Below are 55,551 nucleotides of genomic sequence, written 5' to 3'. Positions count from 1 at the left end.
CTTCATCACCATGGAGCGCGCAAACAATATCGCGTGCCGCTAGACGGCTGCGCCACCGCCCCCGCCTGCCCTATATTCCTTGCCTCTCACGACAAGATGGCCCACTGGCGAGCGCCATCACCCCATCTGCGATACAGTGCGAAGTCAGGCGAACCATGTCCATTCATCAGGTCCATATCATCGGCGGCGGCCTCGCCGGATCGGAAGCCGCCTGGCAACTGGCGCAGGCCGGCATCCGCGTCCGCCTTTCCGAAATGCGGGGCGCGGGCGACATGACCCCGGCGCACCAGACAGACGGCCTTGCCGAACTGGTCTGCTCCAACAGCTTCCGCTCGGACGATGCCGACAAGAATGCGGTGGGCCTGCTGCACCAGGAAATGCGGCGACTGGACTCGCTCATCATGGCGCAGGCGGAACCGGCCAAGGTACCCGCCGGATCGGCGCTGGCGGTCGATCGCCACGTCTTTTCCGGCGGCGTCACGCGCGCGCTGGCCGACCATCCCAATGTCGAGATCGTGCGCGAGCGGATCGACGCGCTGCCCGGCGAAGGCATGACGATTGTCGCGACCGGCCCGCTGACCGCCGCCGCGCTCGCCCAGAGCATCGGCCAGGCGGCGGGGATGGAGCATCTCGCCTTCTTCGACGCGATCGCCCCGGTCGTCCATTATGACAGCATCGACATGGACCAGTGCTGGATGGCCAATCGCTGGGACAAGATCGGCCCCGGCGGCGGCGAGGGGAAGGATTATATCAACTGCCCGATGGACAAGGACCAGTATCAGGCCTTCGTCCAGGGGCTGATCGACGGCGAAAAGACCGAGTTCAAGGAATGGGAGGCGAGCACTCCCTATTTCGAGGGCTGTATGCCGATCGAGGTGATGGCATCGCGCGGGCCGGAAACATTGCGCCACGGGCCGATGAAGCCCATGGGCCTCGACAATCCGAAAACCGGCCGCTGGCCCTATGCCGTGGTCCAGTTGCGGCAGGACAATGCCAGCGGCACGCTGTGGAACATGGTTGGTTTCCAGACCAAGCTGAAACATGGCGCGCAGGTCGAACTGTTCCGCACCATCCCCGGCCTGGAAAAGGCCGAGTTCGCGCGGCTGGGCGGGCTGCACCGCAATACCTTCATCCAGTCGCCCAAGCTGCTCGATCCCACGCTGCGTCTGAAGAGCGCGCCCCATATCCGCTTCGCCGGGCAGATGACGGGCTGCGAGGGCTATGTCGAGAGCGCTGCCATCGGCCTGATCGCGGGGCGCTTCGCGGCGGCCGAACTGCTGGGCCGAGCGCTGACTCCGCCACCTGCCGACACCGCCCTGGGCGCGCTGCTCGGCCATGTGACGGGCAATGTGGCGACGGCGGACTATCAGCCGATGAACGTCAATTTCGGCCTGTTCCCGACGCTGGACGACGTAAAGAAGAAGCAGCGCAAGGAAGCCTATACCGCGCGCGCCCGCGCTTCCTTTGGCGCTTGGATGGGCGAGATGGCGCTGGTCTGACCTTCCCACCCCGTTAGCATCTGCACCTCTGCTTCGCCGCGCGTTTCGGCGCCGTCGTCGCGAACTCCGCCGGGGTCAGCCTGCCGTCCTTGTCGCCATCCGCCGCGCCGAAGCGGTCAGCCGTCGCCACCGCCCATTCCTTGAAGGACAACAGGTTGTCGCCATCGCTGTCCAGCGCCTTGAACGCCCTGGTGCGGCTGCCCAGCATCTCGACGCGGGTGATGACGCCGTCGCGATTGCGATCGTAACGGGCAAAGCGCTTCTGTTCGCGGTTCTGCGGGCTGGCCTCGCCGGGCATGGGCGGTGCGTCGCCGACCGCATCGGGATCGCCCTCGGGCAGACTCTCGACCGCAGGCGGCGGCGGTGGGGCCACCGCCAGTTGCGGCGTCGGCGCCGTGTCCGCGCGTCCCTGCCACCAGAACAGCCCGCCCGCCACCAGCAGCAGCGCCGCCATGCCCCCCGCCAGCATTCGCCCCATGCCTGCCCCCTTCAGCTTCGCAGCAGACAGCCTATCCTTTTCGCCTAGCGCCCGACAAGCGCGATCCGCAGCAGCCGCCACGCCAGCGCGCGCGGCATCCCCGCCGGCGCGCCCCGCCCCGCCAGCACGTCCTGTCGCGCCAGGGTGAAGGCGATCCGCAGCGGCTTCCACCCGCGCGGCCATCGCCCGCCGTCAACCTGCGGCAGCAGATCGCGCGCCATCGCCAGCGCCGCGTCGGCCAGCGCCGGATCATCGACATGCCCGGCCAGATCCCAGAGCGCCCAGACCTGCCCCGCCGCGACCAGCCATTCCGGCGCATCAGCCGCATCGGCCCCCATCTCCGCCAACGCCCGGAACAGCCCCCCGCCGCGCCCGACCGCATAGTCGCGCAGGCCATCGGCGTCGATCTCCGGCTCGACCACCAGCACTTCCCAGCCGTCGATCATCGCCACCAGCCCCGGCGCGGCCATAGCGCCGGAGGCGCGCATCGCGTCCACGACCGGCTCGCCACGCCCCTTGCGCGCGTCCACGTCCTCGATCACGTCATTCCACCAGGCCAGCCGCATCTGGCCGATGGCGCGATCGCTCGTCGTGCGCGCGACCTTCGCCAGCCGCCCGTCAAACGCCCAGATCGCCCGATGCCGCTGCGCCCGCGCGCCGGCATGAGCGGCCAGCAGCAGCGCGAGCGGAGGGAGCCCTTCGTCCGCTTCGCTCATCGCGAGACTCCCCACGCGCTGCGCGTCCTGCCGGTTATCAGTCCTTTAACCATCTTCCTCATACACATTCTAACGAGTGCGCCTGCATAGGCGGAAATGCTGCCCAGCCCGGACGTGGGGGGTGTCGGGCGCGACATGGGTGATTGCGGACAAATGGGCAAGCGGAACAAACAAGACACAGGCTTTCTGGCGCGGCTGCTCCGCAACCAGGCAGGCAATACCATGGCGATTGTCGCGGCAGCGATCATTCCGCTCGCGGCGCTGATCGGCGGCGGGCTGGACATGAGTCGCGCCTATATGGCCCGATCCCGGATGCAACAGGCGTGCGACGCTGCGGCACTGGCGGGGCGCAGGGCGATGACGACATCATCCATGACCACGGAAAATATAGCCGAAGCCAAGAAATTCTTCGACTTCAACTTTCCGCAGGGAACGTTCCAGGCGGCGACATTCACACCTACCATCCAGAGCAAACCCGGTGAAACCACCACGGTCCAGGTGTCGGCGACAACCACCATCCCGACCACGGTGATGAAGATATTCAATTATACGACGCTCAACCTGTCCGTGAGCTGCGAATCCCGCTTCGATATCGGCAATACCGATGTCATGTTGGTTCTCGACACCACTGGCTCGATGGCTCAGTCGATCAGCGACGGCAATGGCGGCAACACCACGCGCCTTGCCGCGCTCAAGCAGGCGGTCAAGGATTTCTACGACACGTTGGGCGCGGGTGCGGACAGCACCGGCCGCATTCGCTACGGCTTCATGCCCTACAGTTCGACCGTCAATGTGGGTTATCAATTGCCCACGACGGCCTTGGTGGGCGCTACGAGCGGCGAGACATGGAACTATAATTCGCGCCGGATGACCTACTACAACAATACAGCACTGACCACGAGCGTCTGCTATCGGAAGTATAATAACAACAATTGCAGGACATCGCTTGCTACGGCCGAAAGCGACAGCGGCACAAATCGGACCCAAACCCAATGTTACAATTGGGGGAACACCGCAGCCGCCTTGAGCGGGACCGTGCCGAACACCGTCACGAAAATCACATATAGCCCAGAAACTTACAACGGAACTTCGCCCGTTCCATCCTCAGGCTCGACATCGCGCTCCTGTGTGCGACGTGAAACGACCACGACCCACAACAGTGGCTACACTGCCCAAACGGGATGGTCCGAATATAAGATGGAATATGGCACCTATGCTTTCCCCGTTTCCAGCTACATAGCGGGCAACGCAATCACCAACCCCGCCTATTATGCCAGCACGCCTAACGACGTGAACGGCAACGCCGTCCCTTCTACGGTGACATGGTCGGGCTGCATCGAAGAACGATCAACCGACAACGCCATTACGGCCACCACATCGACCGCATCCATCCCGACCAATGCACATGATCTTAACATAGATGAGGCTGCGACCGATACGAACACCCGATGGCGCCCCCATTGGCCCCAGGTCGAATTCACACGCGGCGGCAGCTATCTCAACTCGCAAACCCGTATCGACGGCGGCTGGAACGCCTGTCCCAGCCAGTCGCGCAGGCTCGCAAGCTATGCCGATCGAACGACAACCCCGGCGGGAATGGCGAGCAGCTTCAACAGCTATGTCGACGGGCTGATCGCGGTAGGCGGCACCTATCATGACATCGGCATGATCTGGGGTGCGCGCTTCCTCTCACCTACCGGCATCTTCGCCACAGACAACAGCAGCGCACCCAATGGCTTCAATATCTCGCGCCATATCGTCTTCATGACCGACGGCGATATGAGCGCCTATCAGGGGGTGTATGGCGCCTATGGCTATCAGTTGCTGGATGGCCGTGTCGCAGCGACCACAGCCAGCGACACCGACCTGACCGCCATTCACAACCGCCGTCTGGAAATGCTGTGCAATGCCATCAAGGGTAAAGGCATCACCATCTGGGTCATCGGCTTCCGCAATCAGGCCGAGGGCGACATCCAGGCTCCGCTGCAAAGTTGCGCTACCTCCTCCAACCATTGGACCATGGCCTATACAGCGGCGTCGCTCAGCCAGAAGTTCAAGGACATCGCCAAGAATATCGGTGGACTGAGGCTCTCGCAATGATCAGAGGGATGGCGCGCTTCCTGGCCCGCCTGCGCGACGAGAGGCGCGGGGTCACGCTGCTGGAGTTCGGCCTGATCGCGCCGGCGCTCATCCTCACGATCATGGGGATCGGCGACCTTGCATATCAATCCTATCTCCGCGCCGTGGCCCGCGGCGTGCTGGAGGGGGCCGCGCGTTCCGCCTCGGTGGGTACGCTCAACGCGACCGAGATCGACGCCTATATCGCGAACCAGATGTCGGCGATCAATTCCAAGAACGGCACGACCTCGGTGGTCAAGAAGAGCTATTACAACTTCTCTCGCGTGGGCAAGCCTGAGAAGATCACGACCGACATCGCGCCGCTGGGCAGCTATAATTCAGGCGACTGTTATGAGGACGCCAACGGCAATGGCAGCTATGACACCAGTTCCGGGAGCACGGGCCTGGGATCCGCTGACGATATTGTCTATTATGAAGTGACGGTATCGATGCCGCGCATGTTCCCCATGGCCAAGCTGCTTGGATGGAGCGCCACACAGTCGACAACAGCAACCACCATGGTCCGAAATCAGCCATGGGCCAACCAGTCCAAACCCACGATCCGCTGCTGATGACCGCACTTGCCCTCCGCCGCTTTCTCACCCGCTTGCGCCGAAACGATCGCGGCCTTGCGCTGATCGAGTTCGCTTTTTCGCTGCCCGTTTTGGTCGTGCTGTGCATGGCGGGGCTGGAAGCCGCGAATCTGGCGCTGGCCCATCTGCGCCTCAGCCAGATCGCGATGATGGTCGCGGACAATGCCGCACGGGTGCGAACGTCGATCGACGAAGCCGACGTCAACGAATTGATGACCGGCGCCGAACTGTCTTCGGACTCGCTCAAGCTCAAGGCCAATGGCCGCATCATCCTGTCGGACCTCGAACCTAATGGTCTGACCGGATCGAATGAAGGGCAATATATTCGCTGGCAGCGCTGCTGGGGTAATGGCGTCTTCACCTCCAGCTATGGCGTGACCAATGACGGCAAGACCGATGGCAGCATGAAGGATGGCATGGGGCCAGGCACGACCGCGACAACCAAGGTCAAGGCAGCGAGCGGCACCGCAGTAATGTTCGTGGAGGTGGCTTATAATTATCAGCCGCTGGTCAGCAGTGCGATCTTCGGCACCAAGGTCATTCGCTATTCGAGCGCCTTCAACGTGCGCGAACGGACCGACCAAGCGATCAAGAATGCCGGCAATCTGGCGGCATCGGCCACGGCGCTCTGCACCTGATTCCCGGTCCCCGCATCCTGCCCGCGCACAGCCGGCTCCCGCTTTCGCGCATGATGCCCTGATCGAAAAAGGGCGGCTCCGCCGGAACCGCCCTTTCGCGTCTTATTTGTAGCAGACCTTTTTCGCTGCCGCGACCACGCGGGCAGCATCGATCAGCGCCGCCTTTTCGAGGTTGGCGGCATAGGGCAGCGGCACATCCTCGTTGGTCACGCGCAGCACCGGCGCGTCGAGATCGTCGAAGCCCTGCTCCATGACGACCGCGGCGATTTCCGACGCGATCGAGCAGACCGGCCAGCCTTCTTCCACCACAACCAGGCGGTTGGTCTTCTTCAGGCTTTCCAACACGGTCGCGGTGTCGAGCGGGCGCAGCGTGCGCAGGTCGATCACTTCGGCGTCGATGCCCTCGGCCGCCAGCGTCTCGGCCGCTTCCAGGGCGATGCCCACGCCGATCGAGTAGCTGACGAGGGTCACGTCCTTGCCCGGCTTCATGATCCGCGCCTTGCCGATCGGCAGGACATAGTCATCCAGCTTGGGCACGTCGAAGCTGCGGCCATAGACCAGTTCGTTTTCCAGGAACACGACCGGGTCGTTGGAGCGGATCGCGGCCTTGAGCAGCCCCTTGGCGTCGGCCGCGTCGTAGGGCGCGATGACGATCAGGCCGGGGACGGCGGCATACCAGGGGCCGTAATTCTGGCTATGCTGCGCGCCGACGCGGCTGGCCGCGCCGTTGGGACCGCGGAACACGATGGGGCAGCGCATCTGGCCACCGGACATGTAGTTGGTCTTGGCCGCCGAGTTGATGATGTGGTCGATCGCCTGCATGGCGAAGTTGAACGTCATGAACTCGATGACCGGACGCAGGCCGCCCATCGCCGCGCCCGCGCCGATGCCGGCAAAGCCATATTCGGTGATCGGCGTGTCGATCACGCGCTTGGCGCCGAACTCGTCCAGCAGGCCCTGCGTGACCTTGTAGGCACCCTGATATTCGGCGACTTCCTCACCCATGACGAAAACGCGCTCGTCCTTGCGCATTTCTTCCGCCATCGCGTCGCGCAGCGCTTCACGAACGGTCGTCTTGACGAATTCGGTGCCTTCCGGGATCGCGGGATCCTGCACGGTCGCCTTGGCCTCGACCGCCGGCTTGGCCGTGCCGCTCTCGGCCTTCTTCGGCGCTTCGGGCGCAGCTTCGGCCTTGGGCGCCGGCGCGGCGGCGGCTTCCCCGCCCTCGCCCGCCATCTCGGCGATCACGGTGCCGACCTTCACGCCCTCGGTGCCCTCGGCGATGACGATCTTGCCGATCTTTCCCTCGTCCACGGCCTCGAATTCCATCGTCGCCTTGTCGGTCTCGATCTCGGCCAGGATGTCACCCGACTTCACGTCATCGCCTTCCTTGACCAGCCACTTGGCCAGCGTGCCCTCTTCCATCGTCGGCGAGAGCGCCGGCATCTTGATTGCGATACCCATCAATATTGCTCCACCAGCACGTCGGTATAGAGTTCGGACATTTCCGGTTCAGGCGATGTTTCCGCGAAATCGGCCGCTTCCGCGACGATCTTGCGAATATCCTGGTCGATGACCTTGATCTCGTCCTCCGATACGCCAGCTTCGAGCAGATATTTCTTCACGCCCTCGATCGGGTCGGACTTTTCGCGCATCGACTGCACTTCCTCGCGCGACCGGTACTTGGCCGGGTCGGACATGGAATGGCCGCGATAGCGATAGGTCTTCATTTCCAGCAGGATCGGGCCATTGCCGCCCTGCACCCACTTCAGCGCTTCCTCGGTCGCGCCGCGCACCGCCAGCACGTCCATGCCGTCGACCTGGAGGCCGGGGATACGGAAGCTTTCGCCGCGACGATAGAGCTGGTCCTCCGACGAGGCGCGGTTGACGCTGGTGCCCATGGCGTACTGGTTGTTCTCGATCACGAAGATGATCGGCAGCTTCCACAGCTCGGCCATGTTGAACGATTCATAGACCTGGCCTTGGTTGGCCGCGCCGTCGCCGAAATAGGCGACGCAGACGCCGCCGTCGCCATTATATTTGTGCGCGAAGCCCAGCCCCGCGCCCAGCGACACCTGCGCGCCGACGATGCCGTGGCCGCCGTAGAATTTATGCTCGACGCTGAACATGTGCATCGAACCGCCCTTGCCACGCGAGATGCCGGCTTCACGGCCGGTCAGTTCGGCCATGATGACATTGGGATCGATGCCATAGGCCAGCATGTGGCCATGGTCGCGATAGCCGGTGATAACGCTGTCCTTGCCGGGCTTGAGCGCCGACTGGATGCCGACCGCGACCGCTTCCTGGCCGATATAGAGGTGGCAGAAGCCACCGATCAGGCCCAGGCCGTACAACTGGCCTGCCTTTTCCTCGAAACGGCGGATCAGAACCATCTGCCGGTAGAATTCCAGCAGCTCTTCCTTGCTGGCCTTGTAGTCGGTGGGAGTTTCGGGGCGCGGCCGATTATGGTCCGCTCCGGCGGGCGCTGCGGCCTTTGCCTTTGCACTCGAAGCACGCGGCGTCGTTGGTTTCGCCAAGGCTCTTATCCTTTTGCGTGGGTAGGATGGAAGGAAGCCCGATATAGCGGCAGAGTTGCATAAATTGCAACGGCGGACCCCACGGAATCCGGGCAAAACCAATAGCTGCCACCGAAAACTGATGAGTCTGAATGGCCTGCGCATATGCCGCCCGGATCAGCTCGCAGCAAAATTACCAGGACGGCATTTCCGGCGCAAAATCCTTGCGCCACCCCTGCCCGCGAAGGGTCAGTTGAGCGGGACGATCACCTCGTCATGGTGAATCACGCCCAGCTGGCGGCGGATCAGTTCGTCCGAAAGATCGGGGTCCACCCGGCGCGGATCGAGCAGGTCGACCCGGTTGCGCAGTTCGGCGCGGGCCGCCTGGGTCTTTTTCAGCTCCGCCTGCGCGGCGCGCAGCTGGCGGGTGTAATCGCCCCACGCCAGGACGCCGTTCGACCCCAGCACGACATAGCCCGCGAAGGACAGCAGCAAGAGCAGCGCGATCGCGGGACCAAAGGCGGATGCCAGCAGCAGTCGAAGTTTCGCGATATGCGCCATGGGCTAGTGGAATCACAGCAAAAGGCCGGCCGCAAGTGAAAAATCACCAACTTGCGACCGGCCGATCAATTTCGCCCTTCGGGGCCGGGATTTAGCGGAAGATGGAACGCCCCGCATAGACGGCGATGTCGCCCAGTTCTTCCTCGATGCGGATCAGCTGGTTATATTTGGCAAGCCGGTCCGAACGGGCGAGCGAGCCGGTCTTGATCTGGCCGCAGTTGGTCGCGACGGCGAGGTCGGCGATGGTCGCGTCCTCGGTTTCGCCCGACCGGTGCGACATGACGGCGGTATAGCGCGACCGGTGCGCCAGATCGACGGCCGCCAGCGTCTCCGTCAGCGTACCGATCTGGTTAACCTTGACCAGCAGCGAGTTGGCCAGCCCCTTGCCGATGCCCATCGCCAGGCGCGCCGGGTTGGTGACGAACAGGTCGTCGCCGACCAGTTGGACCTTGCCCCCGATCTTGTCGGTCAGCGCCTTCCAGCCCTCGAAATCATCCTCGCTCATGCCGTCCTCGATCGACTTGATCGGATAGTCGGCGCACAGCGCGGCGAGATAGTCGGCCATCTCGACCGGCGACAAGGACAGGCCTTCGCCCGAAATCTCATATTTGCCGTTCTTGAAGAATTCGGTCGCGGCGCAGTCCAGCGCCAGCACGACATCGTCGCCCGGCTTGTATCCGGCCTTCTCGACCGACAGCATGATGAAGTCGAGCGCGTCGCGGGTCGAGGCGATGTTGGGGGCAAAGCCGCCCTCGTCGCCGACCGAGGTGGCCAGCCCCTTGTCGTGCAGGCCCTTCTTGAGCGTGTGGAAGATTTCCGACCCGATCCGCACGGCGTCGGCAATGCTTTCCGCACCGACGGGCATGATCATGAATTCCTGGAAGTCGATCGGATTGTCGGCATGTTCGCCGCCGTTGATGATGTTCATCATCGGCACCGGCAGGACATGGGCCGACACGCCGCCAACATAGCGGTAGAGCGGCAGGCCGCGCGCGTCGGCGGCCGCCTTGGCCGTGGCGAGCGACACGCCCAGGATCGCGTTGGCACCCAGTCGCGACTTGTTCTCGGTGCCGTCCAGCGCGATCATCGCGGCGTCGACCTCGGCCTGATCCTCGGCGTCGAGGCCGATGATCTGCTCGGCAATCTCGTCATTGACCGCCGCGACCGCGGCCAGCACGCCCTTGCCCAGATATTTGCTCTTGTCGCCGTCGCGCTTCTCGACCGCCTCATAGGCGCCGGTCGATGCGCCCGATGGCACTGCGGCACGGCCGAAGCTGCCATCTTCCAGCATGACGTCGACTTCGACGGTGGGATTGCCCCGACTGTCGAGGATCTGGCGGGCGTGGATGTCGAGAATAGCGGTCATGATCGCTCCCTGATAAATGGCCCCATGGCGGCCGGGCGGCTATTTCGCGCCCCGCTTAGCCAGCGCCTCCCGCCTTGGCAATGCGGGGGCTTGCACGACGCGAAAAAATGCCGATGCTCAAAATGTAACGGCAACGGAACTGTAGGCCGCCGCAAAGCATTAGAAGCATGACCCCGCCGCGTTCGCGCGGCCGCCATGCTGGACATGAAAGGGAGACTGAGGACGATGGCCGACACACCGGAAACACCGCCCGTCAAGCGCGCGAAGAAAACGCCGGCGGCCAAGCCCGTCAAGGCGAAGCCGGTCAAGGCGACGACGACCGCCGCGACGCCGGTGAAGGCCGCGCCGGTCAAGACGGCTGCGACCCGCAAGGCGCCGACAGCCAAGGCGCCAGGTAATGGCGCGGCCGCCCATGGCTGGAGCGCGCAGATCGCGCCGCTCAAGGAACAGGCTGAAAAGGCCGCCCGTTCCGCCGCCGACAAGATCAACGCGGTCGATTGGAAAGCCCATATCGACCCGATCAAGGAGCAGGCGGGCAAGACCGCCAAGTCGGCCGCAGGCGTGGCGAAGGACAAGACCGGCACGGCCATGCAGAGCCTGGCCAAGCTGATTTCCGACACGGCCGGCACGGTCGATGCCAAGCTCGGCCCGCAATATGGCGACTATGCGCGACAGGCCGCCGAACAGGTGGCGGGCGCCGCCGACAAGCTGGAAAGCAAGGATGTCGACCAGCTGATGGACGAAGCCCGCGATTTCGTGCGCAAGAGTCCTGCCGTCGCCATCGGCGCCGCAGCGGTGGTCGGCTATGTGCTGATGCGCCTCGCCAAGGGGTCGGACGACAAGGCTTGAAGCATTGGGGCCTGAGCGATCGGGCCGAATGTGGCGCCTGATCGCCCCACCCACAGGCCCGCGACACCGGGCGGAGAGTCGTTTTGATTGAGCAGTCAGCGGAAACGGCGGTCACGCCGCACACCGACGTGGCCGAAGAGGCCGCGCAGGAGGAATCCGTGCGCGAAGCCTTCGCGCGCTTCTATGCCGATGCGCGCGCCTATGCCGCCGCCGAAGCCCACCGGCAGAAGCTGCGGGCCGGAATCGTCGCGACGGCATTACGCAACGCGGCGATCCTGGCCGTCGTCGCCTTCATCCTCAGCTTCGCCAGCATCGTCGCCCTGCTGGTCGGAATCATCCTCTCGCTCCAGGCACGCCTCGGCCCGCTCGGCGCGACGGCGGCGGTGGTCGGCGGCGGGCTGCTGCTCGCCATCATCCTGCTGTTGCTGGCCAGGGGCTGCGTTACCCGCATGAAGAAAGCGATCGCGCCATGACGCCCGAAGCAGCCTATCGGGCAGCCAGTGCCCGCGCTGAAGAACAACGCGCCCGGCTGGCCCAAAGCGCGCAGGCCGCCGCCACGCGGATTGCCCCTGCCCGGCTGAAACGGGACGCCGTGAGCAAGCTGACATCGACCGCGCTCGACGGCGCCGCCTATGCCGCCGCGAAGGTGCAGCAACGCCCCGTCGCAATCGGCGCAGCGGCCGCCGCCTTCGGCCTTTTCCTCGCGCGTCGCCCGCTGGCGGCACTTTTCGGCCGGCTGTACGTTCGCTTCAGGAACAAGGACACCGACCTTTCGGAGAATGATGATGGCTGATATCCGCGCCCAGATTACCCGCGTCCGCGAAGCAGCGAACGATGCCGCGATCACGGCGACAGACCGGATCAGGGACACCACCGAAAAGGCGCGCGAGGGCGCCGGCGAACTGATCCAGACCGGCCGTGACAAGGCGACCGACGCCTATGCCGACGCGCGCGACAAGACGCAGCGTGCCGCCACCCGCGCCAACCAGATCGTGCAGGACCATCCGGTCATCGCGGTGGCGGGCGCAGTCGCCGCTGGCGCTCTGATCGCCTGGATGTTCCCCAAGAGCCGCCGCGCGATGAAGGCGCTGCCGGGCCTTGCCGCTACGGCCGGAGCAAAGGTCGTCGAGGCTGCCGTCGCCGCACGCGCCGCTGCGGCGGAAGGCGCCGAAACGGTCCGGCACGGCGCAAGCACGGCGCTGCACGCCGCCGGCGACGCCGCGTCGACCGCGAAGGACAGCGTCGCCGCGTCCGAACTGCCGGCCAAGGCGTCCAGGCTCGCCGATGATGTCGCGGCGCTGGTCGCCGCGAGGGTGGATGCGATCAGCAGCGCGATCAAGGCACGATTGCCGAAAAACTAATCGCGATTGCGGCAAACGCAATCGAAGCGCAGCCCTGCCCTCCTTGGCTGATTGCGGACGCGATGCTAAAGCCCCGCTATCAGCCAAAGGAGAAAATATAAAACCATGAGCAAGATGCATCTGGTGATGGGTGGTCGCGTCACCGACCCGCAGACGCTTGAATTTCAGGATCTGAGCACGGTCGATCTGGTCGGCGTGTTTCCCGATTATGCCTCGGCCGAAAAGGCCTGGCGCGGGGCCGCCCAGCGCACCGTGGACGACGCGGAAATGCGCTATGTGATCGTGCACCTGCACCGCCTGCTGGAGCCGGAACTGCCGGGCGCCTGATCCACAGGGGTATTCACATTCCGTCCGCCTGAGCTTGTCGAAGCGTCAAACGCATGACGTACCTCGTTCGAAGCAGATCGAGGCTTCGACAGGCTCAGCCCGGACGAGCAAAGACAAAGCGGTCCGTCAATTCACCACGCGCGGCTTTTTCCGGAAGCGCCAGCGCAGCAGCGGGCGGGTCATCGCCAGTCCAGCGAGGAAGCCGCCAATATGCGCGGCGATCGCGATCTGACCCAGATCGCCAAAGCCCCCGGACGTCGCCACGCCGATCATCAGCTGGATCGCGATCCAGCCGGCCGCCAGCCACAGTACCCGCACCAGATTGGCCGAAATCGGCCCCACCCGGCGCACCTGTTGCTGGCTGTAGAGCAGCGAATAGGTGGCGAGGATCGCGGAGATCGCACCGCTTGCACCGATCATCGGATTGGTCGAGGCCGGGTCCACCGCCCATTGGACAAGGCAGGCGGCATAGGCGCCCACGACATAAAGCGCCAATGTCCCGCCCCAGCCCAGCACATGCTCAACCTGCCGCCCGCAAAAGAGCAGCATCAGCATGTTGAAGCCAATGTGGAGCCAGCCCGCATGAAGCAGCGTGCAACTGAGCGGAGTCAGCCAGACGGGCACCGCCGCCATGCCCGCCAGCAGTGCCGAATCATCGACCCGCGCGGGGATGAAGCCGCCGATGATCGCGGCGTCGCCGACGCGGTCCGTCAGCAGCAGCAGCAGGAAGGCGGCGACGCTGGTCGCCGCGATCCCGTTGGTCATCCGGCCTGCGGGCAATCGCACGGCGTTCAGATGAACTGGATTTTGTCGACCAGGTAGAATTTGTCGCCCGACGGAACCGACACTTCGACCTCGTCGCCGACCTCGCGGCCGATCAGCGCACGGCCCAGCGGGCTGTTATAGCTTATCATGCCCGCCTTGGCGTCGGCCTCGGCCTGGCCGACGATCTGATACTGGATCGGCTTGTCGTCCTCGTCCAGCAGCGTCACGGTCGCGCCGAACACGATCTTGTCGCCCGACAGGGTTGTCGGATCGATGATCTGCGCGCGCGACAGCTTGTCTTCCAGATCGTTGATTGTCGCCTCGACCTGGCCCTGCCGCTCCTTGGCGGCATGATATTCGGCGTTTTCGGACAAATCGCCGTGCGCGCGCGCTTCTTCGATGGCGTCCACGATCAGAGGGCGCTCGGCCTTCAGCTCGCGGAGCTGCGCGTTGAGCTTGTCATAGCCCATCTGCAGCATCGGCATCTTCTCGACGGTCGCCATTATTGCAAATCCTTCGTCAAAACTTCCCTTTGGCGGCCCCGACCATGGGGCCGCCCGCAGCGTGGTTCCTGGTGCAGGGGATCAGGCGTGCGACAGAGGATAATAGGACTGGAGCGATCGTACTTCAAGGGCATGACCACGAAGCGCCTCGATCGCGTCTGCCGCGGCGACGCTGGCGGCCGCCGTGGTGAAGCTGGCGATCTTCGCCCGCAGCGCCGACGTGCGGATCGCCTTGCTGTCCTTCAGGGACTGCCACCCTTCGGTGGTGTTGAAGATCAGCTGCACGTCGCCGTCGGTGATCTTGTCGACGATGTGCGGGCGCCCTTCGGCCACCTTGTTGACATGGCTGACCGCGATGCCGTTGGCTTCCAGATAGGCTGCGGTGCCGCCGGTCGCGATGATGGTGAAGCCCATCGCCGCCATCTTCTGCACCGCCGGCAGGATCACCGGCTTGTCGCTGTCCTTGACAGACACGAACACGGTGCCGCTGGTCGGCAACACGGTGCCCGCGCCGAGCTGCGCCTTGGCGAAGGCCGTGGCGAAATTGCTGTCGATCCCCATGACTTCGCCGGTGCTCTTCATTTCCGGCGACAGCACGGGATCGACGCCGGGGAAGCGCGCGAAGGGGAAGACCGCTTCCTTGACCGCGATGTGCGAAATCGCGTTGCGATCGATCTTCGGCAGATCCTTCAGCTTCTCGCCCGCCATCACGCGCGCCGCGATCTTGGCGATGGGCGTGCCGATCGCCTTGGCGACGAAGGGCACGGTGCGGCTGGCGCGCGGGTTCACCTCGATCAGATAGACCAGGCCGTCCTTGACCGCGAACTGGATGTTCATCAGGCCACGGACGCTCAGCGCGCGGGCCAGAACCTCGGTCTGCCGTTCGATTTCGGCGATGATCTCATCCGACAGGCTGTAGGGCGGCAGCGAGCAGGCGCTGTCGCCCGAATGGACGCCGGCCTCCTCGATATGCTGGAGCACGCCCGCGACGACCACATCGTCGCCGTCGCACAGCGCGTCCACGTCCACCTCGACAGCGTCGCGCAGATACTGGTCGATCAGCACCGGCGAGTCGCCCGACACCTGCACGGCGGTGGCGATATATTCCTCCAGCTGCGCCTGACCGTCGACGATTTCCATCGCCCGGCCGCCCAGCACATAGCTCGGACGCATCAGCACCGGATAGCCGATCCGGTTGGCGACCGCGATCGCCTCCTCGCGGCTGCGCGCGATGCCGTTGGCAGGCTGCTTCAATTTCAGCTTGTCGATCAGCGCCGCGAAACGCTCGCGATCCTCGGCCAGGTCGATGGCGTCGGGCGATGTGCCCAGGATCGGGATACCCGCATCCTCCAGCGCCTGCGCCAGCTTGAGCGGGGTCTGGCCGCCGAACTGGACGATGACGCCGGCCAGCGTACCGTTCGACATTTCGACGTGCAGGATTTCCAGCACGTCCTCGGCCGTCAGCGGCTCGAAATAGAGGCGGTCGGACGTGTCATAGTCGGTCGATACCGTTTCCGGGTTGCAGTTGACCATGATCGTCTCATAGCCGACGTCCGCCAGCGCGAAGCAGGCATGGACGCAGCAATAGTCGAACTCGATGCCCTGGCCGATCCGGTTGGGGCCGCCGCCCAGGATGACGACCTTCTTCCGGTCGCTGGGCTGTGCCTCATTTTCCGCCTCGCCGAAGATCGGCGCTTCATAGGTGGAATACATATAGGGCGTCTTCGCCTCGAACTCGGCGGCGCAGGTGTCGATCCGCTTGAACACCGGGCGCACGCCCAGCTTGTGGCGCAGCTTGCGCACCTCGTCCTCGGTCACGCCGCCGGTCATCGCCTTGACCGCTTCGTGGATCAGGCCCGACCCGCGCGCGATGCCGCGCTCCATGCCGCGCAGATTGGCGGACTTCAAGGCCAGCCAGGCGAGGCGCTTGTCGGAAAAGCCCATCGACTTGAGGCGACGCATCGCGTCGGCATCCTGCGGCAGGCCGTTTTCCAGGACATCGCTTTCGGCGTCGACGATTTCCTTGATCCGCTCCAGGAACCAGGGGTCGAACTTCGCGATGCTATGGATTTCCGCGACGCTCAGCCCCTCGCGCAGCGCCTGCGCGGCGACCAGCAACCGGTCAGGCGTCGGCTGGGCGAGCGCCGCGATGATATCGTCCTTGGGCGCGCCGACCAGATAGTCGACCTGGTTGAAGCCGCTGAGGCCGGTTTCCAGGCCGCGCAGCGCCTTCTGCATCGATTCATGAATATTGCGCCCGATCGCCATGACTTCGCCGACGGACTTCATGGCGGTTCCGAGCAGTGGCTCGGACCCCTTGAACTTCTCGAAGGCGAAGCGCGGGATCTTGGTCACGACATAGTCGATCGTCGGCTCGAACGAGGCCGGGGTGGCGCCGGTAATGTCATTCTCGATCTCGTCCAGCGTGTAGCCCACGGCCAGCTTGGCCGCGACCTTGGCGATCGGGAAGCCGGTCGCCTTCGACGCCAGCGCCGAGGAGCGCGACACGCGCGGGTTCATCTCGATCACGATCAGGCGGCCATCCTTCGGATTGACCGCGAACTGCACGTTGGAACCGCCTGTTTCGACGCCGATTTCACGCAGCACCGCGATGCTCGCGTTGCGCATGATCTGATATTCCTTGTCGGTCAGCGTCAGCGCCGGCGCGACGGTGATGGAGTCCCCGGTGTGAACGCCCATCGGATCGACATTCTCGATCGAGCAGATGATGATGCAGTTGTCGTTCCTGTCCCGAACGACCTCCATCTCATATTCCTTCCAGCCGAGCAGCGATTCCTCAATCAGCACCTCGGTGGTCGGCGACGCATCCAGCCCTTCGCTGACGATCCGCTTGAACTCTTCGCGATTATAGGCGACGCCGCCGCCCGTGCCACCCAGCGTGAAGCTGGGGCGGATGATCGAGGGCAGGCCCGTGAACTCCAGCGCGTCGAGCGCCTCCTCCATGCTGTGGGCGATGCGCGAGCGCGCCGATTCCAGCCCGATCTTGTCCATAGCGTCGCGGAACTTCAGGCGATCCTCCGCCTTGTCGATGGCTTCGGCATCCGCGCCGATCATCTTGACGCCATATTTCTCCAGCGTGCCGTCATTGAACAGCGCCAGCGCCGTGTTCAGCGCCGTCTGCCCGCCCATGGTCGGCAGCACCGCATCGGGCCGCTCCTTCTCGATGATCTTCGCCACGATTTCGGGCGTGATCGGCTCGACATAGGTCGCGTCGGCAAATTCCGGGTCGGTCATGATCGTGGCCGGGTTGGAATTGACCAGGATGATGCGATAGCCCTCCTCTTTCAGCGCCTTCACCGCCTGCGTGCCCGAATAATCGAACTCGCACGCCTGGCCGATGATGATCGGACCAGCGCCGATGATGAGAATGGAGGAGATGTCGGTGCGTTTGGGCATTAGTTCAGCCTGTTTTCGGTCAGTGTGATGCCCGCTGGTGAAGCGGCCTTGATACAGTCGAGCGTCCGCGCGTCGGACGAAGAAAGTCGAAATGTGAAACCAACGAAGCTATCGGAAGCTTTCACAGGCTCATATTCCGACACGCCGCACTCTTTAAGGAGAGCAGGTAATCTTGTGGCAGCATCCGGGACTATCGCCCCTTCAGCTTCTGGCTGGACACCCGCGCTCGCAAATGCCTCAATCCTATATTCGATCGGCTTTGCGGCAGGAGCACAACCAGAAGCTATGAAAGGCAAAGCCACTGCGAATGGGATTGCCCGCCCCATCAATGGACGCCCCCCGCCTGCGCTTCGCAGCCCCAGCCGTCATATTCGACGCCGCAGAGGATTTCGATCTGGAGGCATTTCCGGGTCAACGCGCGGATCGACTGTTCATCGACCGGCTGCACGCATTCCAGGAACAGGAACAGGTCGCCCTCCTCATCCTCCTCGCGGTCCAGTTCGACGAAGCCGAACTGGCTGGCGATGGTCAGGACGCGCTCGAAATCCTTTTCGCTGCCCCGAAAAGATACGTCCACCGGCCGCGCGATCCGCGCCACGTCGCCATTGGCGGCGAGATTGGCGAGGACGTCCTTGTCCGCCTCCCACTCGGCGGCGAGGCGCGCTTCATCGACGGGGGGGAGGTTCTGGCTCACGCCGCGACCGGCTTTTTCAGGCCGTCCACGAACCGCTTGAACAGGTAGAAGCTGTCCTGCGGGCCGGGGGAGGCTTCGGGGTGGTACTGCACCGAAAAGGCGTTCCTGTCCGTCAGTTCGATGCCGCAATTGCTGCCGTCGAACAGCGACACATGGGTCGACCGCGCATTGGCGGGCAACGTGTCGACATCCACCGCAAAGCCATGGTTCATCGACGTGATCTCGACCAGACCATCCGACAGGCGCTTGACCGGATGGTTCGCGCCGCGATGCCCCTGGTGCATCTTGATCGTCCTGGCGCCCACGGCGAGGCCCAGCAACTGGTGGCCAAGGCAGATGCCGAACACCGGAATGTCGCGCTCCAGCACCTGCCGGATCACCGGCACCGCATATTCCCCCGTCGCCGCCGGATCGCCCGGACCGTTGGAGAGGAACACGCCGTCCGGCTTCTGTTCCATCACCTGTTCATAGGTCGCGGTGGCGGGCAGCACGGTGACGCGCGCGCCGGCCTGCACCAGATTGCGGAAGATATTGTTCTTCGCGCCATAATCGATCGCGACGACATGGGGGCGTTCTTCACCGGCCTCATTCAGGCCATAGCCAAAGCCCAGCTTCCACACGCCGTCCTTCCACAGGCGGCTTTCCTTGCCCGTCACCTCGATGGCGAGGTCCATGCCCTCCAGCCCCGGCCACGAAGCGGCCTTGGCGGCGAGCGCCGCGATGTCGAACGCGCCGTCGGGATCATGGGCGATCACGACATTGGGCGCGCCGTGCACGCGGATCAGGCGGGTCAGCGCGCGGGTGTCCACGCCGGCAAGGCCGATGCGCCCCTTTTCGCGCATCCACTGGTCGAAGGGTTCGACGTTGCGGAAATTGCTCGGCGCGGTGACGTCCTGCCGCACGATGCAGCCCAGCGCATAGGGGCTGTCCGCCTCCACATCGTCCAGATTGGTGCCGACATTGCCGATATGCGGAAAGGTGAAATTGATGATCTGCCCGGCATAGGATGGATCGGTCATGATCTCCTGATAGCCGGTGATGGAGGTGTTGAAGCAGAGTTCGCCCACCGCTTCGCCTTGCGCGCCGAAGCCGCGGCCGAACACGGCGCTGCCGTCGGCAAAAACCACGACCCCTGTCGCTCCTTTGGGCACAATGAGGGTCTTGGCGTCAGCCATGGTCTTATGGTCCTTTATGCTTTTGCGGGAACCCGTCTGCAGCGGGTTAAACGGCCGGTCACCTATGCCCGCAACGCCGGAAGGTCAACGTCTGTTAAAAATCTCTTTTCGCATTATAACTGCTCCTTTCCCGATAAACAGGATTCTATCGCCCATGATTCGCGAGCAGGTAAAGAGCGCCCAGGTGGAATCGATGAAGGCCGGCGACAAGGAACGGCTGGCCGCCGTGCGCCTGATCCTGGCTAAGCTCAAGGACCGCGACATCGAACTGCGCACCGCCAAGACGGTGCCGGACGACGACGCCGTGGTGGTCGACGTGCTCCAGAAGATGGTGAAGCAGCGCCGCGAATCGATCGACATGTTCAAGAGCGGCGGCCGCGACGAACTGGCCGCGAAGGAACAGGCCGAACTGGACGTGATCGAAAGCTTCCTCCCCGCGCAACTGGGCGAGGACGAGACGAAGGCCGCGATCGAGGCGATCAAGGCGGAGGTCGGCGCGGAGAGCGTGAAGGACATGGGGCGCGTCATGGCCGTACTGAAGGAACGCCATGGCAGCGTCATCGACATGAGCAAGGCCAGCGGGCTGGTGAAGGCGGCTTTGTCGTAACCTTCCCTCGATATTTCCCCTCCCGCTTGCGGGAGGGGCCTGGGGAGGGCATGTTCAAACCCGATGGACAAAGGCTACGCCCGCCCCACCGCAACAGCCCGCGCACTGCGCAACAATGCCGCGGAAGCCGAACGCATCCTGTGGCGCGCCATCAGCGCCAGGAAAATCTCGCGTATCCGCTTCAACCGGCAAGTACCGATCGGCCCTTTCATCTGCGATTTCGTGGCGCGGTCGATCTGCCTCGTGATCGAGGTCGATGGCGGCCAGCATAATGAAGAAGTCGATGCCCAACGGACGCGCCATATCGAAACACAGGGCTTTCGCGTGATCCGCTTATGGAACAATGATGCTCTAAATAATGTCGAAGGCGTGACTGAGGAAATCGAACGGGTGATTGCGAACATGCCCTCCCCCGCCGCCTCCCGCACGCGGGAGGGGCGTTTTTGACCCTCACACCGCAATGGCTGGACGAACTGCGCGCGCGCACGTCTCTCTCCACCCTCATCGGCAAGACGGTGAAGGTGCAGAAGGCCGGCCGCGAATATAAGGCCTGCTGCCCCTTCCATAACGAAAAGACGCCCAGTTTCACGATCAACGACGAAAAGGGCTTCTACCATTGCTTCGGCTGCGGCGCGCATGGCGATGCGATCCGCTGGATGACCGATCAGCGCGGCCTGCCCTTCATGGAAGCCGTCAAGGAACTGGCCGCCAGCGCCGGCATGGACGTGCCCGCCGCCGATCCGCGCGCCGCCAGACGCGCCGAACAGGCCAAGGGGCTGCACGACGCCATGGCCGCCGCGCAGAGCTTCTTCGAGGACCAGTTGGGCGGCATCGACGGCGCCGAGGCGCGCGCCTATCTGCAAAAGCGCGGCATCAGCGATGCCACCCGCCGCGCCTTCGGCTTCGGCTATTCCCCCGACGGGCGCGGCCGCCTCAAGACCGCGCTCAAGGATTTCGGCGAGCCGATGCTGGTCGAGGCCGGATTGCTGATCGACCCGGACGGGGCCGAACCGAACGGCGGAAATGGCAAGAAGCGCGACAGCTATGATCGCTTCCGGGGCCGCCTGATGCTCCCCATCCGCGACATTCGCGGCCGAGTGATCGCGTTCGGCGGCCGCATCATCGGCGCGGGCGAGCCCAAATATCTGAACTCGCCCGACACCCCGCTCTTCGACAAGGGGCGCACCCTATACAATATCGACCGCGCCTCGCCCGCCAGCCGCGGCACCGGCCGCGTGATCGTGGTCGAAGGCTATATGGACGTGATCGCGCTCGCCCAGGCCGGCTTTGCCGAAGCGGTCGCCCCGCTCGGCACCGCGCTCACCGAGCATCAGATCGAGCGCTTGTGGAAGATGGTGGACGTGCCGCTCCTCTGCTTCGACGGCGATTCGGCCGGGCAGAAGGCGGCGATCCGCGCCGCCACCCGCGCCCTGCCCCTGCTGCGCCCCGGCCACAGCCTCGCCTTCGCGACATTGCCGGCGGGGCAGGACCCCGACGACCTGATCCGCGCCAGCGGCCGACCGGCGATGGAAGCGGTGCTGGACGGTGCCGAACCCCTGATCGAGCGGCTCTGGAAGCACGAAATCTCGTCGGCCCCGCTCGACACGCCCGAAAAGAAGGCTGCGCTCAAGCAGCGGCTGCGCGCCATTTCGGACGCGATCGCCCATCCCGACGTGCGCGCCCATTACGCCCATGAATTTCGCGAACGCTACGACGCCCTCTTCTTCGCCCGCCGCGAATCGCCCCCGGCGCAGCAGCGCTTTCAGGGCGGCGGCGCCAGCAACGCCGGCCGCTGGCAACGCGACCGTCGCGGGAACTGGAAGCCGCCCATCCCCCCGGCCGGAACAGAGGTTCGCGCGATCGGCGCCAGCGGCCTGGAGCAGCGCCTGCTGCGCGCGATCCTGGCCGCGTTGCTGCGCCATCCCGAACAGATCGCGCCCCATCGCGAGATGCTCTCCGCCCTGCAAATCGGCGATCCGCTGCTCGCCCGGTTGCTCGACGCGATGATCAGCCTGTCGTTCCGCAAAGAAACAGTTGAAACGCAGGCCCTCCTTACCATATTGGGGCAAGGTGAGTTGTATAATATGGCCAAGGGGATGCTCCGGGCCGATGCGTTCACACTCACTCCCGACAGGATGGCCGCCGACCCTGACCGCCTCGCACGCGATCTGGAGGAGGCCGTTCGGGTGATGGCGCAGGGACCGGAGTTGGAGACGGCACTGGTAGAGGCCACGAGGCGGTTCGAGAACGACGTCAGCGACGAAAATTTCGCTGAACAGCAACGCATTCGCGTGCTGAAGGCCGATCACGATCGTCGCTTGGCGGAACTTGCGCAGTCCGAAGACAGTATTTGATCAGGTTAGCCCTTTCTCAAGGGTGACGAAGTAAGGCGAATAGATGGCGACCAAGGCGAACAGCAAGAATGGCGGCGTGAGCGATGGAGAGGATGGCGGCGACGCCCCCCTGCTCGACCTCAACGAAGCCTCGGTCAAGAAGCTGATCGCCCGCGCGAAGAAGCGCGGCTACATCACCTATGACGAACTGAACGATGCCCTGCCGCAGGACCAGATGTCCTCCGAGCAGATCGAGGACATCATGGCGGCGCTCAACGAAATGGGCGTCAACATCGTCGAGAATGAAGAAGCGAGCGAGGACGGCGACGAGCAGCGCGAGCGCGAGGATGCCGAGGACGCCGAGGATGATTCGAGCGACGATGACGGCCCGAAGCTCGTCACCGAGAAGAAGAAGGAAACGGTCGATCGCACCGACGATCCGGTGCGGATGTATCTGCGCGAGATGGGCGCGGTGGAGTTGCTCAGCCGCGAGGGCGAAATCGCCATCGCCAAGCGGATCGAGGCCGGCCGCGACACCATGATCCTGGGTCTGTGCGAAAGCCCGACCACCTTCAACGCGATCATCGAATGGTCGACCGCCCTCAACAATGGCGAAATGCAGCTGCGCGAGATCCTCGATCTCGACGCGATGCTGTCAAAGGACCCGGCCCCGGAAAATCTGGAGGAGGGCGCCGAGGACGACGACGGCGAGATCAGCGAGAAGACCGCCGGCCCCAGCTTCAAGGAAGAGGAGGAGCCGGAGGAGGAATCGGCCGACGGCGACGAGGATGAGGACGGCGCGCCGCGCGCCCGCCGCAACGAAGAGGAAGAGGAAGAGGACAACACCCTCTCCCTCGCCCAGATGGAAGAGACTCTCAAGCCGATGGCGCTGGAGAAGTTCGCGACCATCACCGACATCTTCCGCGCCTTCTCGGCCGCGCAGGAAGCGCGCATGGTCGCCATGGCCAATGGCGAGACGCTGAGCCAGAAGGCCGAGGATGATTATCAGGCGCTGCGTGAAAGTCTGACCGCCGAAGTCGAAAGCGTCCAGTTCCACCAGCAGAAGATCGAATATCTGGTCGACCAGCTCTATGCCTATAACCGGCGCCTGACCGCGCTGGGCGGCCAGATGCTGCGTCTGGCCGAGCGTCACAAGGTCAGCCGCAAGGATTTCCTCGACCGCTATGTCGGCAACGAGCTGGACGACGCCTGGCTGGACAAGGTCCAGGGCCTCGACAAGAAATGGACCGCCTTTGCCGCCGCCGAAGGACGCTCGGTCGAGCGTATCCGCAACGAGGTGAGCGAAATCGCCCAGGCGACCGGCATGTCGCTTTCCGAATTCCGCCGCATCGTCAACATGGTGCAGAAGGGCGAGCGCGAAGCGCGCATCGCGAAGAAGGAAATGGTGGAGGCCAATCTGCGTCTCGTCATCTCCATCGCGAAGAAATATACGAACCGCGGCCTGCAATTCCTTGATCTTATTCAGGAAGGCAATATCGGCCTGATGAAGGCGGTGGACAAGTTCGAGTATCGCCGCGGCTACAAGTTCAGCACCTACGCCACCTGGTGGATCAGGCAGGCGATCACCCGCTCGATCGCAGACCAGGCGCGCACGATCCGCATCCCGGTCCACATGATCGAAACGATCAACAAGCTGGTCCGCACCAGCCGCCAGTTCCTGCACGAGCAGGGCCGCGAGCCGACTCCGGAAGAGATGGCCGAGCGCCTGTCGATGCCGCTGGAGAAGGTGCGCAAGGTGATGAAGATCGCCAAGGAGCCGATCTCCCTCGAAACGCCGATCGGCGATGAGGAGGACAGCCATCTGGGCGACTTCATCGAGGACAAGAACGCGATCATCCCGGTGGACGCGGCGATCCAGGCGAACCTCAAGGAAACCGTCACTCGGGTGCTGGCCAGCCTGACCCCGCGCGAGGAACGCGTGCTGCGGATGCGCTTCGGCATCGGCATGAACACCGATCATACGCTGGAGGAAGTGGGCCAGCAGTTCAGCGTGACCCGTGAGCGCATCCGCCAGATCGAGGCGAAGGCGCTCCGCAAGCTCAAGCACCCCTCGCGCTCGCGCAAGATGCGGTCCTTCGTCGACCAGTAAAATTAAAATGGTCCGGTAAAGATAAATTAACCATGCTTGACGGAGAAGGGCGGCTTTCACGGTCGCCCTTTCTGATTCCGTAAACCGAGTGTTTACCCGGCTCTCCTATTCCTGCTGTTCACCCCTGCATGTGCGGGGCCATCACAGGGATCTGGAGCATGAGCGAAGCGGCCCCCCGCTATCAATTTGGCGACATTTCGCGCGTGCTGGAGGCGCTGGTCGCCGCCGATGGCACCGCCGCCCACGCCTATGCCAATCGCGCGGGCATGGGGGTCGTTCGCGAAGGGCTGCTGTCCCTCCCCGATCTGGCCGACGCGGCCTCTTACATCTGCCTTCTCCATGGCCGCCATCCCGGCGTGATCGACCACGCCGCAACCCGCTCGGCGGACAATGGCGCGCGCCGCTGGCTGATCGAGGCCGCCGACGCCTTCGCCGTGGAGCGCGCCTACATGACCCAGGTCACGGTGGCCGCAGGGCCGGCCCCTAGCACCGCCGGGCAGGCCGATTGCGAAGCCGTCGTCAGCCAGCAGCGTCACGCACTCGACACGCTTGCCCAGTCGGACCGGCGCGGCTGCGCCATGGGCGCGGCGATCGCGCTCGTGCTCGACTGGCGCGCGATGCGACATGTGCTTGACATGGTGGCGATCCGGGCCGGGCTGGAGCCGCAGCCCTGCGCCCTCCCCGATCGCGCCTCGACCCTGGACGTGGCTCGCGCCATCGGCGGCGACGACGTCATCGACCGCGCGATCCAGTTCGGCGCGCGCCAGCTCCTCGCCCAGCATCGCGGCCTGTGGGATCTGCTCGGCGCCCGCGCGGACCTGCGCGCCAAGGCTGGCTGATCCAGCGCACCGCCGATCCCGCCCCGCCGCACCGCACCGCACAAACAGATTGCGCCGGACGCGCGCTATGCCCTAGGTCCGATGACGGACAGGATAGCGGAAGAATGATGATGCGCTTTGAAGGCACGCAGGAGTATGTCGCCACCGACGATCTGAAGGTCGCGGTCAACGCCGCCGTGCTGCTGCGCCGCCCGCTGCTGGTGAAGGGAGAGCCGGGCACCGGCAAGACGGTGCTGGCGCAGGAAATCGCCAAGGCGCTCGACGCTCCGCTGATCGAATGGAACGTCAAGTCAACGACCAAGGCGCATCAGGGCCTTTATGAATATGACGCGGTCGCCCGCCTGCGCGACGGCCAGCTCGGCGACCCGCGCGTGCATGAGATTTCCAATTATATCCGCAAGGGCAAGCTGTGGGAGGCCTTCACCTCCCCCCGCCTGCCCGTGCTGCTGATCGACGAGATCGACAAGGCCGACATCGAATTCCCCAACGACCTGTTGCAGGAACTCGACCGCATGGCCTTCCATGTCTATGAAACGGGCGAGACGATCGCGGCGGCCGAACGCCCGGTGGTGGTCATCACCTCGAACAACGAGAAGGAACTGCCCGACGCCTTCCTGCGCCGCTGCTTCTTCCACTATATCAAATTCCCCGACCGCGACACGATGCAGGCCATCGTCGACGTCCATTTCCCTGGTATCCAGAAGATACTGGTCACCAAGGCGATGGAGATTTTCTACGACATCCGCGACGTGCCCGGCCTCAAGAAAAAGCCCTCGACCTCCGAACTGCTCGACTGGCTGAAACTGCTGCTGAACGAGGACATGCCGCTCGACGTCCTCCAGAACAGCGATCCGACCAAGGCGATTCCCCCGCTGCACGGCGCCCTGCTCAAGAATGAACAGGACATCATGATGTTCGAGCGCCTCGCCTTCATGGCGCGCCGACAGGGGCGGTAGGAAACAACCCCCTCCCGCCCGCGGGAGGGGCAGCGAGACATAAGAGCCAAGCGAGTTGATCGCAGCGGGGTCGGCACGCCCTCCGCACCAGCCGAAGGACTTTCCCATGCCCCACACCACCCCCCATGGCGCAGGCTGCCTCTGCGGCGCCGTCCGCATCGCGATCGACGCCGAGCCCCTGGCCGCCCGCATGTGCTGGTGCCGCCTGTGCCAATATCTGGGCGGGGGATCGGCCACGGTGAATGTCTGCTTCCCCAGCGAGCATGTGACGACCACCGGCGAGATACGCTGGCATGACAGCGTCGCGGACAGTGGCAACGCAATGAAGCGCGGCTTCTGCCCGACCTGTGGCACCCCCCTCTTCAGTCTTGCCGAATCGCGCCCGCATCTGACCTTCATCCGCGCCGGGGCGCTGGACGATCCCTCGCTGATCGGCCCGCAGGCGGTGATCTGGACCGACGCCGCCCCCTGCTGGGCGCATCATGACCCCGCATTGCCGCATTATCCGGCGCAAATCCCGCCGGTGGCGTGATTTAGGCGCTTGCGCGCCGCGGGATAGTCTGTAGCCTCGATGTCATAGTTCAAGGCCGCGCCAAGACGGTCTGGATCTGGAGAGGGATGCTGATGCCCAAGCGCGCGTTGTTCCTGTTGTCCGCCGTCTTGTCGCTGGCGGTGCCTGCGCTGGCACAGGCCGCGGACGATGCCGAGGCCTGGACGCCCATGGAAACCGCGATCCGCGCCAACGGTCCCGGCATCAGCCTGCCGCAGAGCCTTGCCGGCCTGTCACTGGCCAAGAGCGGCGAAGCCTCCAATGGAGGACGCGCGGTCGACAATTACGCGCAATATCTGTCTGAGGACGGCGCGGTCCAGGCGACCCTTTATGTCTATATGCCCACCTATGCCGACGCTTCGCTCGCCGCCTACATGACCGACAAGGCGATCATGGAGCGCTTCGGCAGCCAGACCCGCCGCACCGCCTATGCCAGCGCTCCAGCGGCCGGCCAGGCGGACCGGGCGATCCGCGCCGTCTATGACGATGCCGCCGACGGCGCGCTCACGACGGCGGCGGGCTTCGTCCATGCGGGCCGCTGGATGGTCAAGATCCGCGTCACCGGGCCGACGGAACGCCGCGCCGATGTGCTTGCCGGCCTCGACGCCATGCTCGCGGGCCTTGCCTTCGACGACGCCGCCGCGCTCCACGCGACCGCTCCCGCCCGTTTCACCCAATGCCCCAGCGCCGATGCGGGCGACGCCCGGCTCGATCGCGCGGACGAAGCCCGGCAGGCCGTGCCCCAGGATGTCCGCATCCCGCGTGACGGCAAGGATACGCTGTGCGTGCGGGGCACGGTGACCACGGCCGAGGGCCGCTTTGACATGCTGCAACAGGCCGGCCGGAACGATGGCGCGATCATCGTGCCGGTGGACGACAGCGGCACCGTGCTGGCGTTCGACCCGGCGACGGACGCAAAGGGCTACAAGCTCTCGATCCACATGGTCGGCCAGACCGATCTCTACGGCGTCTACGACAAGGTGCCCAGCCCGCGCCAGATCGCCGCGATCCTGGATGGCAAGGATCCGCAGACCGCCAAGGCCCACGCCACCGCCGCCTATGCCGCCAATGGCGACGTGACGGTCAGCCGGCTGTCGGCCGCCGGCCGCTGACCGCCCTCCCCTTGAGTCAGGTGACATTGCGGAGGGCGCTGCGTCAAACCCGATACAGGCCGCCCGCTCCGGTCTTTTATGATCGCATCCGTTTGGCGCAAAAGAGGTTCCCGCTTTTGCGCGCGATGCTCTAAACCACTGGCATGACACGCATCTGGGGGGCGACGCGCTTCGCCCGCATCCGCTCCCGGCTGGAGGGCGTCCGCATCGCCCCCGGCCCTCGGGCATGGGCGTTCGAATTTCTCCTCTTCGGCTTCAAGCAGGGCTGGGCCTGCCTGTTCGGTGGGCTGATGCTGGCGCTGCTGCTCGCCACCCACCTATTCTACCCCGCCGACGCGCCGCTCCACCGCTATGATGCCCTGACCCTGGCCGCCCTCGCCCTTCAGGCGGCCATGCTTGCCTTTCGCCTCGAAAGCTGGGGGGAGGCGAAGGTGATCTTCGCTTTCCACGGCATCGGCACGGTCATGGAATTGTTCAAGACGGCCGCCGGCTCCTGGATCTATCCGGAGGCGAGCCTGCTCCATGTCGGCCCGGTCCCGCTCTTCTCGGGCTTCATGTATGCCGCGGTCGGCAGCTATATCGCGCGCGTCTGGCGCATCTTCGGCTTCCGCTTCACCCGCTATCCGCCGGTCTGGACGACGGTGCTGCTGGCCGTCGCCATCTATGTCAATTTCTTCGCCCATCACTGGCTCCCCGACATCCGCCTCGCCCTGTTCGCGGTCGCGATCCTGCTGTTCGGGCGGACATGGATATGGTTCACCCCCTGGCGCACGCCGCGCCGGATGCCGCTTCTCGTCGGCTTCTCCCTCGTCGCCCTGTTCATCTGGTTTGCGGAGAATATCGGCACCTTCGCCCATGCCTGGACCTATCCCGACCAGCGTCATGGCTGGCAGATGGTCGGCCTTGCAAAGCTGGGCAGCTGGTATCTGCTGATGATCATTTCCTTCGTCCTCGTGTCGCAGATCCACGGCATCGGCGCGAGGGAGGATCAGATCAGGTAGCCGACCTCGTAAAGCCCCCATCGCCGCCCGGCGAAGACCAGAGGCACGAACACGCTGCGCAACGCGCGATAACGGCTGTCGCCCAGATCCTGCCGATAGGTGAACAGGAAGAAGTCGCCCGCCCCGTCCAGCGCCCGGCGGGTCTGGTTGTCCATGAATATCTGGCGGTTACGGGCATGTTCCATGTTCCACGCCCGCGCACCCGGCCGCTGCGGCTGGCTGCGCGCGCTGATATGGGTGGGCAGATAGCCGTTCATGTCGATCAGGCAGCAGCCAACCAGCGCGCTGTCCTGCGCCGTATGGCGATCGAGCATCGGCCGCAGCGCCGCGTCGGCGAACGCCGTGAAGCCGTTTTCATATTGCACCGGGTCCGACCCGGCGACCGCCCGGTAATCCGTGTCGAACAGCCCTTCGACGCTCAGTTCCCCATCGCGCAGCGCCGCCTCGATCAGCGCGCGCACCTCCTCCGCGCCATCCTCGGCCAGCGCGATATAGCGGCTGTTGCGGGTCTTTTGCGGGCCGTGCGCCGTGGTGTTGAGCATGGCGTTGGCCATCCCTTCCAGCGCGTCGAGTTGCTCGCGCGCCGCATCGACCCGGCTCGCGCTGTCGCTCGCCGAACGGCTGAAATCGGCCAGGCCATGGCGCAGCGCGGCGACATCGCCGTCGGCGGCGTCGGTGCAGGCGACGATCGTCTCTGACCGTTCGCCGAACTGGGTGACGAGCGAGGCGATTTCCGCCATGCCAAGGCGCAGCCGGTCGATATGGGTGCCCGCTTCCCGGCCCCGCACGATATTGGCCTCCACGCCGCCGATCAGCCGCCGGGCGTCGCGATCCAGCAGGCCCAGCTTGTCGCCGACCGACGCGGCCGACTCCCCCGCCTGTCCCGCCAGCCGCCGGATTTCCTCCGCGACCACGGCGAAGCCCTGCGTCGCCTCGCCGCCACGCGCCGCCTCGATCGCCGCATTGATGCCCAGTAGCCGCGTCTGCCGCGCGATCGCGCCGAGTTCCTCGGAAATGGAGCCGACCGCCTCGATCACCGACAGGAACTGGCGCAGACTGCCTTCCAGCCCGGTGACATGCTCGACCAGCCCCGCCACCTCGCCCAGCGACAGGGTTATCACTTCATGCCCGTCGGCGATGATCCCCCCGGCGCGACGCGCGGTCAGGCTCAATTCGCGCGCGGCGGCGACGCTTTCACCCTGGCTGGCGGCCAGCCGGTCCATGTTGCGCTCCAGGTCGGCCAGACGCGCCGCATCGCCCTGGATACGGCGGTTCACTTCGCCCAGGAAACCGGCCGTCTCGCTGCACTGCAATGCTATGTCGCCCGACCTTTCTCCCAGGTCGGCCAACAAGTCCCTGTTTTCCAAGAGCGCCCCGCAACTTTCTCTGTATCTGGATAGTGACGTATTAACCATGCACTGCAACACTTAATATTCGAACAATAGAGATCGCTGTCCGGATCGCCCTCGCGGCTTGCATCCCCGCCTGCCCTGTCCGACAAGGGGCAACCATGCTGCTCAACTTTCTCGACGCGCTCCGCGCCGCCGGCATCCCCGCCAGCATCAAGGAGCATCTGCTCCTGCTGGAAGCGCTCGACCGGGACGTCATCGCCCGGCGGCCGGAGGACTTCTACTATCTCGCCCGCGCCACCTATGTGAAGGACGAAGGGCTGCTCGACCGTTTCGACCAGGTATTCGCCAAGATATTCAAGGGCGTTCTGGGTCAGGACGGGGTCGAGGCTGAAATCCCGGAGGAATGGCTGCGCCTCGTCGCGGAAAAATTCCTCTCGCCCGAGGAGATGGAGAAGATCCAGTCGCTGGGCGACTGGGACGAGATCATGAAGACACTGAAGGAACGGCTGGAGGAGCAGAAGGGCCGGCACCAGGGCGGCAACAAATGGATCGGCACCGGCGGCACCTCCCCCTTCGGCCATGGCGGCTACAACCCCGAAGGCGTGCGGATCGGCGGGGAAAGCCGGCACAAGCGCGCCATCAAGGTCTGGGAAAAGCGCGAATTCGCCAATCTCGACAACAAGAAGGAACTGGGCACCCGCAACATCAAGGTCGCGCTGCGCCGCCTGCGCCGCTTCGCCCGCGAAGGCGCCGCCGAGGAACTGGACCTGGACGGGACGATCCGCGGCACCGCGCGGCAGGGCTGGCTCGACATCCGGATGCGGCCCGAACGGCATAATGCGGTGAAGCTGCTGCTCTTCCTCGACGTGGGCGGCTCGATGGACCCGTTCGTCTCGCTCTGCGAGGAACTCTTCTCAGCCGCGACCGGCGAATTCAAGAATATGGAGTTCTTCTACTTCCACAACTGCCTTTATGAAGGCGTGTGGAAGGATAATCGCCGCCGCTTTTCGGAGCGCACCCCGACCTGGGACATTCTCCACAAATATGGCCATGACTATAAGGTCATCTTCGTCGGCGACGCGGCGATGAGTCCCTATGAGATCAGCCATCCCGGCGGATCGGTGGAACATATGAACGAGGAAGCGGGCGCCGTCTGGCTCGGCCGCGTCGCGCACACCTATCCCGCCACGGTCTGGCTCAACCCCACGCCGCAAGCGCATTGGGGCTACAGCCAGTCGACCCGCCTCATCCGCGACCTGATGAACGACCGCATGTATCCGCTGACGATCGAGGGCATCGACGGGGCGATGCGCGAATTGACGCGCAAGCGCTGATGGCGGGCGTCGGCGAACGGGCGCTGGCGCTGCTGCGCCAGGGCGATGGCGCTGCGGCCCGCGCGCTGGTCGATGCGGCGTGTGCGCAGGACGATAGCGAAGCCCTCGCCATGCGCGCCCTCTGGCGGGTCGAGGGCCGGGTGATGCCCCGCGACCTGCCCGCCGCCCGCGCCGACATGGGCGCTGCCAGCGCTGCGGGCAATGTCGGTGCCGCCCGGATGTTCGCGGGCTTTCTGGCGAACGGGGTCGGCGGCACGCGTGACTGGGCCGGAGCACTGGCCCTGCTCGACGCCTGGACCGATCGCGATCCGGTCGCCGCGCAGCAGCGGACGCTGATCGCCGCGATGGCGCTCGACCCGGCGGGCGATCCGATCCATCGCGCGCGCCATCATCCCGTGGCGGACCAGCCGCTCATAAGCGCCATTCCGGGCCTGCTCACCGCCGCCGAATGCGACCTGCTGATAGCCCTGTCCGAACGGCGACAGCGCCCGGCGCTGATCTTCCACGAAGGGCAGAAGCGCTTTGTCGCCGATCCCGTCCGCGATTCCGACGCCGCCGGTTTTCCCATCGTCTCCGAATGGCCCGCCATCCACGCAATCAACCGGCGGCTGGCCGCGGCCAGCGGCACCCGGATCGAACAGGGCGAAACGCTGCAAGTCCTGCGCTACCGCCCCGGCCAGCAATATCGCCCCCATCTCGACGCGGTGCCAGGCCTTGCCAACCAGCGCGGCCTGACCCTGCTCGTCTATCTCAACGATGATTATGGCGGCGGCGAAACCCGCTTCACCCGGCTCGACCTGGCCCATCGCGGGCGCAAGGGGGACGGACTGCTGTTCGCCAACTGCCTGGCCGACGGGCGTCCCGATCCGATGAGCGAACATGCCGGTATGCCGATCCGGTCGGGCACCAAATGGCTCGCCAGCCGCTGGATCAGGCAATATCCGGCGGAGGGACCGGACGGTTTCGGCCAGCATGAAGCGGTGCGGGCCTGAATCACGCCCGGAACAGCACGCCACCCGTCATCGGCGCCGGCACTCCGGTCGTCCCCGGAAAGCTGATCGGCAACCCCTTGAGGTGGCGCACCGCCATATAGGCGAAGCCCTGCGCCTCCAGCGCGTCGCCGTCCCAGCCGAGGCCATCGACCGACAGCATCTCCGCCCCCGTCCGCTGCGCCAGCATCGCCATCAGCGTATCATTGTGCCGCCCTCCCCCCGCCGCGTAGATGCGGGTCGGGCGCTCGGGCAGATGATCCACGCCGCGCGCCACAGCCGCCGCCGTGAAGGCCGTCAGGGTCGCCGCGCCATCCTCCAGTGAAAGCCCCCGCACCGCCTCGATGCTGAACGCTTCCCGGTCGATGCTCTTGGGCGGCGACAGGTCGAACCAGGGATCGGCCATCATCGCCGCCAGCCGCGCTTCGTCCACCTTGCCCCGCGCGGCGCACGCCCCGCCCGCATCATAGGCGGCTTGCCCATGCGTCTGCATCCAGTTGTCGATCAGCCCACTCGCCATGCCCGTGTCGAACGCGATCAGCGTCCCGTCCGACCCGATGAACGTGATATTCGCCACGCCGCCCAGGTTCAGCACCGCCGCCGGCTTCTCCAGCCCCTGCGCCAGGGCGCGATGATAGACCGGCATCAGCGGCGCGCCCTGCCCGCCCGCCGCCACGTCGGCGCTGCGCAGGTCCGCGACCACCGCAATCCCGAACGCCCCGGCAAGGCTCCCGCCGTCGCCGATCTGCCAGGTCCAGCCCCGGTCGGGCCGATGCGCGACGGTATGGCCGTGAAAGCCGATCACGCCGATATCCTCCGCGATATGTCCGCTGCGCCCCAGCAGGTCCGCGACCGCCTGCACATGCAACTCGGTCAGTTCCGCCTCGACCGATGCGATCAGCGGCTCGAAGCCCGGCTTCTCCATCGCCATCGCCCGCTGGCACGCTTCGGCCAGCCGCAGGCGGAAACCCTCATCATAGGCCATGGCGTGGAACTCGACCGCCTGGACCTGCCCCTCGCCGTCCGTATCGATCAGCGCCGCGTCGATTCCGTCGCGCGATGTGCCGGACATCAGGCCGATTGCCAACATGATCGAAAACTCCGCCTCTTTAACAGTCGCACCCGCAATGCTACAGGCGCGCGCCATGAGCAACTATCAGTCCGATCTCCTGCGCCTGCTCGAAGCGCGCGGCTTCATCCATCAGCTGACCGATGCGGAGGGCCTCGATGCTCTCGCCGCCAAGCAGGTGGTGCCGGGCTATATCGGCTTCGATCCGACCGCGCCGTCGCTCCATGTCGGCCATCTCGTGTCGATCATGATGCTGCGCCAGTTGCAGAAGGCGGGCCACAAGCCGATCGTGCTGATGGGCGGCGGCACCGGCAAGATCGGCGATCCCAGCTTCAAGGACGAAGCGCGCAAGCTGCTGACGAACGAGCTGATTGCGGAGAATGTCGCCAGCATCAAGCGCGTGTTCGAACGCTTCCTGACCTTCGGCGATGGCCCCAGCGACGCGATCATGCTCGACAATGCCGAATGGCTCGACAAGTTGGAATATATCCCCTTCCTGCGCGACATCGGCCAGCATTTCTCGGTCAACCGGATGCTGAGCTTCGATTCGGTGAAGCTGCGCCTCGACCGCGAACAGTCGCTCAGCTTCCTCGAATTCAATTACATGATCCTCCAGGCCTATGACTTCCTGGAATTGTCGCGCCGCTCGGCTTGCCGTCTCCAGATGGGCGGTTCCGACCAGTGGGGCAATATCGTCAACGGCGTCGAACTCGCCCGCCGCGTCGATGGCACGCAGGTGTTCGGCCTCACCACGCCGCTGCTCACCAATGCGGACGGCACGAAGATGGGCAAGACCGTGGGCGGCGCCGTCTGGCTGAACGAGGATCAGTTGTCGCATTACGACTATTGGCAATTCTGGCGGAACACCGCCGATGCCGACGTCGCCAACCGCCTGCGCCTGTTCACCGACCTGCCGATGGACGAGGTGAACCGCCTCGCCGCATTGGAAGGCGCGGAGATCAACGAGGCGAAAAAGATCCTCGCGAACGAAGCGACGGCGCTCTGCCGTGGCCTCGACGCGGCGACGGCTTCGGCCGAAACCGCCCGCCGCACCTTTGAGGAAGGCGCGTCGGACGCCAACCTGCCGACCGTCAGTCTCGGCGCAGAAGGGCTGACCGTGGTGCAGGCCACCACTGGCCTCGGCTTCGCGACCTCCAACAAGGAAGTGCGCCGCAAGCTGACCGAGGGCGCGATCAAGGTGAATGGCGAAGTCGTCACCGACCCGGCCATCACTCTCAAGCCGGGCGACAAATTGAGCTTCGGCGCAAAGAAGCACGGGCTGGTCGTCGCCTGACGAAACGAAGGGCGTTACCCGGCCGTTAACGCTCTTTCGTAGCAACTCGTCCATGTCCGAAGGCCTAGTCTGGCATCATGTCCTCTTCGGTCTTCGCCAATCTCGGCCATGTCCTACGCTCGCGCGATCCTTCGGTGGAACAGCGTCGGGCGCAGCGTGACCTGGTCGACATGGTAAGCCACGTCACGGCGCGCGGCCGCACCCATGGCGTCCGCATCATCAATATTTCCGCACATGGCCTGATGTGTCGCAGCGACGGGGAATTGCTGACCGGCGAACGGGTGACGATCTGGCTGCCGGTGCTCAAGGACTATCCCGCCGAAATCCGCTGGGCGGAGGATGGCCGCGCCGGCATGGAATTTCTGGAGCCGGTCAAGCCGCGCCTCTACGACACGATGATGGCGCTCATCCCGCCGCGTCAGACGGCCTGGTAAGGCCCAGGCCCGCCAGCCCCTCGCCCGCTTCCACCCGCTGACGGCCGCGCACCAGCGCCTCGGGCATCTCGTCGCGCAGAAAGGCCAGCATCGCCTCCCGCACCTCGCAGCGCAGGTCGAAGGCGATCCCCGCGTTGCGCGCGGACAGCAGCCCGCGCAACTCCAGCGCATCGGCGCGATGGTCCGTCACCTGCAAGATGGCGACCCGCCCGTCCCAGCGGCTGTTGGCCTGCACCGCCGCTACGAAGCGCGCGCGGATACGCTCGACATCGGCGGTCGGATCGACATGGAGGAACACGGTGCCCAGCAGGTCGGATGTCTTCGTCGTCCAGTTCTGGAAGGGCTTTTCCAGGAAATAGGACACCGGCACCACCATCCGCCGGTCATCCCAGATGCGGATGATGACATAGGTCAGCCTGATCTCCTCGACCCGCCCCCATTCGCCTTCGACGATGACGACATCGTCCAGCCGGATCGGTTCGGAAAAGGCCATCTGGATGCCCGCGATCAGGTTCTTGAGCGCGGGTTGCGCCGCCGCGCCCACCGCCAGCGCCGCGAGCCCGGCCGACGCCATCAGCGAGACGCCGATGGTCCGCACGCCCGGTATGGCGATCAACATCATCGCGATGACCAGGAAGCCGACGATGCACTGGGCGATGCGATAGAGGATGCCGACCCTGGTCCGCTGCCGCCGCGCCTTCAGATTATCCTCGACACTGATGTCCGCGCGCGCCTCCAGCATCGCCTTGCCCGCGCGCATCAGGCGGAAAATCAGCCAGCCGACCAGCAGCGCGAAGATCATCCGCGCCCCGATCGCCCATATATCCTCGACCCGATCGCCCAGCTCGATGGACTTGAGGCCCGCGCCCAGCGCCAGCAACACCACCAGCCAGCGCGTTGGCTGGAAGATGGCGGGCAACAGCACCGGCTCGATCCGGGAATGTCTCGCGACCCGCAACGCGATCCAGTACAGCGCCCAGTGGATCAGGAAGGCGACGCCCACCGAAATGACGATCGACATCACCGCCATCGGCGTGATGTGGGTCAAGCTGATATCGGTCATGGACAGGGCAACGCGACCACACCCGATTTTGTTTCGCAGATGCGAGATGTTTTCGGGAGGGACCAGAAGCGCACTAAGCCGCCCCTATTCTCACCGTCATCCCCGCGGAGGAAGGGGTCCACCTCCTCGGCGTTGCACTTGACGCCGGGTCAGGAGTGGGTTCCCGCGTTGGCCTTTGGCCGCCTTCGGGTGGCGGGAATGACGAAAGGGGTGGCTAGGAGACTGGCGGCTTTGAGCCACGTTCGATCGATCTCAGACAAACAGCTATATGCCATCCAAGCCCTAAAGCCGTGCCAATCCCGAGAGGAATTTTCCAAAAGGAATATGGGCTGGCAAACTGTAAAAACAGCATCAGGATCATGCCGCCTACATACCCAAACTGATTATCTGGTCCGTTCCATAGGATGAAGGCGACCGGAAAGAGTAGGAAGCATACAACAACCGCCAATAGCCAACGTCCCATGAGTGCCATGCTGTGCCTCCTATCCCTTGGCGGCGTAACAAGCGCCAGCAATGACCGCTATCAGGTTACACAAAGGATTTTGTAAACGACCTATTTTGGTCGTTGATAGACCAACAGCGTGGACGACTGCATAATTTGCGATCTCATTATCGCCATGGCGGCTTGTGGCCCGACGAGCGGTTTTCGGTAACGCCGTCCTTATAGAGCAGCCAGTAGATGAGCAGCGACAATGGCAGCATCACTCCGAATTTCACCCACCATTTTGCATCATCGGGTAGGACCAGCGGCGGCACAATCAGCCCGATCGCTAATGCGATGAGGAAAGCGTAGCGATGTAAAATGTATGGGATCACATCAGCTTCTCCTTCATTGGCCAAATATCATATTGGCAAAGAAGCTGAATGTCCGCAATCGAGACGCGCCAGCCTAACGTTGAACGACACAAATGGTCGCTGTCGGTCACCCCCCCCTCAGCAACCCCACAGCCGCGTCCTTCTCGAACAGATACAGACAAATCCGCGCCGCCTGCCCCCGCGCGCTGTCCAGCCCGCCGTCCCGCTCGATCAGCAGATGCGCGTCGTCCCGCGCGCTGTCCACCAGCGCCGCGACATGCTCGGGCGTCGCGACCTTCAGTTCCGCCTCGCCCGACTGGCGCGTGCCCAGCACCTCGCCCGCGCCGCGCAGCTTCAGATCCTCCTCGGCGATGCGGAAGCCGTCATTCGTCTCGCGCATCAGCGCCAGCCGCGCGCGCGACGTCTCGCCCAGGCCATTGCCGCGCAGCAACAGGCAGACCGATGGCTTGTCGCCGCGTCCCACCCGGCCGCGCAGCTGGTGCAACTGCGCGAGGCCAAAGCGATCCGCCCCCTCGATGATGATGAGGCTGCTGTTGGGCACGTCCACGCCGACCTCGATCACCGTGGTCGCGACCAGTATCTGCGTGCGATTGGCCGCGAAGGCCTCCATCGCCGCATCCTTGTCCGGCCCTTTCATCCTGCCATGGACCAGCCCCACCCGGTCGCCAAAGCGCAGCTTCAGCGACTCCGCCCTCGCCTCGGCCGCTGCCTGGTCGCTCGTCTCGCTTTCCTCGACCAGCGGGCACACCCAATAGGCCTGCCCGCCGCCGTCCACATGGCGTGCAAGCGCATCGACGACCTCGTCCAGCCGGCTCGCGGCCATCACCAATGTCTGGATCGGCTGGCGCCCTGGCGGCATCTCGTCCAGCCGCGACACGTCCATTTCGCCATAATAGGTCAGCGTCAGCGTGCGCGGAATCGGCGTCGCCGTCATCACCAGCAAATGCGGCGACCGTTCCGCCTTGCTCGCCAGCATCATCCGCTGCGCGACGCCGAAGCGATGCTGCTCGTCGATCACTGCCAGACCCAGCGCCTTATATTGCACCGCCTCCTGAAAGATGGCGTGGGTGCCGACCAATATGTCGATGCTCCCGTCCGCCAGCCCCATCAAAGTCGCCTCGCGCACCTTGCCCTTCTCGCGCCCGGTCAGAATCGCAATCTCGATGGGCAGGCCCGACGCCATTTTCCGCAACGTCTCATAATGCTGCCGCGCCAATATTTCGGTCGGGGCCAGCATCGCGCCCTGCATCCCGGCCTCGACGGCGTTCAGCAGCGCCATCAGCGCCACCAAGGTCTTGCCCGACCCGACATCGCCTTGCAGCAGCCGCAGCATCGGCGTCGCCTGCGCCATGTCGCCCTCGATCTCGCCGATCGCGCGCCGCTGCGCGCCCGTAGGCGCGAAGGGCAGCTTCAGCATCGCGCGCAGCCGCCCGTCGCCCTCGATGGGCACGCCGCGCCGCCGCCGCGACGATTGCCGCACCAGCATCAGCGCCAGCTGCCCCGCGAATATCTCGTCATAGGCCAACCGCTCGCGCGCCTTGGCGTCCGACGGATCGGCATGGACCCGCCCCAGCGCCTCGCGCCAGGCCGGCCAGCCCTTGCGCGCCAGCAGGCTCGGCTCGATCCATTCGGGCAGGTCGGGCGCCCGCGCCAGCGCCTGCGCCGCAATGTCCCGCATCCGGTTGTTGGTCAGCCCCTCCGACAACCCATAGACCGATTCGCGCGCAGGCACGGTGTCCGCCTCCTCGGGCGGCAACACATAGTCGGGATGCACCATCTGGAGCGTATCGCCATAGGCCTCCAGCTTGCCCGACACGAATTTGGGTTCGTTGAGCGGCAACAGCTTGCGCGGCCAGGCGCTGTTCTTCCCGAAATAGACGAGAGAGACTCCATTGCCCCGACCGTCCACCGCCTGCACCCGGAAGGGCGCGCGCGCGCTGCCGCTGGCGCGATAATCGACCGGGGTCAGCATCGTCCCGATCACCCGCCCCGCGTCCGCCATGTCCAGTGCGTCGGTCAGGTGCCGGTCCACCCAGCTGACCGGAATATGGAAGGCGACATCGACGGCGCGGCTAAGCCCCAGCCGCTCCAGCGGGCGGGCCAGCGCGGGGCCGATGCCCTTGAACAGGGATATTTCGGCAAAGAGCGGATTGAGAATATCGGGTCGCATGGCTATCTGGCTGGCTGTAACGCCTGATCGGTCCTGTGGGAACGTCATTGCGAGCGCAGCGAAGCAATGACGAAAGCCTTTCGGGGAAGGTCGGTCACCCCATGTCTGCCGGGACGGTCCTTCCGACACCCGATCGGCGGGCTGCGCCATGCCCGTTAGAGGAACAAATTGTGAACGACAATCCCCAGATGCGCCGCATCCAATTCCGGGCCTGGCACCGCGGCACGCGGGAGGCGGACTATACCGTCGGCGGCTTCTTCGACCGTTATCATGCGACATGGAATGCGGAGGAAATCGCCTGGTTCGAACGCTTCATGGAGGAGCAGGACGCGGACATCATCGGCTGGGCGCTCGGCACCATCCCCGTGCCGGACGAATGGAAAGGCCCGATGATGGACAGTTTCCTGAAACTCGATTTCGTGAAGATCGTCTAGCAGCGTCATCCCCGCGCAGGCGGGGCTCCATCTCCTGACGGATCAATTAGGCGACAGGCCGGGAGAGCGACTCCCGCCTTCGCGGGAATGACGAAAATACGATGACCGATCTCCAGACAATCCTGAAGGCCAAGGCGCCCCTCACCCTTTCCGGCGTCCCCGCCGGGTTCCAGCCCTGGCTGCTGGCCGACATCGCCCGCGCCGCCGGGGCTGCGGGGGGGCGCGCCGTCTTCATCGCGTCCGACGAGCAGCTGATGCGCGCGGTCGCGGACACGGCGCATTATTTCGCGCCGGAGATCGAGATCGTCGAAATCCCCGCCTGGGACTGCCTGCCCTATGACCGGGCCAGCCCGTCGCTGCGCGCCGCCTCCGCCCGCCTCGCGGGCCTCTACGCGCTGCAAGCCAGGCCCAAAGGGCCGCAACTGGTCGTCACCACGCTGGCCGCCATGACCCAGCGCACCCTCACCCCCTTCCGCGTCCGCCAGCTGGTCGCCAAACTCGCGCCCAAGGAACGCATCGCGATCCAGAAGCTGGCGGAGATGCTCCAGGCGAACGGCTATGTCCGCACCGACACGGTCCACGACCGGGGCGAATATGCCATTCGCGGCGGCATCGTGGACCTGTTCCCCGGCGGCGAGGACTATCCCCTCCGCCTCGATTTCTTCGGCGACGAGATCGAGACGGTCCGCCGGTTCGATCCGTCCGACCAGCGCACGATCGACAATGTCGACGGCTTCACCCTGCTCCCCGCGTCCGAAGCGCTGCTGGACGAAGACACGATCAAGCGCTTCCGCGGCCGCTATCGCGAAACCTTCGGCGCCACCGCCACCGGCGACCCGCTCTATCAGGCGGTCAGCGACGGCCGCCGCCTCGCGGGCATGGAACATTGGCTGCCCCTGTTCGAGGAAAAGCTGGTCCCGCTGGCCGACCATCTGGGCGACGATGCGATCCTGATCCGCGACCCCGGCGTCGCCGGCGCGGCGGAAAGCCGGTTCGAGGCGATCCGCGACTATCACGCCAACCGGGTCCAGGCGAAGTCGTCCGACCCCGGCTCCTACCGTCCCCTCAAGCCCGACGCCCTCTATCTCGACGCCGCCGAATGGGACGCCGCCGTCGCCAAGCTGCCGATGCACGGCACCACGCCCTTCCATGAGCCGGAAAGCGCGAGCGTGCTCGACTTCGCGGTGGACGGCCCGCGCGATTTCGCTCCCGAACGCGCGCAGAACACGAATATCTACGAAGCGGTCGGCAAGCATATCGACAGCCTGCGCCGCCAAAAGAAAAAGGTCGTCATCGCCAGCTACTCGGTCGGCGCGCGCGAGCGCCTGTCGGGCCTGCTCGCCGACCATGGCGTCGCCCGCCTCGCCGGCGCCGACAATTGGCAGGAAGCGCTGGGCATCGCCGCCAATGGCAGCGTCACGCTCATGGTCCTGGGCCTCGACCATGGCTTCACCGCGCCTGATGTCGCCGTCCTCACCGAACAGGATATGCTGGGCGACCGCCTCGTCCGCCGCGCCAAGCGCAAGAAGAGCGCCGACGCCTTCCTCCAGGAACTGGCCACCCTCTCGCCAGGCGACCTCGTCGTCCATATGGATCACGGCATCGGCCGCTATGAAGGGCTGACGCAGATCCCGGTGGCCAAGGCCCCGCATGATTGCGTCGCGCTGACCTATGCCGGGGGCGACAAGCTCTACGTCCCGGTCGAAAATCTCGAAGTCCTCTCCCGCTATGGCAGCGAGAATGAGGGCGTCAGCCTCGACAAGCTGGGCGGCGAAGCCTGGCAGCGGCGCAAGGCCAAGATGAAGGAGCGCATCCGCGAAATCGCGGGTGAATTGCTCAAGACCGCCGCCGAACGCGCCCTGCGCGCCGCCACCGTGGCGGAGCCGGATGCCGCCGGCTACCCCGCCTTCGTCGACCGCTTCCCCTATCAGGAAACGGACGATCAGGACCGCGCGATCAGCGACGTGGTGGAGGATCTGGGCGCGGGCAAGCCGATGGACCGGCTCGTCTGCGGCGATGTCGGCTTCGGCAAGACCGAGGTGGCGCTGCGCGCCGCCTTCGTCGCGGCGATGGCCGGGATGCAGGTCGTGGTCATCTGCCCCACCACGCTGCTCGCACGCCAGCATCATATGAATTTCGAGGATCGTTTCCGCGGCTTCCCCGTCAATATCGGCCGCCTCTCCCGCCTCGTCCCCGACAAGGAGGCGAAGGCGACCAAGGCGGGGCTGGCCGATGGCACGATCGACATCGTCGTGGGCACCCACGCCCTGCTCGCCAAGGGACTGGAGTTCAAGCGCCTCGGCCTCGTTATCGTGGACGAGGAACAGCGTTTCGGCGTCACCCACAAGGAAAGGCTGAAGTCCCTCAAGACCGACGTCCATGTCCTGACGCTCACCGCCACGCCGATCCCGCGCACGCTTCAAATGGCGATGTCGGGCCTGCGCGAACTCTCCGTCATCCAGACCCCGCCGGTCGATCGCCTCGCCGTCCGTACCTATGTCATGCCCTGGGACGGCGTCGTCATCCGCGAGGCATTGCTGCGCGAACATTATCGCGGCGGCCAGAGCTTCTTCGTCGTCCCCCGCATCTCCGACCTCACGGAGATCGAGGAATTCCTCCGCACGGAAGTCCCCGAAGTGAAGCCCATCGTCGCCCATGGCCAGATGAGCGCGACCGACGTCGAAGAACGCATGTCCGCCTTCTACGACAAGCGCTATGACGTGCTGCTGTCGACCACTATCGTCGAATCCGGCCTCGACATCCCCAGCGCCAACACGCTCATCATCCACCGCGCCGACCGCTTCGGCCTGGCCCAGCTTTACCAGCTGCGCGGCCGCGTGGGGCGGTCGAAGACGCGCGCCTATGCCTATTTCACCACGCCCGCCAACCGCATCATCACGGAGACGGCGGAAAAGCGCCTGAAGGTTCTGTCCGACCTCGACACGCTCGGCGCAGGCTTCCAACTGGCAAGCCATGATCTCGACATTCGCGGCGCGGGCAATCTCGTCGGCGACGAACAGTCGGGCCATATCAAGGAAGTCGGCTTCGAACTCTACCAGTCGATGCTGGAAGACGCGATCATGGACGCCAAGGCCGGCGGCGTCGGCCTGGAGACGCGCCGCGACAGCTTCTCCCCCCAGATCACGGTCGATGCGCCGATCCTCATCCCTGACGATTATGTGCCCGACCTCGACCTGCGCATGGGTCTCTATCGCCGCATCAACGAACTGGAGGACCGCAATGGCCTCGAATCCTTCGCCGCCGAACTGATCGACCGTTTCGGCAAGCTGCCGCTGCCCACGCAAAACCTGCTCAAGATCATCGAGATCAAGCAGAATTGCATGACTGCCAATATCGCCAAGATCGACGTCGGGCCGAAGGGCGCGCTGGTCAGCTTCTTCGAAGACCGCTTCCCCCGGCCCGAAAATCTCGTCGCCTATATCCAGAAACTGAACGGCGTCGCCCGCCTGCGCCCGGACAGCAAGATCGTGGTCGAGCGCGCCTGGGCCGACCCGCAGGCCCGCCTGAACGGCGCGCTGCAATTGTCGAAGGGCCTCGCCAAGGCGGCGGGCTGAGGCACCGCCCCGATCCCGTCCCGCTGCGCGTCACCCTGGGCCTGACCCAGGGTCACGCTTCCTCGATCCACGTCCCCACCCGCATGTCGCCTTTTCTCATCATGCAGCAAACAAGCAGCAACAGGGCAAATCTAGATCCTTCCCCGACGACCGCACGGCAAAGTGCGGCGTCACAGCAGGAGAAAGACATGAGTTTGCTTATCGCGCTCGTGGCCGCAGCAGCGACCCACAGCGTTTCCCTGGAGCATCACGGCCAGCAACTCGGCGCCACCTACACCGCCCGCGCGGACATCCACAGCAAGACGGTCGGCGCCCGCACCCCCAACCGCATGGACGCGCAGCGCTGCCAATGGACCGCGACCATCATGGTCGACCGCAGGCTGGACCACGGCCCCGCGCTGGCCCGCACCATTGCCACCGACCAGCGCTTCTCGGGCAGCGAAGCCGGCGCCTGCGCGCCGGGCCGCCAGCCGGGCGCGCGCGACCTCGCCCGGCATCAGGACGCGATCCGGGCGCATCTGGTCGCGGTCGCGCAGGCGGATCGCGGTCCGCTGCTGGCTGAACTGGACTCGGCGCGCGCGCTTGCCTCCAACTGATCGCATCCGCCGCAAGGCATGGCTGGGGGCGCTGCTGCTCGCCGGCCATGCCGTTTCGGCCGCCGCCCAGGATGCCGCCGGCCCGACCGTCACGCTCGAAGTCGTCAGCGAAGATCGCCGCCGCGGCCTCGGCTGGAGCGGCGGCGATCCGGTGCTGCGCGGCACCCTGTCCCTCCCGGTCGCAGACGGGCTCAGCCTCGACGGCACGGCGACCAGCCTTTGGGGCAGCGCGCGTCATGGCGGCGCCGACGCGGCCATCGACCTGGGCGCCAGCTATGCCCGGCAACTGGGGGGCTTCCGCCTGACGGCCGAGGGGCGCTACCATCTCTTCCCCGGTGCGTCCGACCAGGGCTATGGCGAAGTCGGCGCGATCGCTGGCTTCACCCTCGGCCCGGCCAGCGTCGATCTCGGCGCCCGCTATGCCCCGCGCCAATCGGCGATCGGCGGCGACAATCTCTATCTCTCGACCAGCGCCGCCATCGGCATCCCGGGCACCCCGCTTACCCTGTCCGGCCATCTCGGCCGGTCATCGGGCGACGTTCGCAGCCCCCTCCGCGCCGCGCGCCTGCGGTCCGATGGCGGCTATTGGGACCATGGCGTCGCGCTCGACTGGTATCGCGGCCGCTGGTCCGCGGGCCTGCGCTACGCCGACACGGACATCGCCGCCACCGGCAATACCCATGCCGGGGCAACCTTGATCGGACGGGTGGGCCTGACCCTGTAAGTCCCTCCCCATTCGCTTCGGGCGCAGCCCCGACATGCTCACGAACCGCGGGCTTGCTCTGTCCTGCGCGATCCGGATTTGCTAAGAGGCGGAAAAAGGGAAGGACATCACCGTGCCCGTCGAACTCACGATCCTGGCCTGGGGCATGATCCTGCTCCTCGTCCACATCTTCGCCGCCGCCCATGTGAAGACGAAGCAATATGGCGCCAAATGGAATATGGGCGCCCGCGACGAACGGCTGCCCCAGCTCAATCCCCTCGGCGGCCGCCTCTCCCGTGCCCAGGCCAATTATATGGAAACACTGCCCATCGCCATCGTCGCCTTGATCGGGGTCGTGGTGGCGGGCAGGACCAGCGAGTGGACCGCGCTGGGCGGCTGGATCTGGCTGGGTGCGCGCATCGTCTATCTGCCGCTCTACGGCCTCGGCATCCCGGTCGTCCGCACGATCATGTTCTTCGCCAGCCTGGTCGGGCTGCTCATCATCCTCTGGCCGCTGCTCGGCATCTGACATCGTCCTGCTTGCCCCGCGCCGTTCCCCCGGCTAAGCGCGCGCCCCATGACTGCGCATAAATCCGGCGACCCCACGACCCTCAACCGCCTCTATGGGCGCCAGTCGGGGCCAAAGCTCCGCAAGGGCCAGCAGGAGCTGGTCGACACGCTGCTCCCCGCCCTGTCCGTCCCGGCGGAGGGCGAAGTGACCGCCGCGAACCTGTTTGGTTATGACCGCCCGCTCCATTTCGAAATCGGCTTCGGCGGCGGCGAACATATGGCCTGGCGCGCCGACCTGCTGCCCGACCATGGCTTCATCGGGTGCGAGCCTTTCCTCAACGGCGTGGTCCAGGCGCTCGGCCATGTCCGCGACCAGGCGCTGGGCAATGTGCGCCTGCACATGGGCGATGCGCTCGACGTGCTTGCCCGCATCCCCGACGGCGCCCTCAGCTTCGTCTATCTCCTCCATCCCGATCCCTGGCCCAAGGCGCGCCACGCCAAGCGTCGGATGATGAACCCCGGCCCGGTCGCGATGATCGCCCGCAAGCTCAAGCCCGGCGGCGAATTCCGCTTCGGCACCGACCATCCGGTCTATCTGCGCTGGGCGCTGATGGTGATGAACGGCCATCCCGATTTCGACTGGCTGGCCAGCGAGCCGAAGGATTTCCAGAACCGCCCCGGCGGCTGGCCCGAAACCCGCTACGAAGCGAAGGCCCGGCGCATCGGCCACGAAGTCTGGTATTTCCGATACCGCCGCAAATAGAGGGCAAGGCACGCGCATGACCGCCGACCAGATGACCGACCTGCTCGTCGCCCGGCTGCTGCGCGATCATGGCGGCCAGAAACACAAGTGGCGCCGATTGCTGGGGCCGGTGCGACTCTATGATCGCGCCACCCATCCGCATTGCAACTGGACCCTCGATCCGATCGGCTCGGCCGTGGAGGTGGAGACGATCGAACGGCTGAGCGACGAACTGCGCCTCGCCCATCCCATCCTCACCGGGCCGCGCTGATCCGGCCCGACCGCTGCTGCGCCACATGCGAAAACGGCCCGGATCATCTCCGGGCCGTTTCGTTTCCGGCAGGTGCGCGCACCGGCCCTCAGTTGCCGGTGAGGGCGCGAACCTCCTTGCCTGCATCGGCATAGCGTTCGCCGGTTTCGGCGCGGGCGATGGCGGCGTTCACCGGCGCCGAGACATGGGCGATCGCCTTGCTGCGGCAGGCGGTCATCGCCGCCAGGTCCGTCGTCGCGCACACCCGCGACGCGGCGCGGGAGATCCGGCTGCGCAGCTGCTTCTGGTGGTCGGCCTTCGCCAGGTTCAGGTCGCCATGATAGACTTCGGCGCTGCGGCCATTGGATTCGAAGGGTTCGGCGGAAGCCGCACCGGCGGTGGCGATCAGGGTGACGGTGGCGAAAGCGGCGGCGATCTTGGACGAACGGAACATGGGCATATCTCCTCACAAACTGGTTTGACCGGGCCGCCTCTTGGGGGGGCGTCGCGGCGCCGGTGTTGCGAGCGGGGGAGCCGGAGGTTTTCGGGGTCGGCTCCTGTCCCGCTCGCCCATCCTGTGTAGGCGCAGTCCCCCGCCGGTGCGCGTCCGGTTCGACCGGATGCGACCATCGTCGGCCAACGACGCCGGCTTCGACCAATGACACAGGGACGGGGGACGAACGGCACGACGAACGACATGCGCCGCCCGGCAAACGACATGAGCCGTAACGGAAAGCGCGAATCGCAACGGTCGGGGACGAATGAAAACGCCCCCGGCGCAAGGGAAGGCCGGGGGCGTATCCAGATGCTGTCGGGCACTCCGGATCGGGATGAACTGATGTGGAAGAGACGACGCTACTGGCGCTGAACCGTCCCTTAACGCCGCCATCATAACGCTACGGCAGGAAGGGCAAATCGCGGTTCGATGACCGTCATCCGCCGGTCGCCGGGCGGCGTCAGCGGCGGACGAACCGCCGGTCGCTGCCGACGAACGACATCAGTCAGGCGGGCGCGCGCCGTCGCTTCATATCTGGGCGAAGGCGCGCAGCAGCGCCCACCTCCTCGCGCGCGCCCTGCCGCTCCATTGCCTGGGCGTCAGGGCTGCCGCGGCATCCAGGCTCCCTCCTTGGCGCGCCGCAAAGAAGCATTTGGCAGCCTCGCCTTTCCCTTCTGCGCCCAAATCCCTATTTTGCCCCCAGTCCGCGCGCCAGCGCTTGCCCGATCAGAACAAATCTGGAACAACACGCCACATGAGCCTCACCCACATCAGCGTCCGCGGCGCTCGCGAGCACAACCTCAAGGGCGTCGACGTCGACCTGCCCCGCGATTCCCTGATCGTCATCACCGGCCTGTCCGGCTCGGGCAAATCCTCCCTCGCCTTCGACACCATCTATGCGGAGGGGCAGCGCCGCTATGTGGAGTCGCTCTCCGCCTATGCGCGCCAGTTTCTGGAGATGATGCAGAAGCCCGATGTCGAGCATATCGAAGGCCTGTCCCCCGCGATCAGCATCGAGCAGAAGACCACCAGCCGCAACCCGCGCTCGACGGTGGCGACCGTCACGGAAATCTACGACTATATGCGCCTGCTCTGGGCGCGCGTCGGCATCCCCTACTCGCCCGCGACCGGCCTCCCGATCAGCGCCCAGACCGTCAGCCAGATGGTCGACCGCGTGATGCTTCTCCCCGAAGGCACCCGCTTCTACCTGCTCGCCCCGGTCGTGCGCGGCCGCAAGGGGGAGTATCGCAAGGAACTGGCCGAGTGGCAGAAGGCGGGCTACACCCGCGTCCGCATCGACGGCGAGATGGTCCTGATCGAGGACGCCCCCGCCCTCGACAAGAAATACAAGCATGACATCGAAGTCGTGGTCGACCGCCTCGCCGTGGGGCCGGACATGGGCACGCGTCTCGCCGACAGTTTCGAACAGGCGCTGAAACTCGCCGACGGCCTCGCCTATGTCGACCTCGCCGACGGCATCGTGCCGGGCCGCGAGGATGAAGTCCAGTCCGCCGACAAGAAGATGAAGGGCGCCGGCATCCCCGCCAACCGCATCGTCTTCTCCGAAAAATTCGCCTGCCCGGTCAGCGGCTTCACCATCCCCGAGATCGAACCGCGCCTCTTCTCCTTCAACGCCCCCTTGGGCGCTTGCCCGGCCTGCGATGGCCTTGGCGAACGGCAGGAGTTCGACCCCGAACTCGTCGTCCCCAACGAAGCCCTCTCGATCAAGAAGGGCGCCGTGGTCCCCTGGGCCAAGTCCAACCCGCCCAGCCCCTATTATATGCAGGTGCTCGGCTCCCTCGCGCGCGAGTTCGGCTTCTCCCTCGACACCCCCTGGGCCGACCTCCCCGGCGAGGTGAAGCTCATCATCCTCCACGGCACCGGCGGCAAGCCCGTCACCCTGCGCTTCCAGGACGGCAAGAAAAGCTACGAGGTCAAAAAGCCGTTCGAGGGCGTCATCGGCAACCTCAACCGCCGCCTGCTCCAGACCGACAGCGCCTGGATGCGCGAGGAGCTGGCCAAGTACCAGACCGCCATGCCGTGCGAGACCTGCCACGGCGCCCGCCTCAAGCCCGAAGCGCTGGCCGTCAAGATCGCGGGCGAGGACATCAGCCTCTCCACCCGCCGATCGGTGGTGGACGCGCTCGCCTTCTTCTCCGCCCTCCCCGACCATCTCAACGACCAGCAGAACCAGATCGCCCGCGCCATCCTCAAGGAAATCGTGGAGCGCCTCGGCTTCCTCAACAATGTCGGCCTCGACTATCTCAATCTCGACCGCACCAGCGGCACCCTGTCGGGCGGCGAGTCCCAGCGCATCCGCCTCGCCTCCCAGATCGGCAGCGGCCTGTCGGGCGTCCTCTACGTCCTCGACGAACCCTCGATCGGCCTGCACCAGCGCGACAATGACCGGCTGCTCGTGACCCTCAAGCGCTTGCGCGACCTCGGCAACAGCGTCATCGTCGTGGAGCATGACGAGGATGCGATCCGCGCCGCCGACTATATCGTCGACATGGGGCCGGGCGCGGGCGTCCATGGCGGCACCATCGTCGCGCAGGGCACCCTGCCCGAACTGCTCGCGCACAGGGACAGCCTGACCGCCGACTATCTGAACGGCACCCGCCGCATCGACGTGCCGATGAAGCGCCGCAAGGGGTCGGGCAAGAAGCTCACCGTCCATAACGCCCGCGCCAACAACCTGACCGGCGTCACCGCCTCGATCCCGCTCGGCACCTTCACCTGCATCACCGGCGTATCGGGATCGGGCAAGTCCAGCTTCACCATCGACACGCTCTACGCCGCGTCGGCCCGCGCCCTCAACGGCGCCCGCATCGTTGCCGGCCCGCATGACAAGATCACCGGCCTCGACCATTGCGACAAGGTGATCGACATCGACCAGTCGCCCATCGGCCGCACCCCGCGCTCCAACCCGGCCACCTATACCGGCGCCTTCACCAATATCCGCGACTGGTTCGCCGGCCTCCCCGAAGCCCAGGCGCGCGGCTACAAGCCCGGCCGCTTCAGCTTCAACGTCAAGGGCGGCCGCTGCGAAGCCTGCACCGGCGACGGCCTCATCAAGATCGAGATGCACTTCCTCCCCGACGTCTATGTCACCTGCGACGTCTGCCACGGCGCCCGCTACAATCGCGAGACGCTGGAGGTGAAGTTCAAGGGGCGTTCGATCGCCGACGTGCTCGACATGACGGTCGAGGATGCGGTCGAGTTCTTCAAGGCCGTCCCGCCGATCCGCGACAAGATGGCGATGCTCGCGGAAGTCGGCCTTGGCTATATCAAGGTCGGGCAGCAGGCCACCACCCTGTCCGGCGGCGAAGCCCAGCGCGTCAAGCTCGCCAAGGAACTCTCGCGCCGCGCCACCGGCAACACCCTCTATATCCTGGACGAACCCACCACCGGCCTGCATTTCGAGGACGTCCGCAAACTCCTCGAAGTCCTCCACGCGCTGGTCGACCAGGGCAACAGCGTGGTCGTGATCGAGCATAATTTGGACGTCATCAAGACGGCGGATTGGATCATCGACATGGGTCCAGAGGGTGGCGTCAAGGGCGGCGAAGTGGTCGCGGAAGGCACGCCGGAGAAGGTGGTGAAGGAAAAGCGGAGCTTCACCGGGCGCTATCTCGCGCCGTTGCTGGGGTTGGAGGCTTTGGCGGCGGAGTGAACTGTGGAGACTACGGCAGCATCGCTACTCCGTAATTGCGCCTGCTGCTCGCAGAAACATTGCCGTTAGCTCCACAATTCGCTTTATTGGGCGATTGCCTACCATGTCCCAAAGTTCTTTCAATAAATCGCCGTCAAAAACATCATGATCGGGGATGAGGAGCCCGATGTGGTCGCTGAGGATAATCCCGTTGAACCGTTGAGCCCCTTCGAGATCGAAAGCCAGTACGGGCGATATCGGGGTCCACTTTTGATTCACTTGTGACAAGTTCAGCGTGCCTTTGATCTGAGCTTGGACCAATATCATGGATATAACCAAGCCAATGGCCCGCTGTCGCTTAGCTGAGGACCGGGAATCGAAAACAAAAGCTCCGATTACATATGCTCGTAGAAGCGCATTCACAAAGTGCAAAAGCGCGCTTTCTCCGTCGCCTGCGATTTGGCCTTCGACTTGAGCACATACCCAAGCCGCCTCCACGTCAGCTGCCAGATCTAAAATCGCTAAACCGATGTTCGGTAGTCCAGCTTTGACTGCTGGAACGGCGGAATAATCCCACAATTTTTGATTAACATGAAAAAGCTCATGGATGAGAAACTGGTTTACAGCGGTCTCTTGAGCACGAGTGCGGTCAGTTCCTTCAAAGCCAATTTCTTCAGCCAAATCATACATCGCGTTCCAGACAAAAAGTGTAGCGTTTGCGCTAACCGTGATTGTCATCCCCACTTTGTCCAGCCGGAATGCTGACTCATCGTCCAGTTCAGCAACTTCGACCCGGTATTGATCCAAGATTGGGATCAGACACGAGCACCCCCCAGCCAACTTCCTCTCGACTGCGAGTTCGCCCAACGCCTGTCGCGTCTCGATTACCGCTCGCTCCACCTGAGATGCAACAAACTGCAGGGCTTCGGCCTTCATACTTCGTCCTTAATTCAACATTCGATATATATGGTACCCCTTTTCGGGTACTTCAAGGACGACTTTTTCGGGTAAGTAACGTTTTTTTAGGCTTGATACGCTTGAATAGGGTACAAATATATGAGTAAGGAACCTTCAACGTACCCGATCAGTTCAGGTACGTGAGTCAACGAAAGGAGAATGCGATGACCGACCTCCAGACGGTGGGCAACACTGTAGGGGAGCGCGGGCTGGCAGAACAGGGCAACGTCGGAAAGCGTAAAGGCTTTGAACAAAAAGATTGGACAATAAAAGGCCTTCCCGCGGAAACCGTCGAAGGCGCTCGCGAAGCTGCAAAATCGAGCGGGATGAAAATCAATGCGTGGGTCAGCAAGGTCCTAGAGGATGCGTTTTCTAATGACGTTCCTCTAATGGGCCAAGGAAAATCATTAAGCGATCCGAGCGATACCGACATGTCTAGAGAAATAGATAAGTTGAGATCCATAAATGAAGATTTGATTAGAACTGTTAAAACCTTAAGCGCCCTCTTAGCAAAGAGTGAATTAGGTTAGTCATAGAGGGACGGAACTTTTGTTTCGTCCCTTTTTATCTTCTACCGAAAGGCAGATGGTGGCATTCATTATTGCTATGGGCCGTCAGGATTGGCATCGCCCCACATTACTGATACTCTTATGCCCATGACCAAACTCACCCCCATCGAGTCCGAGTTCGCGACGACCGAGGAAGCCGAGGCCTACGACGCCTGGTTCCGGGCGAAGGTCGAGGCAAGGTTGGCGTCCAAAAGCCCCCGCATCCCGCATGACGAGGTCATGGCGCGAATGCAAAGGATCATAGACCGGCGCAAGAACGCCTGATGCTCCCATTGATCTGGGACGAAGGTGCGCTTGATGATCTCGAAGCCATCATCGATTTCATAGAAATGCACAACCCGGCCGCCGCAGATCGGCTCGGCAACGCCATCCGCGACACCGCCGAACGCCTGCCCGCGCACCCCTATATGTACCGCACGGGCCGCGTGCCCGGCACGCGCGAAGCCTTGGTCACGCCCAATTACGTCCTCGTCTATCGCGTCACCGATGCCGTAGAGGTGATCGCCGTCCTTCACACCCGCCAGCAATATCCCTGAAAATCCTATTCGCTGTCCTACACGCCCCTGATCTGCCTACCCTCCCGGCAAGACCCACTCCAAGCAGGAGCCTTGCCATGACATGCCAGTTCCCGCCCCTCCCAACCGCCGCGCCGCAGATCCGCGAGGATGGCTGGTCGCCCGCGCGCCAGCGCCGTTTCCTCGAAACCCTGGCGTCCAGCGGCGTCGTCCGCCTCGCCTGCGAATCCGTCCGCATCACCGCCCGCTCGGCCTATGCCCTGCGCATCCGCCGCGACGGCGCGGCCTTTCGCCTCGGCTGGGACGCGGCCATCCTCATCGCCCGCGCGCGCCTCGCCGATGATCTGCTCGCCCGCGCCATCACCGGCTGCACCGACACGATCCGCCGCGACGAGGATAATTTCGAAGTCACCCGCCACCGCCACGACAACCGGCTCGCCATGTCGATGCTGTCGCGGCTGGATCGCATGGCGGATTCCCCGCCCGAAGGGTCCGACGCCGCGCTCGCCCGCGTCGTCGCGCAGGATTTCGTCGCCTTTCTCGACCTGATCTGCCCGGAAGAGGCGGCGCGCGACGAAGCCGACCGCCTCGACCTGCCCCGCCCCGGCGCCGAACCCAGCGCCCGCCATATGGACGACGCCCGGATGCTCGACGGCGCCATGCCCGACACGCCCGATCCGGTCGCCGAAGAGGCCGCGACCGCCCTCTCCCCCGCCGCCTCGGTGGCCCTCTTCATCGCCGCCCGCCTCGCCCTGCGCGGGGGCCAGAAACCGCAGATTTCCGATATGCAGGAACGGTGTGAACTTCGCACCCCGCCGGTCCGGCTCATGACCCTTCCACCCGAAGAAGCCGCCGCCCGGCTGCGCGGCATCTGGTGGGATGACGATCGGGAGGTCTGGCGCACCGACTATCCCGCCCCGCCCGGCTTCGACGGGGAGGAAAGCGACGAACTTTACGATCCCGACGATTATGAGCGCGACCTGACGCCGCAGGAGGAGGAAGCCCTGGCCCTGCGCGACGAGGAGGAGCACCGCCCCTATGCGGAGGCCGCGGCCCGCGCCCGCGACGCCTATTTCGGCTTCGCCCAGGGCGGCGGCACGGCGGCGGCGACGGGCGCGGCGGCGCAGGCGCGTCCCGGCTGATCGCCCCGCCCCGTCAGCCCGCACGCCTGTTGCCCCCGCCATGCGCCTGTCGCCCGCCCGTTCGGCCGCCGATTTGCTATTTCGGCCGGGATGCCCTATATGGGTTGGGCTATAGTCGCAAATCGACGGTCTTCGGCGCTTTGCGGCTCCCTATATCCTTCTTTCCCTGCCCCTCTAGCAACCCGGTGCGTCCACGCGGGATGCGTCGCATTGAAAGAAGGAATATTCCATGAGCATCGTCGGAACCGTCAAATTCTTCAACGCCGACAAGGGCTATGGCTTCATCGCCCCCGATGACGGCAGCCCGGACGCGTTCGTCCACATCACCGCCGTCGAGCGCGCTGGCCTCGCCACGCTGCGCGAAAAGGACCGCGTCTCCTATGATCTGGAGCAGGACCGTCGCGGCAAGATGGCGGCCGTGAACATCTCGCACGCCGAATAAATCGGCCCGGCGCCATCTGCTCCCTCTTTCCCCTTACAGGAGCGCACCATGGCCAATCCCGATTATCGCGCCCTCGCCGCCAAGGCCCGCGGCGAAGCCGACTCCGCCACGCTGGACAATGTCCGCGACCGCTGCCTGCGCTCCGAAGCCGCCTTCCTCGCCATGGCCCGCCGCCAGGATCTGGGCGACGCCAACCGCGCCCGCCGCGAACAGGGCGAACACCTCCCCGTCGCCGACGCCTGAGGGCGTCCCGACGCGCGGCTCGAATTTCGGGGAACTCGCCGCCGCCCCGCCGGTTATCGCTCCAAACCCCAAAACAAGGAGCACCCCCATGATCCGCACCCTGATCTTCGGCGCCATCGCCGGCTATGTCGGCAAGAAACTCTATGACGAAGGCAAGCTGACCGAGTTCAAGAATGATCTCGTCACCCGCTATAACGACGCCAGGGCCAATCTCGCCGACCAGAGCGCCGCCCCCGCGACGCCGACCGGCCCGGTCGTCTCGCCGGCCACCAGCCCGACCCGTCCCCTGCCCAACTGACGTCTCTTCCCCCTCCCGGCGGCACATCCCCCCGCTCGCCGCCGGTCGCCGCCCGCCCGACGCCGCTCTTCCCCCCCTCTCACGGCCTCGGCGGGCGGCATTCCCTCTGCCGCCGCGACAATCGCCCGACGCAACCATCGCTCCGTTCCGGGGTTGATCCTGCGACAGGGCGACACAGGAGAGACCATCATGCACAAGCCCTTATTGGCCGCCGCCATCCTTGCGATGCTGCCGCTCGGCGCCTGTACCTCGGACAATTATGGTGGCGGCTACGGCTATGACCGCCCCAGCGACCGCCGCGGCCCGCCCCGCTACGAGCGTCGCCGCCTCAGCGACAACGACACCATCTACCGCGACCGCGACGGTCGCTATTATTGCAAGCGCGACGACGGCACCACCGGCACCATAGTCGGCGCCATCGCCGGCGGCGTGCTCGGCAACATCATCGCCCCCGGCGGCTCCAAGACGCTCGGCACCATCCTCGGCGCCGGCGGCGGCGCACTGGCGGGCCGGGCCATCGACAAGAACGACATCAACTGCGAATAGCAGCATGTTCAGGTCAGATGACTATCTGACCGCCCGAAAGACGCGGCGGAAAGCAGGCAATGAAAAAGGGCGTGGAGAGATCACTCTCCACGCCCTTTCCTACTGCATGGCGCTGGATTACAGCTTCTCGGTAAGCTCCGGCACGATCTTGAACAGATCGCCGACCAGGCCGATGTCGGCGACCTGGAAGATCGGGGCATCCTCGTCCTTGTTGATGGCGATGATGGTCTTGCTGTCCTTCATCCCGGCCAGATGCTGGATCGCGCCGGAAATGCC

At 65.0% G+C, this 55,551-nt stretch carries 58 protein-coding genes and 1 pseudogene (1 of these 59 only partly in view); 39 read left to right on the top strand and 20 right to left on the bottom strand.

The window, feature by feature from the left end; genetic code table 11:
* Both A7Q26_RS06310 and trmFO read left to right on the top strand, forming a co-directional pair.
* A protein-coding gene (locus tag A7Q26_RS06310; RefSeq protein ID WP_157102470.1) for a hypothetical protein crosses the window boundary here: on the top strand, positions 1-43 show its 3' end. Its footprint begins 1,538 nt before the window's first position; 43 of the gene's 1,581 nt are visible here — the last part of the coding sequence; its start codon lies beyond the left edge, outside the window; the stop codon is at positions 41-43.
* 112 nt (positions 44-155) lie between these two features.
* A complete protein-coding gene (trmFO, locus tag A7Q26_RS06305) occupies positions 156-1,499 on the top strand; it encodes a methylenetetrahydrofolate--tRNA-(uracil(54)-C(5))-methyltransferase (FADH(2)-oxidizing) TrmFO (RefSeq protein ID WP_066858263.1) in 1,344 nt (447 codons plus the stop codon).
* 13 nt (positions 1,500-1,512) lie between these two features.
* Here trmFO and A7Q26_RS06300 read toward each other — a convergent pair whose 3' ends face one another.
* Both A7Q26_RS06300 and A7Q26_RS06295 read right to left on the bottom strand, forming a co-directional pair.
* The gene (locus A7Q26_RS06300) at positions 1,513-1,977 is read right to left on the bottom strand and encodes an EF-hand domain-containing protein (RefSeq protein ID WP_066858260.1); all 465 of its coding nucleotides are present in this window, start codon (positions 1,975-1,977) and stop codon (positions 1,513-1,515) included.
* A gap of 44 nt (positions 1,978-2,021) precedes the next feature.
* Positions 2,022-2,693, bottom strand: a complete 672-nt coding sequence (locus A7Q26_RS06295) for a hypothetical protein (protein WP_066858257.1) — start codon at positions 2,691-2,693, stop codon at positions 2,022-2,024.
* Between the two features lie 222 nt (positions 2,694-2,915).
* Here A7Q26_RS06295 and A7Q26_RS06290 point away from each other — a divergent pair, with 222 nt between their 5' ends.
* Genes A7Q26_RS06290 through A7Q26_RS06280 form a run of 3 tightly spaced genes read left to right on the top strand, consistent with a single transcriptional unit; the run spans position 2,916 to position 6,042 of the window.
* A complete protein-coding gene (locus A7Q26_RS06290; RefSeq protein WP_232313701.1) occupies positions 2,916-4,793 on the top strand; it encodes a pilus assembly protein TadG-related protein in 1,878 nt (625 codons plus the stop codon).
* An 8-nt stretch (positions 4,794-4,801) separates the two neighbouring features.
* Positions 4,802-5,383, top strand: coding sequence for a TadE/TadG family type IV pilus assembly protein (locus tag A7Q26_RS06285; protein ID WP_066858251.1), 582 nt, complete (start codon positions 4,802-4,804; stop codon positions 5,381-5,383).
* Complete coding sequence (locus A7Q26_RS06280; protein WP_066858248.1) at positions 5,383-6,042, top strand: TadE/TadG family type IV pilus assembly protein; 660 nt, start codon at positions 5,383-5,385, stop codon at positions 6,040-6,042. The genes A7Q26_RS06285 and A7Q26_RS06280 overlap by 1 nt, the downstream gene beginning before the upstream one ends.
* Positions 6,043-6,144: 102 nt before the next feature.
* Here A7Q26_RS06280 and A7Q26_RS06275 read toward each other — a convergent pair whose 3' ends face one another.
* The 4 genes from A7Q26_RS06275 to eno all read right to left on the bottom strand — a co-directional run bounded on the left by A7Q26_RS06275 (position 6,145) and on the right by eno (position 10,485).
* Positions 6,145-7,506, bottom strand: coding sequence for a pyruvate dehydrogenase complex E1 component subunit beta (locus tag A7Q26_RS06275; RefSeq protein WP_066858245.1), 1,362 nt, complete (start codon positions 7,504-7,506; stop codon positions 6,145-6,147).
* Positions 7,506-8,579 (bottom strand): pyruvate dehydrogenase (acetyl-transferring) E1 component subunit alpha, encoded by a 1,074-nt coding sequence (gene pdhA, locus A7Q26_RS06270; RefSeq protein WP_066858242.1) that lies wholly within the window; start codon positions 8,577-8,579, stop codon positions 7,506-7,508. The genes A7Q26_RS06275 and pdhA overlap by 1 nt, the downstream gene beginning before the upstream one ends.
* 228 nt (positions 8,580-8,807) lie before the next feature.
* On the bottom strand, positions 8,808-9,119 hold the full coding sequence (locus A7Q26_RS06265; RefSeq protein WP_066858239.1) for an FtsB family cell division protein: 312 nt from the start codon (positions 9,117-9,119) through the stop codon (positions 8,808-8,810).
* A gap of 91 nt (positions 9,120-9,210) precedes the next feature.
* The gene (gene eno, locus A7Q26_RS06260) at positions 9,211-10,485 is read right to left on the bottom strand and encodes a phosphopyruvate hydratase (RefSeq protein WP_066858237.1); all 1,275 of its coding nucleotides are present in this window, start codon (positions 10,483-10,485) and stop codon (positions 9,211-9,213) included.
* Positions 10,486-10,710: 225 nt separating this feature from the next.
* Between eno and A7Q26_RS06255 the strand changes: the two genes are divergently transcribed.
* The 5 genes from A7Q26_RS06255 (at position 10,711) to A7Q26_RS06235 (ending at position 13,022) form a co-directional block, all read left to right on the top strand.
* Positions 10,711-11,334, top strand: a complete 624-nt coding sequence (locus A7Q26_RS06255) for a hypothetical protein (protein WP_066858234.1) — start codon at positions 10,711-10,713, stop codon at positions 11,332-11,334.
* Positions 11,335-11,417: 83 nt separating this feature from the next.
* On the top strand, positions 11,418-11,807 hold the full coding sequence (locus A7Q26_RS06250; protein WP_066858232.1) for a hypothetical protein: 390 nt from the start codon (positions 11,418-11,420) through the stop codon (positions 11,805-11,807).
* Positions 11,804-12,127, top strand: coding sequence for a hypothetical protein (locus A7Q26_RS06245; protein WP_066858228.1), 324 nt, complete (start codon positions 11,804-11,806; stop codon positions 12,125-12,127). The genes A7Q26_RS06250 and A7Q26_RS06245 overlap by 4 nt, the downstream gene beginning before the upstream one ends.
* Complete coding sequence (locus tag A7Q26_RS06240) at positions 12,120-12,695, top strand: DUF883 family protein (protein ID WP_066858386.1); 576 nt, start codon at positions 12,120-12,122, stop codon at positions 12,693-12,695. Before A7Q26_RS06245 ends, A7Q26_RS06240 begins: the two co-directional genes overlap by 8 nt.
* A 105-nt stretch (positions 12,696-12,800) precedes the next feature.
* Complete coding sequence (locus A7Q26_RS06235) at positions 12,801-13,022, top strand: DUF4170 domain-containing protein (protein WP_066858225.1); 222 nt, start codon at positions 12,801-12,803, stop codon at positions 13,020-13,022.
* A gap of 126 nt (positions 13,023-13,148) precedes the next feature.
* On the opposite strand, the gene A7Q26_RS06230 is transcribed toward A7Q26_RS06235, so the two are convergent.
* The 5 genes from A7Q26_RS06230 to carA form a co-directional block, all read right to left on the bottom strand.
* On the bottom strand, positions 13,149-13,787 hold the full coding sequence (locus A7Q26_RS06230) for a rhomboid family intramembrane serine protease (protein WP_066858222.1): 639 nt from the start codon (positions 13,785-13,787) through the stop codon (positions 13,149-13,151).
* A gap of 26 nt (positions 13,788-13,813) precedes the next feature.
* Entirely contained in the window at positions 13,814-14,290 is a 477-nt protein-coding gene (gene greA / locus A7Q26_RS06225) for a transcription elongation factor GreA (protein ID WP_066858219.1), read from the bottom strand.
* A gap of 81 nt (positions 14,291-14,371) precedes the next feature.
* The gene (gene carB / locus A7Q26_RS06220) at positions 14,372-17,707 is read right to left on the bottom strand and encodes a carbamoyl-phosphate synthase large subunit (protein ID WP_066858216.1); all 3,336 of its coding nucleotides are present in this window, start codon (positions 17,705-17,707) and stop codon (positions 14,372-14,374) included.
* Positions 17,708-18,032: 325 nt separating this feature from the next.
* Positions 18,033-18,401, bottom strand: a complete 369-nt coding sequence (locus A7Q26_RS06215) for a ribonuclease E inhibitor RraB (protein WP_066858213.1) — start codon at positions 18,399-18,401, stop codon at positions 18,033-18,035.
* Complete coding sequence (gene carA, locus A7Q26_RS06210) at positions 18,398-19,576, bottom strand: glutamine-hydrolyzing carbamoyl-phosphate synthase small subunit (RefSeq protein WP_066858211.1); 1,179 nt, start codon at positions 19,574-19,576, stop codon at positions 18,398-18,400. Before carA ends, A7Q26_RS06215 begins: the two co-directional genes overlap by 4 nt.
* Positions 19,577-19,730: 154 nt before the next feature.
* Here carA and A7Q26_RS06205 point away from each other — a divergent pair, with 154 nt between their 5' ends.
* From A7Q26_RS06205 to A7Q26_RS06165, 9 genes are all read left to right on the top strand, one after another.
* A complete protein-coding gene (locus tag A7Q26_RS06205; protein WP_066858207.1) occupies positions 19,731-20,183 on the top strand; it encodes a GatB/YqeY domain-containing protein in 453 nt (150 codons plus the stop codon).
* Positions 20,184-20,246: 63 nt separating this feature from the next.
* Positions 20,247-20,630, top strand: a complete 384-nt coding sequence (locus tag A7Q26_RS06200) for an endonuclease domain-containing protein (RefSeq protein WP_066858204.1) — start codon at positions 20,247-20,249, stop codon at positions 20,628-20,630.
* Positions 20,627-22,537 (top strand): DNA primase, encoded by a 1,911-nt coding sequence (gene dnaG, locus A7Q26_RS06195; protein WP_066858201.1) that lies wholly within the window; start codon positions 20,627-20,629, stop codon positions 22,535-22,537. The genes A7Q26_RS06200 and dnaG overlap by 4 nt, the downstream gene beginning before the upstream one ends.
* Positions 22,538-22,580: 43 nt before the next feature.
* The gene (rpoD, locus tag A7Q26_RS06190; RefSeq protein WP_066858197.1) at positions 22,581-24,626 is read left to right on the top strand and encodes an RNA polymerase sigma factor RpoD; all 2,046 of its coding nucleotides are present in this window, start codon (positions 22,581-22,583) and stop codon (positions 24,624-24,626) included.
* A 158-nt stretch (positions 24,627-24,784) separates the two neighbouring features.
* The gene (locus A7Q26_RS06185; RefSeq protein WP_066858194.1) at positions 24,785-25,465 is read left to right on the top strand and encodes a DUF6975 family protein; all 681 of its coding nucleotides are present in this window, start codon (positions 24,785-24,787) and stop codon (positions 25,463-25,465) included.
* Between the two features lie 110 nt (positions 25,466-25,575).
* Positions 25,576-26,421: an AAA family ATPase gene (locus A7Q26_RS06180; RefSeq protein ID WP_066858383.1), complete on the top strand. Its 846-nt coding sequence runs from the start codon at positions 25,576-25,578 to the stop codon at positions 26,419-26,421.
* Positions 26,422-26,527: 106 nt separating this feature from the next.
* Positions 26,528-26,953, top strand: coding sequence for a GFA family protein (locus A7Q26_RS06175; RefSeq protein WP_066858192.1), 426 nt, complete (start codon positions 26,528-26,530; stop codon positions 26,951-26,953).
* Positions 26,954-27,045: 92 nt separating this feature from the next.
* Complete coding sequence (locus tag A7Q26_RS06170; protein WP_066858380.1) at positions 27,046-28,083, top strand: hypothetical protein; 1,038 nt, start codon at positions 27,046-27,048, stop codon at positions 28,081-28,083.
* Positions 28,084-28,226: 143 nt separating this feature from the next.
* Positions 28,227-29,084 (top strand): DUF817 domain-containing protein, encoded by an 858-nt coding sequence (locus tag A7Q26_RS06165; protein WP_066858189.1) that lies wholly within the window; start codon positions 28,227-28,229, stop codon positions 29,082-29,084.
* Here the strand turns inward: A7Q26_RS06165 and A7Q26_RS06160 are convergent.
* Complete coding sequence (locus A7Q26_RS06160) at positions 29,072-30,436, bottom strand: methyl-accepting chemotaxis protein (RefSeq protein WP_232313700.1); 1,365 nt, start codon at positions 30,434-30,436, stop codon at positions 29,072-29,074. The two genes, A7Q26_RS06165 and A7Q26_RS06160, sit on opposite strands and share 13 nt — an antisense overlap.
* Before the next feature lie 158 nt (positions 30,437-30,594).
* Here A7Q26_RS06160 and A7Q26_RS06155 point away from each other — a divergent pair, with 158 nt between their 5' ends.
* Together A7Q26_RS06155 and A7Q26_RS06150 are read left to right on the top strand one after the other, a co-directional pair.
* Positions 30,595-31,770: a vWA domain-containing protein gene (locus A7Q26_RS06155; RefSeq protein WP_066858183.1), complete on the top strand. Its 1,176-nt coding sequence runs from the start codon at positions 30,595-30,597 to the stop codon at positions 31,768-31,770.
* Positions 31,770-32,762, top strand: coding sequence for a 2OG-Fe(II) oxygenase (locus A7Q26_RS06150; protein ID WP_066858180.1), 993 nt, complete (start codon positions 31,770-31,772; stop codon positions 32,760-32,762). The genes A7Q26_RS06155 and A7Q26_RS06150 overlap by 1 nt, the downstream gene beginning before the upstream one ends.
* 1 nt (position 32,763) lies before the next feature.
* Here A7Q26_RS06150 and A7Q26_RS06145 read toward each other — a convergent pair whose 3' ends face one another.
* The gene (locus A7Q26_RS06145) at positions 32,764-33,849 is read right to left on the bottom strand and encodes an anhydro-N-acetylmuramic acid kinase (protein ID WP_066858177.1); all 1,086 of its coding nucleotides are present in this window, start codon (positions 33,847-33,849) and stop codon (positions 32,764-32,766) included.
* A 55-nt stretch (positions 33,850-33,904) separates the two neighbouring features.
* Here A7Q26_RS06145 and tyrS point away from each other — a divergent pair, with 55 nt between their 5' ends.
* Positions 33,905-35,122, top strand: a complete 1,218-nt coding sequence (tyrS, locus tag A7Q26_RS06140) for a tyrosine--tRNA ligase (RefSeq protein WP_066858377.1) — start codon at positions 33,905-33,907, stop codon at positions 35,120-35,122.
* 77 nt (positions 35,123-35,199) lie between these two features.
* Positions 35,200-35,556: a PilZ domain-containing protein gene (locus tag A7Q26_RS06135; protein ID WP_066858175.1), complete on the top strand. Its 357-nt coding sequence runs from the start codon at positions 35,200-35,202 to the stop codon at positions 35,554-35,556.
* Here the strand turns inward: A7Q26_RS06135 and A7Q26_RS06130 are convergent.
* The 4 genes from A7Q26_RS06130 to recG form a co-directional block, all read right to left on the bottom strand.
* A complete protein-coding gene (locus A7Q26_RS06130; RefSeq protein WP_066858172.1) occupies positions 35,528-36,619 on the bottom strand; it encodes a mechanosensitive ion channel family protein in 1,092 nt (363 codons plus the stop codon). The two genes, A7Q26_RS06135 and A7Q26_RS06130, sit on opposite strands and share 29 nt — an antisense overlap.
* Positions 36,620-36,833: 214 nt before the next feature.
* Positions 36,834-37,091, bottom strand: coding sequence for a hypothetical protein (locus A7Q26_RS25055; RefSeq protein WP_157102468.1), 258 nt, complete (start codon positions 37,089-37,091; stop codon positions 36,834-36,836).
* 137 nt (positions 37,092-37,228) lie between these two features.
* The gene (locus tag A7Q26_RS06125) at positions 37,229-37,435 is read right to left on the bottom strand and encodes a hypothetical protein (protein WP_198162859.1); all 207 of its coding nucleotides are present in this window, start codon (positions 37,433-37,435) and stop codon (positions 37,229-37,231) included.
* A 106-nt stretch (positions 37,436-37,541) separates the two neighbouring features.
* Positions 37,542-39,605 carry an ATP-dependent DNA helicase RecG gene (recG, locus tag A7Q26_RS06120; RefSeq protein WP_066858166.1) on the bottom strand — a complete coding sequence of 688 codons (2,064 nt, stop codon included), beginning with the start codon at positions 39,603-39,605 and terminating at the stop codon, positions 37,542-37,544.
* A gap of 170 nt (positions 39,606-39,775) precedes the next feature.
* On the opposite strand from recG, the gene A7Q26_RS06115 reads away from it, so the two are divergent.
* The 7 genes from A7Q26_RS06115 (at position 39,776) to A7Q26_RS06085 (ending at position 46,436) form a co-directional block, all read left to right on the top strand.
* Positions 39,776-40,039 carry an FAD assembly factor SdhE gene (locus tag A7Q26_RS06115; RefSeq protein ID WP_066858164.1) on the top strand — a complete coding sequence of 88 codons (264 nt, stop codon included), beginning with the start codon at positions 39,776-39,778 and terminating at the stop codon, positions 40,037-40,039.
* A gap of 101 nt (positions 40,040-40,140) precedes the next feature.
* Positions 40,141-43,614, top strand: coding sequence for a transcription-repair coupling factor (mfd, locus tag A7Q26_RS06110; protein ID WP_066858161.1), 3,474 nt, complete (start codon positions 40,141-40,143; stop codon positions 43,612-43,614).
* Positions 43,615-43,802: 188 nt separating this feature from the next.
* Positions 43,803-44,210: a hypothetical protein gene (locus A7Q26_RS06105; protein ID WP_066858158.1), complete on the top strand. Its 408-nt coding sequence runs from the start codon at positions 43,803-43,805 to the stop codon at positions 44,208-44,210.
* Positions 44,197-44,934 (top strand): TorF family putative porin, encoded by a 738-nt coding sequence (locus tag A7Q26_RS06100; RefSeq protein WP_066858155.1) that lies wholly within the window; start codon positions 44,197-44,199, stop codon positions 44,932-44,934. Before A7Q26_RS06105 ends, A7Q26_RS06100 begins: the two co-directional genes overlap by 14 nt.
* Positions 44,935-45,046: 112 nt before the next feature.
* Positions 45,047-45,442, top strand: a complete 396-nt coding sequence (locus A7Q26_RS06095) for an MAPEG family protein (RefSeq protein ID WP_066858152.1) — start codon at positions 45,047-45,049, stop codon at positions 45,440-45,442.
* A gap of 48 nt (positions 45,443-45,490) precedes the next feature.
* Positions 45,491-46,186, top strand: a complete 696-nt coding sequence (gene trmB / locus A7Q26_RS06090) for a tRNA (guanine(46)-N(7))-methyltransferase TrmB (RefSeq protein WP_066858149.1) — start codon at positions 45,491-45,493, stop codon at positions 46,184-46,186.
* A gap of 16 nt (positions 46,187-46,202) precedes the next feature.
* Positions 46,203-46,436, top strand: a complete 234-nt coding sequence (locus A7Q26_RS06085; protein WP_066858146.1) for a hypothetical protein — start codon at positions 46,203-46,205, stop codon at positions 46,434-46,436.
* 88 nt (positions 46,437-46,524) lie between these two features.
* Here the strand turns inward: A7Q26_RS06085 and A7Q26_RS06080 are convergent, their stop codons facing one another.
* Entirely contained in the window at positions 46,525-46,869 is a 345-nt protein-coding gene (locus A7Q26_RS06080) for a UrcA family protein (RefSeq protein ID WP_066858143.1), read from the bottom strand.
* A 796-nt stretch (positions 46,870-47,665) separates the two neighbouring features.
* On the opposite strand from A7Q26_RS06080, the gene uvrA reads away from it, so the two are divergent.
* Positions 47,666-50,584, top strand: a complete 2,919-nt coding sequence (uvrA, locus tag A7Q26_RS06075; RefSeq protein WP_066858139.1) for an excinuclease ABC subunit UvrA — start codon at positions 47,666-47,668, stop codon at positions 50,582-50,584.
* 24 nt (positions 50,585-50,608) lie between these two features.
* Here the strand turns inward: uvrA and A7Q26_RS06070 are convergent, their stop codons facing one another.
* Complete coding sequence (locus A7Q26_RS06070; protein WP_066858137.1) at positions 50,609-51,499, bottom strand: hypothetical protein; 891 nt, start codon at positions 51,497-51,499, stop codon at positions 50,609-50,611.
* A 185-nt stretch (positions 51,500-51,684) separates the two neighbouring features.
* Here A7Q26_RS06070 and A7Q26_RS25050 point away from each other — a divergent pair, with 185 nt between their 5' ends.
* From A7Q26_RS25050 to A7Q26_RS06035, 8 genes are all read left to right on the top strand, one after another.
* Positions 51,685-52,050, top strand: coding sequence for a hypothetical protein (locus A7Q26_RS25050; RefSeq protein WP_157102467.1), 366 nt, complete (start codon positions 51,685-51,687; stop codon positions 52,048-52,050).
* 126 nt (positions 52,051-52,176) lie between these two features.
* Positions 52,177-52,353, top strand: coding sequence for a type II toxin-antitoxin system RelB family antitoxin (gene relB / locus A7Q26_RS06065; protein WP_066858375.1), 177 nt, complete (start codon positions 52,177-52,179; stop codon positions 52,351-52,353).
* Positions 52,353-52,625: a type II toxin-antitoxin system RelE/ParE family toxin gene (locus A7Q26_RS06060; protein WP_198162858.1), complete on the top strand. Its 273-nt coding sequence runs from the start codon at positions 52,353-52,355 to the stop codon at positions 52,623-52,625. The genes relB and A7Q26_RS06060 overlap by 1 nt, the downstream gene beginning before the upstream one ends.
* A gap of 77 nt (positions 52,626-52,702) precedes the next feature.
* A complete protein-coding gene (locus A7Q26_RS06055) occupies positions 52,703-53,746 on the top strand; it encodes a hypothetical protein (protein ID WP_066858130.1) in 1,044 nt (347 codons plus the stop codon).
* Positions 53,747-53,975: 229 nt separating this feature from the next.
* Positions 53,976-54,188 carry a cold-shock protein gene (locus tag A7Q26_RS06050; RefSeq protein WP_066858127.1) on the top strand — a complete coding sequence of 71 codons (213 nt, stop codon included), beginning with the start codon at positions 53,976-53,978 and terminating at the stop codon, positions 54,186-54,188.
* 48 nt (positions 54,189-54,236) lie between these two features.
* Positions 54,237-54,431 (top strand): hypothetical protein, encoded by a 195-nt coding sequence (locus A7Q26_RS06045; RefSeq protein ID WP_066858125.1) that lies wholly within the window; start codon positions 54,237-54,239, stop codon positions 54,429-54,431.
* Positions 54,432-54,519: 88 nt separating this feature from the next.
* Positions 54,520-54,729: a hypothetical protein gene (locus A7Q26_RS06040; protein ID WP_066858122.1), complete on the top strand. Its 210-nt coding sequence runs from the start codon at positions 54,520-54,522 to the stop codon at positions 54,727-54,729.
* 189 nt (positions 54,730-54,918) lie between these two features.
* The gene (locus tag A7Q26_RS06035; RefSeq protein WP_066858120.1) at positions 54,919-55,275 is read left to right on the top strand and encodes a glycine zipper 2TM domain-containing protein; all 357 of its coding nucleotides are present in this window, start codon (positions 54,919-54,921) and stop codon (positions 55,273-55,275) included.
* A gap of 117 nt (positions 55,276-55,392) precedes the next feature.
* On the opposite strand, the pseudogene A7Q26_RS25045 reads toward A7Q26_RS06035, so the two are convergent.
* Positions 55,393-55,551: pseudogene (locus A7Q26_RS25045) on the bottom strand (electron transfer flavoprotein subunit alpha/FixB family protein); the annotation flags it as partial.

This window comes from Sphingobium sp. TCM1, assembly GCF_001650725.1.
Taxonomy (GTDB): Bacteria; Pseudomonadota; Alphaproteobacteria; order Sphingomonadales; family Sphingomonadaceae; genus Sphingobium.
The sequence above is the reverse complement of the archived record's forward strand: the minus strand, read 5'-3'. Positions and strand labels throughout refer to the sequence as shown.

Coding starts and splice junctions, on each gene's coding strand:
- A7Q26_RS06080 (WP_066858143.1), bottom strand. CDS start 46,869: ATGTTCCGTTCGTCCAAGATCGCCGCCGCTTTCGCCACCGTCACCCTG.
- A7Q26_RS06085 (WP_066858146.1), top strand. CDS start 46,203: ATGACCGCCGACCAGATGACCGACCTGCTCGTCGCCCGGCTGCTGCGC.
- A7Q26_RS06170 (WP_066858380.1), top strand. CDS start 27,046: ATGCCCAAGCGCGCGTTGTTCCTGTTGTCCGCCGTCTTGTCGCTGGCG.
- A7Q26_RS06290 (WP_232313701.1), top strand. CDS start 2,916: ATGGCGATTGTCGCGGCAGCGATCATTCCGCTCGCGGCGCTGATCGGC.
- A7Q26_RS06165 (WP_066858189.1), top strand. CDS start 28,227: ATGACACGCATCTGGGGGGCGACGCGCTTCGCCCGCATCCGCTCCCGG.
- A7Q26_RS06060 (WP_198162858.1), top strand. CDS start 52,353: ATGCTCCCATTGATCTGGGACGAAGGTGCGCTTGATGATCTCGAAGCC.
- A7Q26_RS25055 (WP_157102468.1), bottom strand. CDS start 37,091: ATGGCACTCATGGGACGTTGGCTATTGGCGGTTGTTGTATGCTTCCTA.
- A7Q26_RS06245 (WP_066858228.1), top strand. CDS start 11,804: ATGACGCCCGAAGCAGCCTATCGGGCAGCCAGTGCCCGCGCTGAAGAA.
- A7Q26_RS06135 (WP_066858175.1), top strand. CDS start 35,200: ATGTCCTCTTCGGTCTTCGCCAATCTCGGCCATGTCCTACGCTCGCGC.
- A7Q26_RS06295 (WP_066858257.1), bottom strand. CDS start 2,693: ATGAGCGAAGCGGACGAAGGGCTCCCTCCGCTCGCGCTGCTGCTGGCC.
- carB (WP_066858216.1), bottom strand. CDS start 17,707: ATGCCCAAACGCACCGACATCTCCTCCATTCTCATCATCGGCGCTGGT.
- A7Q26_RS06180 (WP_066858383.1), top strand. CDS start 25,576: ATGCGCTTTGAAGGCACGCAGGAGTATGTCGCCACCGACGATCTGAAG.
- trmFO (WP_066858263.1), top strand. CDS start 156: ATGTCCATTCATCAGGTCCATATCATCGGCGGCGGCCTCGCCGGATCG.
- A7Q26_RS06265 (WP_066858239.1), bottom strand. CDS start 9,119: ATGGCGCATATCGCGAAACTTCGACTGCTGCTGGCATCCGCCTTTGGT.
- A7Q26_RS06050 (WP_066858127.1), top strand. CDS start 53,976: ATGAGCATCGTCGGAACCGTCAAATTCTTCAACGCCGACAAGGGCTAT.
- A7Q26_RS06200 (WP_066858204.1), top strand. CDS start 20,247: ATGGACAAAGGCTACGCCCGCCCCACCGCAACAGCCCGCGCACTGCGC.
- A7Q26_RS06155 (WP_066858183.1), top strand. CDS start 30,595: ATGCTGCTCAACTTTCTCGACGCGCTCCGCGCCGCCGGCATCCCCGCC.
- rpoD (WP_066858197.1), top strand. CDS start 22,581: ATGGCGACCAAGGCGAACAGCAAGAATGGCGGCGTGAGCGATGGAGAG.
- A7Q26_RS06105 (WP_066858158.1), top strand. CDS start 43,803: ATGAGTTTGCTTATCGCGCTCGTGGCCGCAGCAGCGACCCACAGCGTT.
- A7Q26_RS06280 (WP_066858248.1), top strand. CDS start 5,383: ATGACCGCACTTGCCCTCCGCCGCTTTCTCACCCGCTTGCGCCGAAAC.
- tyrS (WP_066858377.1), top strand. CDS start 33,905: ATGAGCAACTATCAGTCCGATCTCCTGCGCCTGCTCGAAGCGCGCGGC.
- A7Q26_RS06035 (WP_066858120.1), top strand. CDS start 54,919: ATGCACAAGCCCTTATTGGCCGCCGCCATCCTTGCGATGCTGCCGCTC.
- A7Q26_RS06175 (WP_066858192.1), top strand. CDS start 26,528: ATGCCCCACACCACCCCCCATGGCGCAGGCTGCCTCTGCGGCGCCGTC.
- trmB (WP_066858149.1), top strand. CDS start 45,491: ATGACTGCGCATAAATCCGGCGACCCCACGACCCTCAACCGCCTCTAT.
- relB (WP_066858375.1), top strand. CDS start 52,177: ATGACCAAACTCACCCCCATCGAGTCCGAGTTCGCGACGACCGAGGAA.
- A7Q26_RS06205 (WP_066858207.1), top strand. CDS start 19,731: ATGATTCGCGAGCAGGTAAAGAGCGCCCAGGTGGAATCGATGAAGGCC.
- A7Q26_RS06230 (WP_066858222.1), bottom strand. CDS start 13,787: ATGACCAACGGGATCGCGGCGACCAGCGTCGCCGCCTTCCTGCTGCTG.
- A7Q26_RS06040 (WP_066858122.1), top strand. CDS start 54,520: ATGATCCGCACCCTGATCTTCGGCGCCATCGCCGGCTATGTCGGCAAG.
- A7Q26_RS06240 (WP_066858386.1), top strand. CDS start 12,120: ATGGCTGATATCCGCGCCCAGATTACCCGCGTCCGCGAAGCAGCGAAC.
- mfd (WP_066858161.1), top strand. CDS start 40,141: ATGACCGATCTCCAGACAATCCTGAAGGCCAAGGCGCCCCTCACCCTT.
- A7Q26_RS06045 (WP_066858125.1), top strand. CDS start 54,237: ATGGCCAATCCCGATTATCGCGCCCTCGCCGCCAAGGCCCGCGGCGAA.
- A7Q26_RS06070 (WP_066858137.1), bottom strand. CDS start 51,499: ATGAAGGCCGAAGCCCTGCAGTTTGTTGCATCTCAGGTGGAGCGAGCG.
- A7Q26_RS06055 (WP_066858130.1), top strand. CDS start 52,703: ATGACATGCCAGTTCCCGCCCCTCCCAACCGCCGCGCCGCAGATCCGC.
- uvrA (WP_066858139.1), top strand. CDS start 47,666: ATGAGCCTCACCCACATCAGCGTCCGCGGCGCTCGCGAGCACAACCTC.
- recG (WP_066858166.1), bottom strand. CDS start 39,605: ATGCGACCCGATATTCTCAATCCGCTCTTTGCCGAAATATCCCTGTTC.
- carA (WP_066858211.1), bottom strand. CDS start 19,576: ATGGCTGACGCCAAGACCCTCATTGTGCCCAAAGGAGCGACAGGGGTC.
- greA (WP_066858219.1), bottom strand. CDS start 14,290: ATGGCGACCGTCGAGAAGATGCCGATGCTGCAGATGGGCTATGACAAG.
- A7Q26_RS06275 (WP_066858245.1), bottom strand. CDS start 7,506: ATGGGTATCGCAATCAAGATGCCGGCGCTCTCGCCGACGATGGAAGAG.
- A7Q26_RS06300 (WP_066858260.1), bottom strand. CDS start 1,977: ATGGGGCGAATGCTGGCGGGGGGCATGGCGGCGCTGCTGCTGGTGGCG.
- A7Q26_RS25050 (WP_157102467.1), top strand. CDS start 51,685: ATGACCGACCTCCAGACGGTGGGCAACACTGTAGGGGAGCGCGGGCTG.
- A7Q26_RS06285 (WP_066858251.1), top strand. CDS start 4,802: ATGGCGCGCTTCCTGGCCCGCCTGCGCGACGAGAGGCGCGGGGTCACG.
- A7Q26_RS06255 (WP_066858234.1), top strand. CDS start 10,711: ATGGCCGACACACCGGAAACACCGCCCGTCAAGCGCGCGAAGAAAACG.
- eno (WP_066858237.1), bottom strand. CDS start 10,485: ATGACCGCTATTCTCGACATCCACGCCCGCCAGATCCTCGACAGTCGG.
- A7Q26_RS06185 (WP_066858194.1), top strand. CDS start 24,785: ATGAGCGAAGCGGCCCCCCGCTATCAATTTGGCGACATTTCGCGCGTG.
- A7Q26_RS06145 (WP_066858177.1), bottom strand. CDS start 33,849: ATGTTGGCAATCGGCCTGATGTCCGGCACATCGCGCGACGGAATCGAC.
- A7Q26_RS06235 (WP_066858225.1), top strand. CDS start 12,801: ATGAGCAAGATGCATCTGGTGATGGGTGGTCGCGTCACCGACCCGCAG.
- A7Q26_RS06150 (WP_066858180.1), top strand. CDS start 31,770: ATGGCGGGCGTCGGCGAACGGGCGCTGGCGCTGCTGCGCCAGGGCGAT.
- A7Q26_RS06130 (WP_066858172.1), bottom strand. CDS start 36,619: ATGACCGATATCAGCTTGACCCACATCACGCCGATGGCGGTGATGTCG.